The sequence below is a fragment of the Serratia sp. TSO36 genome, from assembly GCF_057808395.1.
The window spans coordinates 55168-112089 of record NZ_JBJZOU010000005.1 but is presented as its reverse complement, the minus strand read 5'-3'; the positions used below and the strand labels follow the sequence as shown (position 1 = coordinate 112089).

At 61.1% G+C, this 56922-nt stretch carries 54 protein-coding genes (2 of these 54 cut by a window edge); 30 read left to right on the top strand and 24 right to left on the bottom strand.

Annotation, left to right across the window (positions count from 1 at the left end):
* The 4 genes from ACK3CV_RS02735 to ACK3CV_RS02720 form a co-directional block, all read left to right on the top strand.
* Positions 1-517 carry the final stretch of a circularly permuted type 2 ATP-grasp protein gene (locus ACK3CV_RS02735; RefSeq protein ID WP_033636861.1) on the top strand. 920 nt of this gene lie to the left of the window's left edge, so only the last 517 of its 1437 coding nucleotides appear in the window; its start codon lies off the left edge, out of view; its stop codon occupies positions 515-517.
* Positions 511-1437 (top strand): alpha-E domain-containing protein, encoded by a 927-nt coding sequence (locus ACK3CV_RS02730; protein WP_004933382.1) that lies wholly within the window; start codon positions 511-513, stop codon positions 1435-1437. The genes ACK3CV_RS02735 and ACK3CV_RS02730 overlap by 7 nt, the downstream gene beginning before the upstream one ends.
* Positions 1434-2228, top strand: coding sequence for a transglutaminase family protein (locus tag ACK3CV_RS02725; protein WP_164141547.1), 795 nt, complete (start codon positions 1434-1436; stop codon positions 2226-2228). Before ACK3CV_RS02730 ends, ACK3CV_RS02725 begins: the two co-directional genes overlap by 4 nt.
* 75 nt (positions 2229-2303) lie before the next feature.
* Complete coding sequence (locus ACK3CV_RS02720; RefSeq protein ID WP_015376453.1) at positions 2304-3032, top strand: proteasome-type protease; 729 nt, start codon at positions 2304-2306, stop codon at positions 3030-3032.
* 29 nt (positions 3033-3061) lie between these two features.
* Here ACK3CV_RS02720 and ACK3CV_RS02715 read toward each other — a convergent pair whose 3' ends face one another.
* Positions 3062-5452, bottom strand: a complete 2391-nt coding sequence (locus ACK3CV_RS02715) for a beta-N-acetylhexosaminidase (RefSeq protein ID WP_164141545.1) — start codon at positions 5450-5452, stop codon at positions 3062-3064.
* Positions 5453-5663: 211 nt separating this feature from the next.
* Complete coding sequence (gene mgtA / locus ACK3CV_RS02710) at positions 5664-8372, bottom strand: magnesium-translocating P-type ATPase (RefSeq protein WP_049232430.1); 2709 nt, start codon at positions 8370-8372, stop codon at positions 5664-5666.
* Positions 8373-8795: 423 nt separating this feature from the next.
* Here mgtA and treR point away from each other — a divergent pair, with 423 nt between their 5' ends.
* From treR to treC, 3 genes are all read left to right on the top strand, one after another.
* Positions 8796-9743, top strand: a complete 948-nt coding sequence (gene treR, locus ACK3CV_RS02705) for a trehalose operon repressor TreR (RefSeq protein WP_060428766.1) — start codon at positions 8796-8798, stop codon at positions 9741-9743.
* Positions 9744-9872: 129 nt separating this feature from the next.
* Positions 9873-11288 (top strand): PTS trehalose transporter subunit IIBC, encoded by a 1416-nt coding sequence (gene treB, locus ACK3CV_RS02700; RefSeq protein ID WP_033636857.1) that lies wholly within the window; start codon positions 9873-9875, stop codon positions 11286-11288.
* A gap of 67 nt (positions 11289-11355) precedes the next feature.
* On the top strand, positions 11356-13020 hold the full coding sequence (treC, locus tag ACK3CV_RS02695) for an alpha,alpha-phosphotrehalase (RefSeq protein ID WP_164141543.1): 1665 nt from the start codon (positions 11356-11358) through the stop codon (positions 13018-13020).
* Between the two features lie 32 nt (positions 13021-13052).
* Here the strand turns inward: treC and ACK3CV_RS02690 are convergent, their stop codons facing one another.
* Complete coding sequence (locus ACK3CV_RS02690) at positions 13053-13577, bottom strand: NAD(P)H-dependent oxidoreductase (RefSeq protein WP_047729213.1); 525 nt, start codon at positions 13575-13577, stop codon at positions 13053-13055.
* A 106-nt stretch (positions 13578-13683) separates the two neighbouring features.
* On the opposite strand from ACK3CV_RS02690, the gene ACK3CV_RS02685 reads away from it, so the two are divergent.
* The 5 genes from ACK3CV_RS02685 to ACK3CV_RS02665 all read left to right on the top strand — a co-directional run bounded on the left by ACK3CV_RS02685 (position 13684) and on the right by ACK3CV_RS02665 (position 19132).
* Positions 13684-14598, top strand: a complete 915-nt coding sequence (locus tag ACK3CV_RS02685) for a LysR family transcriptional regulator (RefSeq protein ID WP_033636854.1) — start codon at positions 13684-13686, stop codon at positions 14596-14598.
* Positions 14599-14842: 244 nt separating this feature from the next.
* Complete coding sequence (nrdD, locus tag ACK3CV_RS02680) at positions 14843-16981, top strand: anaerobic ribonucleoside-triphosphate reductase (RefSeq protein ID WP_164141541.1); 2139 nt, start codon at positions 14843-14845, stop codon at positions 16979-16981.
* Between the two features lie 168 nt (positions 16982-17149).
* Positions 17150-17614: an anaerobic ribonucleoside-triphosphate reductase-activating protein gene (gene nrdG, locus ACK3CV_RS02675; protein ID WP_039567952.1), complete on the top strand. Its 465-nt coding sequence runs from the start codon at positions 17150-17152 to the stop codon at positions 17612-17614.
* A gap of 239 nt (positions 17615-17853) precedes the next feature.
* On the top strand, positions 17854-18381 hold the full coding sequence (locus ACK3CV_RS02670) for a hypothetical protein (protein ID WP_164141539.1): 528 nt from the start codon (positions 17854-17856) through the stop codon (positions 18379-18381).
* 97 nt (positions 18382-18478) lie between these two features.
* Positions 18479-19132: an AbiV family abortive infection protein gene (locus tag ACK3CV_RS02665; protein ID WP_164141538.1), complete on the top strand. Its 654-nt coding sequence runs from the start codon at positions 18479-18481 to the stop codon at positions 19130-19132.
* Positions 19133-19262: 130 nt separating this feature from the next.
* Here ACK3CV_RS02665 and ACK3CV_RS02660 read toward each other — a convergent pair whose 3' ends face one another.
* Both ACK3CV_RS02660 and ACK3CV_RS02655 read right to left on the bottom strand, forming a co-directional pair.
* A complete protein-coding gene (locus ACK3CV_RS02660; RefSeq protein ID WP_239504654.1) occupies positions 19263-19460 on the bottom strand; it encodes a hypothetical protein in 198 nt (65 codons plus the stop codon).
* 35 nt (positions 19461-19495) lie between these two features.
* Positions 19496-20551 (bottom strand): permease, encoded by a 1056-nt coding sequence (locus ACK3CV_RS02655; protein ID WP_164141536.1) that lies wholly within the window; start codon positions 20549-20551, stop codon positions 19496-19498.
* A 227-nt stretch (positions 20552-20778) separates the two neighbouring features.
* Between ACK3CV_RS02655 and phnF the strand changes: the two genes are divergently transcribed.
* From phnF to phnP, 11 genes are read left to right on the top strand one after another with little or no spacing between them, the layout of a single operon-like run.
* Positions 20779-21507: a phosphonate metabolism transcriptional regulator PhnF gene (gene phnF / locus ACK3CV_RS02650; RefSeq protein ID WP_033648644.1), complete on the top strand. Its 729-nt coding sequence runs from the start codon at positions 20779-20781 to the stop codon at positions 21505-21507.
* A complete protein-coding gene (gene phnG / locus ACK3CV_RS02645; RefSeq protein ID WP_049211827.1) occupies positions 21508-21951 on the top strand; it encodes a phosphonate C-P lyase system protein PhnG in 444 nt (147 codons plus the stop codon).
* Between the two features lie 3 nt (positions 21952-21954).
* Positions 21955-22536: a phosphonate C-P lyase system protein PhnH gene (gene phnH, locus ACK3CV_RS02640; RefSeq protein ID WP_060452828.1), complete on the top strand. Its 582-nt coding sequence runs from the start codon at positions 21955-21957 to the stop codon at positions 22534-22536.
* The gene (locus ACK3CV_RS02635) at positions 22536-23621 is read left to right on the top strand and encodes a carbon-phosphorus lyase complex subunit (protein WP_060419620.1); all 1086 of its coding nucleotides are present in this window, start codon (positions 22536-22538) and stop codon (positions 23619-23621) included. The genes phnH and ACK3CV_RS02635 overlap by 1 nt, the downstream gene beginning before the upstream one ends.
* Positions 23614-24474 (top strand): alpha-D-ribose 1-methylphosphonate 5-phosphate C-P-lyase PhnJ, encoded by an 861-nt coding sequence (locus ACK3CV_RS02630; RefSeq protein WP_004933420.1) that lies wholly within the window; start codon positions 23614-23616, stop codon positions 24472-24474. Before ACK3CV_RS02635 ends, ACK3CV_RS02630 begins: the two co-directional genes overlap by 8 nt.
* On the top strand, positions 24474-25262 hold the full coding sequence (gene phnK / locus ACK3CV_RS02625; RefSeq protein WP_164134809.1) for a phosphonate C-P lyase system protein PhnK: 789 nt from the start codon (positions 24474-24476) through the stop codon (positions 25260-25262). The genes ACK3CV_RS02630 and phnK overlap by 1 nt, the downstream gene beginning before the upstream one ends.
* Before the next feature lie 17 nt (positions 25263-25279).
* A complete protein-coding gene (phnL, locus tag ACK3CV_RS02620; RefSeq protein ID WP_033636844.1) occupies positions 25280-25984 on the top strand; it encodes a phosphonate C-P lyase system protein PhnL in 705 nt (234 codons plus the stop codon).
* Positions 25984-27120 (top strand): alpha-D-ribose 1-methylphosphonate 5-triphosphate diphosphatase, encoded by a 1137-nt coding sequence (gene phnM / locus ACK3CV_RS02615; protein ID WP_015376433.1) that lies wholly within the window; start codon positions 25984-25986, stop codon positions 27118-27120. The genes phnL and phnM overlap by 1 nt, the downstream gene beginning before the upstream one ends.
* Positions 27120-27689 (top strand): ribose 1,5-bisphosphokinase, encoded by a 570-nt coding sequence (gene phnN / locus ACK3CV_RS02610; protein ID WP_164141533.1) that lies wholly within the window; start codon positions 27120-27122, stop codon positions 27687-27689. The genes phnM and phnN overlap by 1 nt, the downstream gene beginning before the upstream one ends.
* Positions 27686-28288: a DapH/DapD/GlmU-related protein gene (locus ACK3CV_RS02605; RefSeq protein WP_047569602.1), complete on the top strand. Its 603-nt coding sequence runs from the start codon at positions 27686-27688 to the stop codon at positions 28286-28288. Before phnN ends, ACK3CV_RS02605 begins: the two co-directional genes overlap by 4 nt.
* 13 nt (positions 28289-28301) lie before the next feature.
* Positions 28302-29084: a phosphonate metabolism protein PhnP gene (phnP, locus tag ACK3CV_RS02600; RefSeq protein WP_047569604.1), complete on the top strand. Its 783-nt coding sequence runs from the start codon at positions 28302-28304 to the stop codon at positions 29082-29084.
* Here phnP and ACK3CV_RS02595 read toward each other — a convergent pair.
* Both ACK3CV_RS02595 and ACK3CV_RS02590 read right to left on the bottom strand, forming a co-directional pair.
* Positions 29041-29673, bottom strand: a complete 633-nt coding sequence (locus ACK3CV_RS02595) for an NAD(P)H-binding protein (protein WP_047569605.1) — start codon at positions 29671-29673, stop codon at positions 29041-29043. The two genes, phnP and ACK3CV_RS02595, sit on opposite strands and share 44 nt — an antisense overlap.
* Positions 29674-29703: 30 nt before the next feature.
* Positions 29704-30144, bottom strand: a complete 441-nt coding sequence (locus ACK3CV_RS02590) for a YhbP family protein (RefSeq protein WP_033652767.1) — start codon at positions 30142-30144, stop codon at positions 29704-29706.
* 433 nt (positions 30145-30577) lie between these two features.
* On the opposite strand from ACK3CV_RS02590, the gene speFL reads away from it, so the two are divergent.
* The 4 genes from speFL to ACK3CV_RS02570 all read left to right on the top strand — a co-directional run bounded on the left by speFL (position 30578) and on the right by ACK3CV_RS02570 (position 34890).
* Positions 30578-30682, top strand: coding sequence for a leader peptide SpeFL (gene speFL, locus ACK3CV_RS02585; protein ID WP_004933443.1), 105 nt, complete (start codon positions 30578-30580; stop codon positions 30680-30682).
* Between the two features lie 274 nt (positions 30683-30956).
* Positions 30957-33119 carry an ornithine decarboxylase SpeF gene (gene speF, locus ACK3CV_RS02580; protein WP_033648654.1) on the top strand — a complete coding sequence of 721 codons (2163 nt, stop codon included), beginning with the start codon at positions 30957-30959 and terminating at the stop codon, positions 33117-33119.
* A gap of 62 nt (positions 33120-33181) precedes the next feature.
* Positions 33182-34498, top strand: coding sequence for a putrescine-ornithine antiporter (gene potE / locus ACK3CV_RS02575; RefSeq protein ID WP_164141531.1), 1317 nt, complete (start codon positions 33182-33184; stop codon positions 34496-34498).
* Positions 34499-34584: 86 nt separating this feature from the next.
* A complete protein-coding gene (locus tag ACK3CV_RS02570; RefSeq protein ID WP_164141530.1) occupies positions 34585-34890 on the top strand; it encodes a GIY-YIG nuclease family protein in 306 nt (101 codons plus the stop codon).
* Here the strand turns inward: ACK3CV_RS02570 and ACK3CV_RS02565 are convergent.
* Together ACK3CV_RS02565 and ubiT are read right to left on the bottom strand one after the other, a co-directional pair.
* On the bottom strand, positions 34877-35380 hold the full coding sequence (locus ACK3CV_RS02565; protein ID WP_033648656.1) for a GNAT family N-acetyltransferase: 504 nt from the start codon (positions 35378-35380) through the stop codon (positions 34877-34879). The genes ACK3CV_RS02570 and ACK3CV_RS02565 overlap by 14 nt on opposite strands.
* The gene (gene ubiT, locus ACK3CV_RS02560) at positions 35374-35895 is read right to left on the bottom strand and encodes a ubiquinone anaerobic biosynthesis accessory factor UbiT (RefSeq protein WP_164141528.1); all 522 of its coding nucleotides are present in this window, start codon (positions 35893-35895) and stop codon (positions 35374-35376) included. The genes ACK3CV_RS02565 and ubiT overlap by 7 nt, the downstream gene beginning before the upstream one ends.
* Before the next feature lie 258 nt (positions 35896-36153).
* On the opposite strand from ubiT, the gene ubiU reads away from it, so the two are divergent.
* A complete protein-coding gene (ubiU, locus tag ACK3CV_RS02555) occupies positions 36154-37149 on the top strand; it encodes a ubiquinone anaerobic biosynthesis protein UbiU (protein WP_015376422.1) in 996 nt (331 codons plus the stop codon).
* Positions 37150-37160: 11 nt separating this feature from the next.
* Positions 37161-38039 carry a U32 family peptidase gene (locus ACK3CV_RS02550; protein WP_033636834.1) on the top strand — a complete coding sequence of 293 codons (879 nt, stop codon included), beginning with the start codon at positions 37161-37163 and terminating at the stop codon, positions 38037-38039.
* Between the two features lie 837 nt (positions 38040-38876).
* Here the strand turns inward: ACK3CV_RS02550 and ACK3CV_RS02545 are convergent.
* From ACK3CV_RS02545 to ACK3CV_RS02535, 3 genes are read right to left on the bottom strand one after another with little or no spacing between them, the layout of a single operon-like run.
* A complete protein-coding gene (locus tag ACK3CV_RS02545) occupies positions 38877-40016 on the bottom strand; it encodes an ABC transporter permease (protein WP_164141526.1) in 1140 nt (379 codons plus the stop codon).
* Complete coding sequence (locus tag ACK3CV_RS02540) at positions 40013-41167, bottom strand: ABC transporter permease (RefSeq protein WP_164141524.1); 1155 nt, start codon at positions 41165-41167, stop codon at positions 40013-40015. The genes ACK3CV_RS02545 and ACK3CV_RS02540 overlap by 4 nt, the downstream gene beginning before the upstream one ends.
* A complete protein-coding gene (locus tag ACK3CV_RS02535) occupies positions 41149-42120 on the bottom strand; it encodes an HlyD family secretion protein (protein ID WP_033636831.1) in 972 nt (323 codons plus the stop codon). The genes ACK3CV_RS02540 and ACK3CV_RS02535 overlap by 19 nt, the downstream gene beginning before the upstream one ends.
* Before the next feature lie 230 nt (positions 42121-42350).
* Between ACK3CV_RS02535 and ACK3CV_RS02530 the strand changes: the two genes are divergently transcribed.
* The gene (locus ACK3CV_RS02530) at positions 42351-43364 is read left to right on the top strand and encodes a luciferase-like monooxygenase (RefSeq protein ID WP_192832961.1); all 1014 of its coding nucleotides are present in this window, start codon (positions 42351-42353) and stop codon (positions 43362-43364) included.
* Between the two features lie 38 nt (positions 43365-43402).
* On the opposite strand, the gene yedF is transcribed toward ACK3CV_RS02530, so the two are convergent.
* From yedF to rimP, 12 genes are all read right to left on the bottom strand, one after another.
* A complete protein-coding gene (gene yedF, locus ACK3CV_RS02525; protein WP_033636829.1) occupies positions 43403-43642 on the bottom strand; it encodes a sulfurtransferase-like selenium metabolism protein YedF in 240 nt (79 codons plus the stop codon).
* On the bottom strand, positions 43639-44853 hold the full coding sequence (gene yedE, locus ACK3CV_RS02520; RefSeq protein ID WP_033648664.1) for a selenium metabolism membrane protein YedE/FdhT: 1215 nt from the start codon (positions 44851-44853) through the stop codon (positions 43639-43641). Before yedE ends, yedF begins: the two co-directional genes overlap by 4 nt.
* Before the next feature lie 146 nt (positions 44854-44999).
* Entirely contained in the window at positions 45000-46922 is a 1923-nt protein-coding gene (locus tag ACK3CV_RS02515; RefSeq protein WP_164141522.1) for a DEAD/DEAH family ATP-dependent RNA helicase, read from the bottom strand.
* On the bottom strand, positions 46912-46986 hold the full coding sequence (yrbN, locus tag ACK3CV_RS02510) for a protein YrbN (RefSeq protein WP_223182019.1): 75 nt from the start codon (positions 46984-46986) through the stop codon (positions 46912-46914). The genes ACK3CV_RS02515 and yrbN overlap by 11 nt, the downstream gene beginning before the upstream one ends.
* A gap of 122 nt (positions 46987-47108) precedes the next feature.
* A complete protein-coding gene (nlpI, locus tag ACK3CV_RS02505; protein ID WP_033636826.1) occupies positions 47109-47993 on the bottom strand; it encodes a lipoprotein NlpI in 885 nt (294 codons plus the stop codon).
* Between the two features lie 128 nt (positions 47994-48121).
* Positions 48122-50239 (bottom strand): polyribonucleotide nucleotidyltransferase, encoded by a 2118-nt coding sequence (pnp, locus tag ACK3CV_RS02500; protein WP_033636825.1) that lies wholly within the window; start codon positions 50237-50239, stop codon positions 48122-48124.
* Between the two features lie 256 nt (positions 50240-50495).
* A complete protein-coding gene (rpsO, locus tag ACK3CV_RS02495) occupies positions 50496-50765 on the bottom strand; it encodes a 30S ribosomal protein S15 (RefSeq protein WP_004933502.1) in 270 nt (89 codons plus the stop codon).
* 124 nt (positions 50766-50889) lie between these two features.
* Entirely contained in the window at positions 50890-51834 is a 945-nt protein-coding gene (truB, locus tag ACK3CV_RS02490; RefSeq protein WP_033636823.1) for a tRNA pseudouridine(55) synthase TruB, read from the bottom strand.
* Complete coding sequence (gene rbfA, locus ACK3CV_RS02485) at positions 51834-52244, bottom strand: 30S ribosome-binding factor RbfA (RefSeq protein ID WP_004933508.1); 411 nt, start codon at positions 52242-52244, stop codon at positions 51834-51836. The genes truB and rbfA overlap by 1 nt, the downstream gene beginning before the upstream one ends.
* 69 nt (positions 52245-52313) lie before the next feature.
* Positions 52314-55001, bottom strand: coding sequence for a translation initiation factor IF-2 (infB, locus tag ACK3CV_RS02480; RefSeq protein WP_033636822.1), 2688 nt, complete (start codon positions 54999-55001; stop codon positions 52314-52316).
* A gap of 23 nt (positions 55002-55024) precedes the next feature.
* Positions 55025-56533, bottom strand: a complete 1509-nt coding sequence (nusA, locus tag ACK3CV_RS02475) for a transcription termination factor NusA (protein WP_019453340.1) — start codon at positions 56531-56533, stop codon at positions 55025-55027.
* Between the two features lie 21 nt (positions 56534-56554).
* Positions 56555-56922, bottom strand: partial view of a ribosome maturation factor RimP gene (gene rimP / locus ACK3CV_RS02470; RefSeq protein WP_028127574.1) — the 3' portion only. It continues 85 nt past the right edge of the window; 368 of the gene's 453 nt are visible here — the last part of the coding sequence; its start codon lies beyond the right edge, outside the window; the stop codon is at positions 56555-56557.

Here is a 56922-nt window from a genome sequence, read left to right as displayed (position 1 = left end):
TGTGGTGCTGGCCAACGCCATCGGCACCGGCGTGGCCGACGACAAATCGATCTACCCCTACGTGCCGGATATGGTGCGCTTCTACCTGCAAGAGGAACCGATCCTCAACAACGTGCCAACCTGGCAGTGCCGACATAAAAACGAACTGTCGTATGTGCTGGCCAACCTCGAACAGATGGTCGTGAAAGAGGTGCACGGCGCCGGCGGCTACGGCATGTTGATCGGCCCCACGGCGAGCAAGGACGAGCTCGCCCGCTTCCGCGCTCTGCTGCTGTCTCGCCCGCAGAATTACATTGCGCAAAACACGCTGGCGCTGTCCACCTGCCCGACCTTCGTCAACGATGGTCTGGCGCCGCGGCATATCGATCTGCGGCCGTTCGCCCTCAGCGGCGCGGAGATCCGCCTGGTGCCCGGCGGCCTGACCCGGGTGGCGTTGGCGGAAGGTTCGCTGGTGGTGAACTCGTCGCAGGGCGGCGGCACCAAGGACACCTGGGTATTGGAGGACGACCTATGCTGAGCCGCACCGCCAGTGAACTCTATTGGATGGCCCGCTATCTGGAGCGGGCGGAAAGCATCGCCCGGGTGCTGGACGTCACCAACAAGCTGTCGATGATGCCGATCCGCGACGGCGGCGATCAGGATCTGCAGGTGCCGCTCAACCTGACCGGCACCGGCCAGCTGTATGCCGCCGCCTACCCGGAATTGACGATGCCCAATCTGGTCAGTTTCTTCGCGCTCGACAACCGTAACCACAGCAGCATCTTCAGCTGCCTGCAAATGGGCTGGAACAACGCCCACGCGGTGCGCGGCAGCCTGTCATCCGAAGTCTGGGAGTGCATCAACGCCACCTGGATAGAGATGAAACTGATCCGCCGCCAGGGCATCGGCTCGGTGGGTGCCGATGCCTTCTTCGACTGGGTGAAGGAGCGCGCCCATCTGTTTCGCGGCGCCATGTTCGGCACGCTGCTGCGCAGCGACGCCATGCGCTTTATCCGTCTCGGCACCCTGCTGGAGCGGGCCGACGGCACCGCCCGTCTGCTGGAGGTGAAGAACACGCTGATGGACATCGACGGCGACCCGGTGCGCGAATATTACCGCATGGACACGCTGCTGCGGGCGGTGAGCGCGCGCGAAGCCTACCACAGCATCTACAAGCAGCCGTTGAGCCGCGAGACCATTGCCGAACTGATGATTCTTCGCAATGAAATCCCGCGTTCACTGCTGGCCTGCGTCGGCGACATGGTGCAGCAATTGGAACTGATCGGCGGCGGCGCCAACCAACCGCGACGTCTGGCGCACACCCTGCATGCTGAGCTGCGCTTCAGCAGCATGAAGGACCTGAACAAGATCGGCCTGGGCGAGTGGTTGAGCGCCTTTCTCGGCCAGGTGAACGGCATCGCCGAAAGCATCCATCACACTTATCTGGAGGCGCAATGAAACTGAATATTGAGCACAACACCCATTATCGCTACGCCCAGCCGGTGCAGCGCAGCACCCAATATCTGCGGTTGACGCCGCAGGATTCGCCCCATCAGCGCATCCTCTCCTGGCAACTGTCGTTGCCGGATGACGCGGTGCGCACCACCGACGCCTTCGGCAACGTACTGCACGTGCTGACGCTTGATGAACCGCATCAGGCCATCACCATTCGGGTGCTCGGGGAAGTGGAGATTGAAGACGGCGTCGAAGATCGGGTGCTCGGGCACCTGTCGCCGCTGGTATTTCTGCGCCATAGCCCGCTGACCCAGCCCGATGACGCCATTCAGGCCTTCGCCCTGCGTTATCATCAACCGCAGGCGGTGCTGAGCGGCCTGGAACATCTGATGGGTGAACTGCTGCTGAAAATGCCTTACAGCCCTGGCTCCACGCGCGTGACCGACAGCGCCGCCGAGGCTTTCGCCGCCGGCAGCGGCGTGTGTCAGGATCATACGCATGTCTTCCTGAGCTGCTGCCGCAGCCTGAACATCCCGGCGCGCTACGTCAGCGGCTACCTGTACAGCGAAGACTCGACCCATGTCGCCACCCATGCCTGGGCGGAAGTGTGGGTGGAGGAACGCTGGCACAGCTTCGACGTGACCAACAATACGCGCATGCCGAATCAGCACCTTAAGCTGGCGGTCGGCATCGATTATCTGGACGCCTGCCCGGTGCGCGGCATGCGATTGGGCGGCGGCTGCGAAGACATGAGCGCCATCGCCGCCGTACAAATGATGCCAACCGGCCAGTAGCCGCTTGCCGATGGAAAATGTTTCGGGCACGCTGCGCGTTGGCGGCGTGCCGGTCTTGTTTTGAGGGATTGTAGTATGACCTACTGTGTGGCCATGCGTTTGTCGTCCGGGCTGGTCTTTGCGTCCGATTCGCGCACCAACGCCGGGGTGGATCATATTTCCACCTTCCGCAAACTGCACGTGTTCCAACAGGACGGCGATCGCACGCTGGTGCTGCAAAGCGCCGGCAACCTGGCGACCACCCAGAGCATCATCAGTTTGCTGTTGCACCGCAGCAAGGACGCCGAACGCCCCAACCTGCTCAACGCTCCCAGCCTCTACGACGCCGCCACGCTGGTGGGGGAAACGGTGCGCGAGGTGATCCAGCGCGACAGCGAGGCGCAGCAAAGCGGCAGCACCACCGACTTCAGCTGCAACCTGCTGCTCGGAGGCCAAATTAGCGGGGAAGAGATGCGGCTGTTCCATATCTACCCGCAAGGCAACTTTATCGAAGCCACCCGCGACACGCCCTATTTTCAGATAGGCGAAAGCAAATACGGCAAACCGATCATCGACCGGGTGCTGCACTACGACACGCCGCTGGAACAAGCGATGCAATGCGCGCTGATTTCACTGGATTCGACCCTGCGCAGCAACCTGTCCGTCGGGCTGCCGCTCGACGTGATGATCTACCCGCGCGACAGCTTCAGCCATGCCCGGCAATACCGCATTACCGAAGACCATCCGTACTTCAGCGCCATCCGCAAGGGCTGGGGCGAAGGGCTGGTCAGCATTTTCACCCAGTTGCCGCCACTGCAGCTGTAGGGATCCGGGCTCACACGAGCCCGTCCGCCTCATTGCTCCTGCAACCCCCGCAGCAACGCCTCCAGCGGGTACACCGCCGCAATCACCACCTCGTCGCGCGTCTGCGCCGCCGCATCCAGCTGGCGCTGCGCTTGTTCGGCCTCGGCCCGGCTCAGCGGTTTGCCCTGCTGATGGCGATCCAGCAGCGTTAAGCCCAGCGTGGCCAAAGCATCGACGTCCTGCGCCACCGGCGCCAGCTCCCGCAGCGTGCGGTTGCCCGCGATCGCCATCTGCAGTGCCGCGCCGTTCGCCTGCCAGCGCTGCAGCCGTTCGCGCAGTGCCTGCGCCGCCGCCATATCGCGCTTATCCTGCAACAAGGCCGCGACCTGTGCCTGCATCTCACGTACCGCGCCGCTCTCCGGCGGTAGCGCATCGGCAAAGCGGTTCAGCGGTTCGAACTGGTGATAGTTGCCGGCCTGGAACTTCAGGTGCTGGCGGGTGTAATACTGCGCCGGCTCCACCGCCTCGGCCAGGATCTGCAGCGGCACGATCTGCACACTGTTGCTCAATCGGGTGAATTCGCGCGCCGTTTCCGCGTGCTGCTGCAGGCCGACCGACACCACCGACCAGGCGTCGATCGCCGCCAGCCGCCGGTACATGTTGTTTTCGTCGGTGACGTCCTGCGCCGACCACAGCCGCTCCGCCACCGCGAAGGCACGCGGCCACAGCTTGAGATCGAGCAGCGGCGCGCGCACGTTTTCCGCCCACAGCGCCGCTTCACCGCCGAGAATGTTGGCCTGCCCCTTCTCGTCCGGCACCACCGGCATCTTGCCCGCCGGCACCGCCGCCAGCTTGTCGCCGCGGGTGGGGTAACGCACGTTGCCGACCAACGTGTAGCCGCTGAGCTTGTCCTGCTGCAGCGTGAACACCGGCCGCGTGTCGCCCATCCAGGTATCGACGCGGAACGTCACCTGCTGCGGCGTGCGCCAGACGATGTCGTGCACCGCGCGGCGCGACTTGCCGTTGAAATCGATAAAGCCGCGCCAGCCCTGTTTGCCCTCGATCAGCGTGAAGCTGCCCTCCACCGCGCTGCCCTTCAGGCGCGGCATGCTGAAGCGCCAGCTTTGCGCCTGCTCGCCAGGTTGCACCGCCGTCTCGATCCCCAGCGGCTGCGGCAGAATTTCATTGCGGTAGTGATAGGCGGTGCTTTGTGGCTGATCGAGGTAAAAACCGGTGGAGAGGATGCCCTGATAGCCGTCCTGCGCGCTGGCGCCCAGCGAGTCTTGCCCCTGCCAGGACTGAATGACGATCGAGCGCGGCAGCGACGGATGATAGATCTCGTCCCAACCGACCATCTGCCGCTGGTGTTTCTCGAGGATCTTTTCCAGCTTCTGGTTGAAGTAGGCCTGCAGCGCATGGGTATCCGCCAGCCCGTTCTTCTGCATAAACGCCTGAATCGACGGCGACGCCCGCCACTGGCTGGCGTCCACCTCGTCGCCGCCGATATGCAGATAAGGATCGGGGAAGATCGCCGCCAGCTCGCCGACGATCGTGTCGACAAACTGATACACCTCGTCGCGGGTCGGATCGAGCGTCGGCTTATGCACGCCCCACTCGCGCTCCATGCGATACGGCCCCGGCGCGCTCATCAGGTCGGGATAGGCCACCGCAATGCTGGAGGCATGCCCCGGCATGTCGATCTCCGGCACCACGCGAATGCCGCGCGCCGTGGCGTAAGCCACCACCTGCCGCATCTGCTCGCGGGTGTAGAACTGGCCGTCGCTGGCCTGCTGTTGCAGCTTGGGATAATGCTCGGAGGCAAAGCGCCAGCCCTGATCGTCGGTCAGGTGCCAGTGGAACACGTTAAGCTTGGCCGCCGCCATGCCGTCGAGCTGGCGCAGAATGTCCGGCAGCGGCAGGAAATGACGCGCCGAATCCAGCAGCACGCCGCGCCACGGAAAACGCGGCACGTCGCGGATATCCACCAGCGGCAGGAAGGTATTTTGCCCGTCGGTCTGCAGCAGCTGCAGCAGGGTCTCCATGCCGCGCAGCGCGCCGAAACGCGTGTTGGCGGTCAACGTGGCGCCCTGCGGCGTGACCGCCAGCCGGTAACTCTCATCGCTGCCCGGCAGCGGCTGCGCCGCCACCCGGTCCTTGATCACCACCTTGATCGCCGCGCCGTTCGCTTCTTCCATCGGCGCCAGCGTCCAGCCGGTCTGCAGTTCGATGCGCTGGCGCCAGCGCGGCAGCGCGTCGCCCAGATCGTCGCCCTGCAGCGTCAGAGACAAACGGTGATCCAGCACCAGCTTGCCCGCCGGTTGCGTCACTTCCACCTGCTGTGGCCAGGGCATCAGCGGCAGATCGCCGGCCGGCTGCGCCAGCGCGCCGCAAGAAAACCATAACGATGAAGCCAGTAGCGTATAACGGAAAGGTCTGTGCATCGGAAATTCCTCAGAGGAAAAAAACAAAATATCCCCAATGAATTTCAAACCACCGCTAGGCGATAAACAACAACGCGGTGGCTTGAAAGGCGCAGGGGAAAACAGCCAACGCTGTAGATAAAGACTCAGCCCAGAACAGATGTCCAACCGTTGCGGTGAAAAAGCGGACGGGATCACAGTTGCCCCCTCCCGGCCGGAGGGGGCGAGCGGGTTACTGCCAGCCGTAGCGGCGCACGAACCAGCCTTTCACGCACTGGGTCAGCACCATGTAACCGGCGAGGATCAGCACCAGCCACGGGAAGTAACCGAGCGGCAGCGCCTGCAGCTGCAGGAAGCCGGCCAGCGGCGAGAACACCAGGCCGATGCCGGTGGCGATCACCGCCAGCGTCATGATGCACAGCGGCCAGGACGGGCGGCTCTGGATAAACGGAATTTTGCGCGTGCGGATCATATGGACGATCAGCGTTTGTGACAGCAGCCCTTCCACGAACCAGCCGGACTGGAACAGCGTCTGCATTTCCGGCGTATTGGCCTTGAATACCCACCACATCAGGCTGAAGGTCAGCACGTCGAAGATCGAGCTGATCGGCCCGAAGAACACCATAAACCGCCCCAGATCGGCGGAGTTCCAGCGCTGCGGCTGGGTGATCTGATCGTCGTCGACGTTATCGAACGGGATGGCGATCTGCGAGATGTCGTACATCAGGTTCTGAATCAACAGGTGCAGCGGCAGCATCGGCAGAAACGGCAGGAAGGCGCTGGCGATCAGCACGCTGAACACGTTACCGAAGTTGGAGCTGGCGGTCATCTTGATGTATTTCAGCATGTTGGCGAAGGTACGGCGCCCTTCGATCACCCCCTGCTCCAGCACCATCAGGCTTTTTTCCAGCAGGATAATGTCAGCCGCTTCCTTGGCTATGTCCACCGCTGAATCGACGGAGATGCCGATATCGGCCGCGCGCAGCGCCGGCGCATCGTTGATGCCGTCGCCCATAAAGCCCACCACGTGCCCCTGGCGGCGCAGCAGTTTGACGATGCGCTCCTTGTGCAGCGGCGTCAGCTTGGCGAACACCGTGGTGCGCGCCGCCGCCTGCGCCAGCTGCTCGTCGTCCATCTGTTCGATCTCGCTGCCGCGCAGCAGACTATCGGCCTCCAGCCCGACGTCCCGGCACACTTTGGCGGCCACCAGCTCGTTGTCGCCGGTGAGGATCTTCACCGTGACGCCGTTCTGTTTCAGCGCCGCCAGCGCCGGCGCGGTGCTCTCCTTCGGCGGATCGAGGAAGGCGACGTAGCCTTCGAGGATCAGATCCGACTCATCCGCCACGCCGTATTCATGGGTTTGCGCCGGCAGGATCTTGTTGGCCACCGCCACCACCCGCAGCCCCTGCTGGTTGAGATCGTCGGTGATGCGGCGAATGCGCGCCAGCAGCGCCTCGCTCAGTGGGATCACCTCGTCTTCGTGGCGAACGTGGCTGCAAATCGCCAGCATCTCTTCCAGCGCGCCCTTGCACACCAGCTCGTGATACTCATTGTCCTTGGCCACCACCACCGACATGCGGCGGCGCACGAAATCGAACGGGATCTCATCCACCTTGCGGTAGTTTTGCAACGCCGCCGGCTGCCGATTCTGCTCCGCGCAGCTCAGCACCGCCACGTCGAGCAGGTTTTTCAGCCCGGTCTGGTAGAAGCTGTTCAGCCAGGCGTAGCGCAGCACCCGTTCGCTGCCGGCGCCGAACGCATCGGTGTGGCGCTCCAGCACGATCTTGTCCTGGGTCAGGGTGCCGGTCTTGTCGGTGCACAGAATGTCCATGGCGCCGAAGTTCTGGATGGCGTCCAGGCGTTTGACGATCACCTTCTGGCGCGACAGCTTCACCGCCCCTTTGGCCAGCGTTGAGGTGACGATCATCGGCAGCATTTCCGGCGTCAGCCCGACCGCCACCGACAGCGCGAACAGCGCCGCTTCCCACCAGTCGCCCTTGGTGTAGCCGTTGATCAGCAGCACGATCGGCGTCATCACCAGCATAAAGCGGATCAGCAGCCAGCTGACCTTGCTGATGCCGCTCTGGAAGGCGTTCGGCTGCTGCTCCTGGCTGGTGACGCGCTGTGCCAGCTGGCCGAAATAGGTGCCGCCGCCGGTGCCGATCACCATCGCCAGCGCGGTGCCGCTGACCACGTTGGTGCCCATGAAGCACAGGTTCTGGCAGTCGAGCGGATCGGCCGCCAGCGCCTGCGGCGCCGCGGATTTTTCCACCGGCAGCGATTCGCCGGTCAGCGCCGCCTGGCTGATGAACAGATCCTTGGCCGACAGCAGGCGCAGATCCGCCGGGATCATGTCGCCGGCCGCCAGCTTGACGATATCGCCCGGCACCAATTGCGCGATCGGCAGCTCCACGTGTTCGCTCTTGCCGGTGAGCGCATCGCTGCGGATCACCGTGGCGGTGTTGCTCACCATCGCTTTCAGCGCATCGGCCGCCCGGTTGGAGCGCGCCTCCTGGATGAAGTTCAGCAGCGTGGAGATCAGCACCATCAGCGCGATCACCAGCGCGCCGGTGAGATCCTCGGTGGCGTACGAGATCATGCCGAGCGCGGTCAGCAGCAGGTTGAACGGGTTGCGGTAGCAGTGCCAGAGGTGTTGCCACCAGGCCTCTTTCTGCTGATCGTCGATGACGTTCTCGCCGCAGCGCCGGCGCACCTGCTCCGCCTCATGGGCGGTGATGCCTTCCGGGTGGCTGTGAAAACGCTCAAACAGCTGCATCGTCTCTGCGGCGGCGCATTCCAGCCGCTGTTGCGCCAGGCCGGCCGGCATATCGTGCGCAGCGCCGCCGACGCCGTCCAGCAGGCTGTCGCGGCGCACCAAACGGCGCGGAAGGCCGCGGGCGAACAGGCCCAGCAGCTGACGGGGGAGTTTTTTCAGTTTCATGGTTCGCACCTCGTCGCCCGGTGCCTCACGGCAGCGGGTAAACGGGGATCGTCATCGGCCGGGCGGATGGCGGGTGCGCCAAAAAGCCTCTGCCAACGCAGATCCTTATTCTTTTTTCAGCAGCAGGAGCGAACGACGAAGCGCGCGCCACCGGTTACCGTGATGTACTTCACCGGTAAAACAGCAGCGCCAGGCGGAAAGGTTTTACCGGTGAACCGAGTGAGTGTCTAAAGCAGTCGGGTCGGGGTCCATATGGGGAATCACCTCCGGTAAAGGGAAAAACAGAGCGGCAGGAGCGGCCGTTCAGCGCAGTGCAACAATCCCGTATTGCCTCAAGATCCGCCTGGGAAAATGAGCTATGCTGACGGACATTGTTTTACAGGCCATTATGTTACGCCTGTCCACCTCAACGAAAAGTAAACCATGCAAAACCGGCTGACCATCAAGGACATCGCACGCCTGAGCGGCGTAGGCAAATCCACCGTCTCACGGGTGCTGAACAACGAAGGCAGCGTGAGCCCGCAGACCCGCGAACGGGTAGAAGCGGTGATCCGTCAGCAAGGGTTTACCCCCTCCAAGTCGGCGCGCGCCATGCGCGGCCAGAGCGACAAAGTGGTGGGCATCATCGTTTCCCGTCTCGATTCGCCGTCGGAAAACCAGGCGGTGCGCACCATGCTGCCGCTGCTGTATCAGCAGGGCTTCGATCCTATCGTGATGGAGAGCCAGTTCGAAACCCGCCTGGTGCAGGAGCACCTGCACGTGCTGCGCCAGCGCAACGTCGACGGCGTGATCCTGTTCGGCTTTACCGGGCTGACCGCGGCGATGCTCAAACCGTGGCAGGAAAAAATGGTGGTGATGGTGCGCGAATACGACGGCTTTTCATCCGTCTGCTACGACGACGCCGGCGCGGTGAACCTGCTGATGGATCGCCTGTACCGGCAAGGGCACCGGCACATCGGCTATCTGGGGGTGCAGCTCAGCGACGCCACCACCGGCCAGCGCCGCTATCAGGCCTATCTCGACGCCTGTGAACGCCTCAAGCTCACGCCGCGCGCCACGCTGGGCGAGCTGAGCTACCAGAGCGGTTTCCAGCACGCCGCCGAAGTGATTGATACACACACCAGCGCACTGATCTGCGCCTCCGACAGCATCGCCCTGGGGGCGATAAAGTACCTGCAGCAGCAGCCGACGCGCGCCATCCAGGTGTGCGCCATCGGCAACACCCCGCTGCTCAGCTTCCTGTTCCCCGATACTCTGTCGGTGGAGTTCGGCTACGGCAGCGCCGGCCTGCTGGCGGCGCAACAGCTGCTGGCGCAGCTCAACGGTGAACAGGGGATCCGCCGCCTGGTGGTGCCCAGCAAACTTTCCTGATTAAAAGACGACCATTTTTTGTCATTTTGTGATCCTCGCCCCAAACCGGGAACGTTCCCATTCCATAAAAAAATCCGAGTGACTAAGCTTTGATCATTACTCAGCCAACACCTCTGCAGGTATCCCATAATGAGCAAAGTAAAACAGCAGGATATTGATCGCCTGATTGTTTTGGTCGGCGGCCGCGAAAACATCGCCACCGTCAGCCATTGCATTACCCGGTTGCGTTTCGTCCTCAACGACCCCAGCAAGGCCAGCCCCAAGGAAATCGAAGAGCTGCCGATGGTCAAAGGCTGCTTCACCAACGCCGGGCAGTTCCAGGTGGTGATCGGCACCGACGTCGGCGACTACTATCAGGCGCTGATCGCCAGCACCGGCGTCAACGAGGCCGACAAGGAGCAGGCCAAGGTGGCCGCGCGCCAGAACATGACCTGGACCGAGCGCACCATCTCCCACTTCGCCGAAATCTTCTTCCCGCTGCTGCCGGCGCTGATCAGCGGCGGTCTGATCCTCGGCTTCCGCAACGTGATTGGCGACATCCCGATGTCCGGCGGCCAAACGCTGGCGCAGATGCACCCGGCGTGGAAAACCATTTACGACTTCCTGTGGCTGCTCGGTGAAGCGATCTTCATGTTCCTGCCGGTGGCCATCTGCTGGTCGACGGTGAAAAAGATGGGCGGCACGCCGGTGCTCGGCATCGTGCTGGGCGTCACCCTGGTGTCGCCGCAGCTGATGAACTCCTACCTGCTCGGCCAGCAAACGCCGGAAGTGTGGAACTTCGGCTGGTTCGTGATCCAGAAAGTCGGCTATCAGGCGCAGGTGATCCCGTCGATCCTGGCGGGCATGGCGCTGGGCTGGATCGAAACCCGGCTGAAAAAGATCGTCCCCGACTATCTCTATCTGGTGGTGGTGCCGGTGGTTTCGCTGCTGCTGGCGGTGTTCCTGGCGCACGCGCTGATCGGGCCGTTCGGCCGCATGATCGGCGACGGGGTTGCCTGGGCGGTGAAAGCGGTGATGACCGGCAGCTTCGCCCCGGTGGGCGCCGCGCTGTTCGGCTTCCTGTATGCGCCGCTGGTGATCACCGGCGTGCACCAGACCACGCTGGCCATCGACATGCAGATGATTCAGAGCATGGGCGGCACCCCGGTGTGGCCGCTGATTGCGCTGTCCAACATCGCGCAGGCCTCGGCGGTGCTCGGCATCATCATCATCAGCCGCAAGGCCAACGAGCGTGAAATCTCGGTGCCGGCGGCGATCTCCGCCTATCTCGGCGTGACCGAACCGGCGATGTACGGCATCAACCTCAAATACCGTTTCCCGATGCTGTGCGCGATGATCGGCTCCGCGATCGCGGGCCTGATCTGCGGCCTGGACGGCGTGATGGCCAACGGCATCGGCGTCGGCGGCCTGCCGGGCATCCTGTCTATCAAGCCGCAGTTCTGGCTGATTTACTCGCTGGCGATTCTGGTGGCGATCGTCATCCCGCTGGTGTTGACCATCATGGTCTACAAACGCAAGGCCGCCCGCGGCGAGCTGCCGGTTTGATTGACGCAAAATGAATGTAGGGGCCTGCTTACGCAGGCCCGTTGTCACGATTCAAAGGTATCCAGTTATGAGCAACCCAACCCCCTGGTGGCAGAACGGCGTCATCTACCAAATTTATCCGAAGAGTTTTCAAGACAGCACCGGCAACGGCTACGGCGATTTGGCCGGCGTGACCCGGCGGCTGGACTATCTGCAGGAGCTGGGCGTCGACGCCATCTGGCTGACGCCGGTCTACGTATCGCCGCAGGTGGACAACGGCTATGACGTGGCGGACTACTGCGCCATCGATCCGGCTTACGGCACCATGGCGGACTTCGAGCAGCTGGTCGCCGCCGCCCACCGGCGCGGCATCCGCATCGTGATGGACATGGTGTTCAACCACACCTCGACCGAGCACCCGTGGTTCAAGGCCGCGCAGGATCGCCACAGCCCGTATCGTCAGTTCTACGTCTGGCGCGACGGCGAAGGGGATACACCGCCGAACAACTGGCGCTCCAAGTTCGGCGGCAATGCCTGGCAGTGGCACGCCGACAGCGGCCAGTACTACCTGCACCTGTTCGCCACCGAGCAGGCGGATCTCAACTGGGAACACCCGCCAGTGCGCGAAGAGCTGAAGAAAGTGTGTCAGTTCTGGGCAGATAAAGGCGTCGACGGCCTGCGCCTCGACGTGATCAACCTGGTGTCCAAGCAGCAGGATTTCCCGTCCGACAGCCAGGGCGACGGCCGCCGCTTCTACACCGACGGCCCGCGCATTCACGAGTTCCTGCAGGAGATGAGCCGCGACGTGTTTCAGCCGCGCGGCCTGATGACGGTGGGCGAGATGTCTTCCACCACGCTCGAGCATTGCCAGCAATACGCGGCGCAGAGCGGCGAAGAGCTGTCGATGACCTTCAACTTCCACCACCTGAAGGTAGACTACGCCGGCGGTGAAAAATGGACGCGGGCGGCGCCGGATTATGTGGAGTTAAAGCAGATCTTCCGCCACTGGCAGCAAGGGATGCATAACCGCGCCTGGAACGCGCTGTTCTGGTGCAACCACGATCAGCCGCGCATCGTGTCGCGCTTCGGCGATGAAGGCGCACTGCGGGTGCCGGCCGCCAAAATGCTGGCGATGGTGCTGCACGGCATGCAGGGCACGCCTTATATCTACCAGGGTGAAGAGATCGGCATGACCAACCCCGGCTTCCGCGCCATTGAGCAGTACCGCGACGTGGAAAGCCTGAACATGTACGCCGAACTGAGCGCCCAGGGCCGCAGCGACGCCGAACTGCTGGCGATCCTGGCGGACAAATCGCGCGACAACGGCCGCACGCCGATGCAGTGGAGCGCCGCATCGCACGCCGGTTTCACTACCGGCACGCCGTGGATCGGCTGCGCCGAGAACTACCCGCAGATCAACGCCGACGCGGCGCTGGCCGATCTCGACTCGGTGTTTTACGCCTACCGCCAGCTGATCACCCTGCGCAAGCAGTATCCGCTGCTGACCCACGGCGACTATCAGGATCTGGCGCCGGATCACCCGGCGCTGTGGTGCTATCAGCGCAGCTGGAACGGCCAGCGCCTGCTGGTGGTGGCCAACCTGAGCCGCGAACCGCTGGCCTGGGCGGCGGAAGGCGTGGAAGCCTCCGCCCAGTGGCGCCCGCTGATGAGCAACTACAGCGACTCGGCGGATCAGCCGCAGGCGCTGACGCTGCGGCCGTTCGAAGCGGTGTGGTGGCTGCTCGAAGACTGACCCCGCAGGGCGCGGTGAGCGTGAACTGCGCCCTACAATGTCCCCATCAGCGCCACCACCCCGGCGGCCGCTTGCGCCAACTGCTCATCGCTCATGTCGGTCACGCCCTGCACCAGGTGCGGCGGCAGATAATCCATGCCGGTCAGGTTAGCCAGCGCGTGGAACGGCAGCAGCAGATCCTGCACCGGATAGCGGTTGTAGCCTGCCGGCGTGTAGGCCTGCGCGTTGCCGCCGGTGCTCACCACCAACTGCAGCGGCTTGCCGTGCAGTTTAGTGCCCTCGCTGCCGTAGGCGAAACCATAGGTTAATACCGCGTCCTGCCATTCGCGCAGGATCGCCGGCGAGCTGTACCAGAAAAACGGGAACATCATCACCACCGCATCGTGGCTTTCCAGCAGTGCCTGTTCGCGCGCCACGTCGATGCGGTAATCCGGGTAAGCGCGGATCAGCTCGTGCACGGTCACGTTAGGCAGCGGGCGCACGGCCTCGATCAGCGCCTGGTTGATGCGCGACTCGTCGGGGGTGCGGTGGGCGGTTAACACTAAAATGCGTGACATAAATGATTCCTTGAACGTAAAGAAGATGAGGCATTTTTCCATTTCTGCCGCTTCGGGTGTAGGCTGTTCAAGGTCACTTCAATTTCAACCGAAAGTATCAACCACTATGTCGCTGCCCTTTGACGTGCACCGCCTGCTGCCGGCCTTCCTCGCCGCCGCGCAGGCGCAAAATTTCTCCGCCGCCGCCCGCCAGCTGGGCGTCACGCCGGCGGCGGTCAGCAAAAATATCCGCGCGCTGGAAGAGAAGCTGGCGCTGCGGCTGTTTCAGCGCAACACCCACAACGTGCTGCTGACCGACGAGGGCAAAGCGCTGCTGGCGCAGGTGGCGCCGCTGTGGCAGGCGTTGGCGGCGACGCTGGAAAGCGCCGGCGGCGAGCGGCAGGCGCCGGCCGGGGTGGTGCGCGTCACGATGATCCCCGGCTTCGGCCGCCAGATGCTGATGCCGTTGATCCCGCAATTTCTGGCGCGTTACCCGCAGATCGATCTCGATCTGTCGCTGGATGCCCGGGTGGTGAATCTGGTGGGCGAAGGCTTCGACGTCGGCATCGGCAGCCGGGTCGATCCCGACAGCCGGCTGGTGGCGCGCCCGCTCTACCCGATGCACATGGTGCTGGCAGCGTCGCCCGACTATCTGGCGCGGCGCGGTGAACCGCAAACGCCGCACGATCTGCTGCGGCACGACTGCCTGCTGCACCGCAACCCCAGCAACGGCCGCCACGTCAAATGGCAGCTGCGCCATCAGGGCGAAACGCTGGCACTGGATCTGAACGGCCGATTGGTGGTGAGCCGCCCGGAAATGTTGCTGGATGCGGCGCTGGCCGGGCTCGGCATCGTCAACCTGGCGCGCTGGTACCTCGAAAAGCACTTCGAGCAGGGCACGCTGCGGCCGGTGCTGGCGGAGTGCTGGCCGCGCCCGGTGCAGCTGTGGCTCTATTACGCCTCGGCGGATCTGCCGCCGCGGGTGCGCGTCTGGGTCGACTTTCTGCTGGCGCATTTTCGCGATCGGCCAGTGAGCGATTGACGACTGTTCAGCTTGCGCACGCTCTTCCGTTTTCCTTGTTCTACATCAAAAGAATCTCGCCAATATCTATATATAGTGCATTAAGAATTGCGAACGCCTATATATAGTAGTTATCCACAAAATCATCCACACGCCGCCACAGCCCTTGCGCGCTGCGGCTTTGCCCTGTGGATAAGCGAAATTTGACGGTTGCTCGCCACGCCAGGCGGGTATGAACGCTCCCTCGGGGAACAAGGAGTACAACGTGAAACCAGTAGTGATTAAGCGGGACGGTTGCCAGGTACCTTTTGACGAAGCGCGCATCGCGCAGGCCATCGAGCGCGCCGCGCTGGCGGTGGGCGTGGTCGATGCCGACTACTGCGCCACCGTCGCCCGCGTGGTCGCTCAGCGCATGGAGCAGCAGCCGCGCGTCGATATCCACGAGATCCAGCAGGCGGTGGAAAACCAGCTGATGGCCGGCGAGTACAAACAGCTGGCGCGCGCCTATATCGAATACCGCCACGATCGCGACGTGGCGCGCGAGCTACGCGGCCGCCTGAATCAGGAAATTCGCGGCCTGGTCGAGCAGAGCAACCGCGCGCTGCTAAACGAAAACGCCAACAAGGACAGCAAGGTGATCCCCACCCAGCGCGACCTGCTGGCGGGCATCGTCGCCAAACACTACGCCAAGCAGCACATCCTGCCGCGCGACGTGGTGCTGGCCCATGAACGCGGCGAAATTCACTACCACGATCTCGACTACTCGCCGTTCTTCCCGATGTTCAACTGCATGCTGATCGATCTGAAAGGCATGCTGACCAACGGCTTCAAGATGGGCAACGCCGAGATCGAGCCGCCGAAGTCGATCTCCACCGCCACCGCCGTGACCGCGCAGATCATCGCCCAGGTCGCCAGCCATATCTATGGCGGCACCACCATCAACCGCATCGATGAAATTCTGGCGCCGTTCGTCGACGAGAGCTTCCGCAAACACCTGCTGGTGGCGGAAGCGTGGCAGATCCCGGACGCCAAAGGCTATGCTATGGCGCGCACCGAGAAAGAGTGTTACGACGCCTTCCAGTCGCTGGAGTACGAGGTCAACACCCTGCACACCGCCAACGGCCAGACGCCGTTCGTCACCTTCGGCTTCGGCCTTGGCACCAGCTGGGAATCGCGCCTGATCCAGCGCTCAATCCTGAAAAACCGCATCGCCGGGCTGGGCAAAAACCGCAAGACCGCCGTGTTCCCCAAACTGGTGTTCGCCATCCGCGACGGCCTCAACCACCAGTACGGCGATCCGAACTACGACATCAAGCAGCTGGCGCTGGAGTGCGCCAGCAAGCGCATGTACCCGGACATTCTCAACTACGATCAGGTGGTGAAGGTGACCGGCTCGTTCAAAACGCCGATGGGCTGCCGCAGCTTCCTCGGCACCTACGAGCAGGATGGCGAGCTGGTGCACGACGGCCGCAACAACATCGGCGTCATCAGCCTCAACCTGCCGCGCATCGCGCTGGAGGCGATGGGCGATGAGTCGCGCTTCTGGGCGCTGCTGGATCAGCGCCTGCAGCTGGCGAAAAAGGCCCTGATGACGCGCATTGCCCGGCTGGAAGGCATCAAGGCGCGGGTGGCGCCAATCTTGTACATGGAAGGCGCCTGCGGCGTGCGGCTCAAGGCCGACGACAATATCGCCGATATCTTCAAGAACGGCCGCGCCTCAATTTCGCTGGGCTACATCGGCCTGCACGAGACCATCAACGCGCTGTTCGGCGGCAAAAACCACGTGTATGACGACGAGGCGCTGCGCGCCAAAGCGGTGGCGATCGTCGCGCGGCTGCGTGCCGCCGTCGACGCCTGGAAAGACGAAACCGGCTACGGCTTCAGCCTCTACAGCACGCCGAGCGAGAACCTGTGCGATCGCTTCTGCCGGCTGGACACCGCCGATTTCGGCGTGGTGCCGGGCGTCACCGATAAGGGCTATTACACCAACAGCTTCCACCTCGACGTGGAGAAGAAGGTCAATCCGTACGACAAGCTGGACTTCGAAGCGCCCTACCCGCCGTTGGCCAGCGGTGGCTTCATCTGCTACGGCGAATACCCGAACCTGCAGCACAACCTGAAGGCGCTGGAAGACGTGTGGGACTACAGCTACAGCCGGGTGCCTTACTACGGCACCAACACGCCGATCGACGAGTGCTACGAATGCGGCTTTACCGGTGAATTCTCTTGCACCAGCAAGGGCTTCACCTGCCCGAAATGCGGCAACCACGACTCGGCCAAGGTCTCGGTCACCCGCCGGGTGTGCGGCTATCTCGGCAGCCCCGATGCCCGGCCGTTCAACGCCGGCAAGCAGGAAGAGGTGAAACGCCGGGTGAAACACCTCGGCAACGGGCAGCTCGGCTGAAAAGCGCCGTGCAGCCTATGCAGAAGCCTGTTCATCAGGCGTGATTGTCGCAGCCAGTTTGCCTTCGGCCAGCGCGCACAAACCGGAGCGTACACGCAGTACGTGAGGATTGGCAGCACTGCCCGGAGGCAAAATGGCCAGTAAAATAGCCTGATGGGCAGGCCTCACATGAATTATCACCAGTACTACCCGATCGACGTGGTCAACGGCCCCGGCACCCGCTGCACGCTGTTTGTCGCCGGCTGCGTGCACCAGTGCCCCGGTTGCTACAACAAAAGCACCTGGCGGCTCAACTCCGGCCAGCCGTTTACCCCGGCGCTGGAAGACCGCATCATCGCCGATCTGAACGATACGCGCGTGCCGCGCCAGGGGCTGTCGCTCTCCGGCGGCGATCCGCTGCACCCGGCCAACGTGCCGAGCATCTTAAAGCTGGTGAAACGGGTACGCGCCGAATGCCCCGGCAAAGATATCTGGCTGTGGACCGGCTACCGGCTGGCGGAGCTGGACGCACAGCAAATGCAGGTGGTGGACAGGATCAACGTGCTGATCGACGGCAAGTTCGTGCAGGATTTGAAGGACCCGGCGCTGATTTGGCGCGGCAGCAGCAACCAGGTGGTGCATAGGTTGCGATGAACCAACAACACACGTTTCAATAGGTATTCATCCAAACTCGACCTGACGCATCGGCAGCATAGAGTCATCTGACAGGCGGCTCTGTGCCAATAGCAGACATTCTTTATACGAGTGAATTTAATTATAATTACTTAAAGTTGGACTAGCTTGTTCAGGGGTTTAACACGTGGTTAAATATGGGCTGCCGTTAAAATAAGCGTTAGGCTACTCTGAAATTTATCAGTCGTCACGGAGACACTATGAGAATTCCAACTAGTCGTAACCCCAGATTGATGTCGAGCCTCAACCCAAACCTCACGAGCAGTATCAATCCTCAACTAACTAGCAGCATTAACCCAAAGCTGACGTCAAGCATCAACCCCAAACTGACCTCAAGTATCAATCCTGCGCTTACATCTAGCATAAACCCCAAGTTGGCCAGTTCAATCAACTACAAGCTCACGTCGAGCAAGTATCCAAATCTCACGTCAAGCATCAATCCTAAGCTAACCTCATCGATCAATCCAAATATATCGTCTAATATTCCTGGATTATATTTATTTGATCTAGCACTAAATGCGGTAGGATTTACAGTGTCGCCAACTCCGAACTATTGGTTGTTATTCGATCCACTCTGTCAATTTACTGGTGTTGCTGTTAATTGTCGGAAGAATTTTTTCATTGAATTTGATCTGGATAATAATTTTATTGGATTCTTTGTTCACGCCAAAGATCAAAGCTGGTTGCGGTTCAACATAAATAACGACTGGGTGGGGCTGACCACATAGTATTAATAGTACGCGTCAGAATGCAATATATAAAAACATGGTTTCCCCGCTCTCTACGGCGTGTATTCCAAGAGTAAACTTTTGAAGCGGAGTATCAGTGAAAAAACACGAGGGCATATCAAAATACAAGCTGAATAAAATAGCTGCAGAGTCTTTGAGAAATTGTATCCGTCTTCATTTTGACTCAATGTTGCTTTATGAGCACGGTTCGTATCCAAGTGCATTTCAGCTTTCAGTCTTGGCGCTTGAAGAATTCTCAAAAGCGATTTGGGTAGATCACTACATTTGGTCATCTGAAACTAATGAGGGCTATCCAGACGTTCAGTTTGAGCAGGCATGGTTAAAACTTTTATACCTACATCCCAAAAAACAGTGGAACTTTGTAGCAAGAGAAATAGATGATTATTCTCCGGGTTTTATTTCACTGATACAGAGAAGGGAATTAGAAGAGAAAAAGCAGGATGCTATATATGTTGGTTTGTCTCGTATGAAAGGAGGTATTGACATAGATAGCCGAGTCTCTACCCCTTGGAGAATTAAACAAAAAGATGCTAGGCAGTTTATATCAGTAATCAATGATGAATTACTAAGGATAGTTGCGAGAATTGAGGAGGATGAGTTTTATTTCGAGGGAGGCAAAGGGATGGATGAGGTTTTTGATTACGAAATATATAAAAATCTTTTGCAATGGCCTCATAAAAGCGGAATTAGAAATAATAGGTGGAGGAAAAAAAACCATCTACGGAAATAATAATTTTTTGTTTGTGATTTTATCTCCCCGCGCCTATCTCCAGCCGTCCGCTTCTCGCTCAAAGCCGACTGCTAGACAAAATCCCATTTTATCCTGAGAAACCTCCTGTTCTACTCAGAACCAATCCCCCTCAACACCCACGCCGATAACGCCCCCGGATCTTCGCTTTAAATAAAGCCATTCGTTTTTCTGCCTCCGAATGGCTGAGATAAACCGCGGTGCCGTTTCTTATACGTTCAAGGGCGGCATCCACCCTTTCACGCAACGCTTGCTCCAGCAACATCGCCTCTACGTCCATTTCAGGTTTATTCCGCTGTTCCACTTCCATCTCCTCCATTGAGACAGCATCGGGTCACGAATCCGTTACACCAACCCCATCCCCACCACGCCGGTCAGCACGCCGCACAGCGCCACCAACGCCGCCGTCAGGCACAGCGCGCGGGCGGAGAAGGCTTTGTTGAGCATCAGCAGCGAAGGCAGGCTGACCGCCGGCAGGGTCATCAGCAGCGCCAGCGCCGAGCCTGCGCCCATGCCCGCCAGCATCATGGTCTGCACGATCGGGATCTCCGCCGCGGTGGGGATAACGAACAGGCAGCCGACGATCGCCAGCGCGATGATCCACAGCAGGCTATTGTCGACGGCGCCGTCGGCGTGCGGGAACAGCCAGACCCGCGCTGCGCCCAGCGCCAGCACCGCCAGCACGTAGATCGGGATGGTCGACCAAAACAGCGCCCACAGCGCTTTGCCCCAGCGGGCGAGGAACGGCCGCTCATCGCTCTGCGCCGTCATCACCGGCGGCTGCGGCGTGGCGGGCTGCGGGTCGTTGGCGGTCACGCGCTGCACCAGCCAGGCGATGCCCAGCACCATCACCACGCCCGCCACCAGGCGGATGGCGGCGAACGGCCAACCGAGTACAAACCCCATGAATACCAGCGTCGCCGGGTTCAGTACCGGGTTGGCGAGCCAAAAGGCCAGCGCGGCGCCGCTGGATACCGACTGGCGGCGCATGCCGGCGGCAACCGGTGCGGCGCAGCAGGTGCACATCATGCCCGGCAGCGCGATCAGCGCCCCCAGCACGGTGCCGGAAAAACGCCGGTGGCCGAGCGTGCGCGCCAGCCAGTCGCGCGGGATCAGCACCTGCACCAGCGAACCTAACAGCACCCCGAGCAGCGCCGCCTTCCACACCGCGGTGAAATAGACCAGCGCGTACTGCCAGGCCGCCAGCCAGGGGCTCGCGGCGCCGTCGGCCAGGATCGATTTGCCGATCGAGTGGCTGTCCGCCGCCACAAAGGCCTTGCCGTAGTAAGGCTGCCATTTGATGTAGTAGAGGCCGACGGCCACCACCAGCAGAAACAGGATCGGTTTCCACAGCGGCCAGGCGCGTGGGGCGGGTTCAGGGGCGTTCAGAGATTGCGGCATGGTCGCGGCCAGAGTCAGTCAACAGTGGCGCCAGCATAGCGCGCCGCCGCCGCCCGTGCACGCCCGGGCTGTCCTAAATAGTTCATCTGTTCGCCACCGCGGCGTAACGCGATTGTCATCTGCGCCCGGCACCATGATGCCAACTTGAAAACCACAGGGTAGACGCACGATGAAACGCACCGCTTTCGCCTTCATCGCACAGCCATCGGTATGACGAGGTTTTTATTATGATGGAGTTATCTAGACATCCAACCACTTACCCCACCCGCTATCAGCAGATCGCCGCGCAGCTGGAACAGGAGCTGCGCACGCAATACCGCTGCGGCGACTACCTGCCTTCGGAACAGCAGCTGGCCGAACGTTACCAGGTCAATCGCCACACCCTGCGCCGCGCGGTGGATCAGCTGGTAGAGCGCGGCTGGCTGCAGCGCCGCCACGGCGTCGGTATTCTGGTGCTGATGCGGCCTTACGACTACCCGCTACACGCCAATACCCGCTTCAGCCAGAACCTGTTCGAGCAGGGCAGCCACCCCACCAGTGAGCGCTTACTCGCTGTCTTGCGCCCATGTAATGGGCATGTCGCCAGCGCACTCTCGCGTGAAGAAGGCGAAATGGTGATCCACCTGCGCACTCTGCGCCGGGTCAACGGCGTGCCGATGAGCGTGATTGACCACTATCTGCCCGATCTGGACTGGTGGCCGGCGCTGCAGCAGTTCCACAGCGGTTCGCTGCACCAGTTTATCGAACAGCACCTCCAGCAGGCGCTGACCCGCCGCCAGACCCGCATCAGCGCGCGCCGCGCTCAGGCCAAAGAGAGCCGGCTGCTGGAGATCGCCACCCACGCGCCGCTGCTGTGCGTGCGCACCCTTAACGTCCGCAGCGGCGGCGAAGACGTGGCGGAATACTCCGTCAGCCTGGCCCGCGCCGACATGATTGAACTGACGATGGAGCACTGAATGCAAGCCTTAGAGTCGAGACAACGCTGGATGTCGGTGCTGGCGCACAGCGGGCCCGAGCAGCTGCGCAGCCACTGGCAGGCGCTGAACCTCAGCCCGGGTTACCGCAGCATCCGCGCGCCGGAGATCGGCCTGGCCCAGCTGCAGGGGCGCATGGGCGCCACCGGCCGCCGCTTCGTGCTGGGGGACATGACGGTCACCCGCGCGGTGGTGCAGCTGGACAACGGCGGCTACGGCTACAGCTATATCGCCGGGCGCGACAAGGCGCACGCCGAGCTGTGCGCGCTGGCCGATGCGCTGCTGCAACAGCCGGAACACGGCGAACGCCTGCAACAACAGCTGATCGCGCCGCTGGCCGCACTGCAGCACGAGCAGCGCCAGCTGCGCGCCCGGGCGATCGCCGCCAGCCGGGTGGACTTCTTTACGCTGGTGCGAGGGGATTAAGCCATGAGTTTATTGACCGGTTTTGAGCAACCGATAGACCAATCGCAGCACGCTTTCCGTTTGATTCTTAAAGCCTTGAGCGAACCGGGCCACCGGGTGACGCTGCCGAACGGCCCGGCCTGGGCGCCGCTGAACGCCGCCAGCACCGCCGCGCTGCTGACGCTGGCCGATCAGGAAACGCCGCTGCAGCTGTGTTCGGCGCTAAAAAGTGAGCAAGTGCTAACAAACATCCGTTTTCACAGCGGCGCGCCGCTGGCCGCCACGGCGCAGGAGGTCTGTTTTGCCCTGTTCGATGAGCAGCTGCAGGCCGCCGATCTGCAGGCGTTGCCGCACGGCACTGAAATCTCGCCGGAGTTCGGCGCCACGGTCATCGTGCAGCTCGGCGAGCTGGAGAACGGCGCCGCGCTGCGCCTGACCGGCCCCGGCATCGAGAATCATCGCCTGATAGCGCCGCGCCTGCCGCCGGCGCTGCTGGATTATTTGGTCAACCGCCCGCAGCGCTTCCCGCTGGGGCTGGATATTTTGCTGACCTGCGGCGATCGCCTGCTGGCGATCCCGCGGACCACCCGCGTGGAGGTGTGCTGATGTATGTAGCGGTAAAAGGGGGCGAAAAAGCCATTGAGGCCGCCCATCAGCTGCAGGAACAGCTGCGGCGCGGCGACGACGCGCTGCCGGCGATCGGCGCGGAACAAATCGAACAGCAGCTGGGGCTGGCGGTGGATCGGGTGATGACCGAAGGCGGCATCTACGATCGTGAGCTGGCGGCGCTGGCCATCAAACAGGCCAGCGGCGATCTGGTGGAGGCGATCTTCCTGCTGCGCGCCTATCGCACCACCCTGCCGCGCCTGGCGGTCAGCGAGCCGCTGGCCAGCGAAAACATGCGGCTGGAGCGGCGTATTTCGGCGGTTTACAAGGACTTGCCCGGCGGGCAGGTGCTGGGGCCGACCTACGACTACACCCACCGGCTGCTGGACTTCGCGCTGCTGGCGGAAGGCGAGGCGCCGCGTGCGCCGCAGGCCGACGAACCGCTGCCGGATAACTGCAGCCACGTGTTCGATCTGCTGTGTCGCCAGCAGCTGGCGCGGGAGGAACAGGACGACGGCAGCGCGCCGGACGACATCACCCGCAACCCGCCGGTTTACCCCTGCTCGCGCTCGGCGCGCCTGCAGCAGCTGGTGCGCGGCGACGAAGGTTTTCTGCTGGCGCTCGGCTACGCCACCCAGCGCGGCTACGGCCGCAACCACCCGTTCGCCGGCGAGATCCGCACCGGCCACGTTTCGGTGGAGATCGTGCCTGAAGAGCTCGGTTTCGCCATCGATATCGGCGAAATCCTGCTGACCGAGTGCGAAATGGTCAACGGCTTCGTCGATCCAAAGGACCATCCGCCGCACTTCACCCGCGGTTACGGGCTGGTGTTCGGCCGCGCCGAACGCAAGGCGATGGCGATGGCGCTGGTAGATCGCGCATTGCAAAGCCCCGACTACGGCGAAGGCGTCGCCGGCCCGGCGCAGGACGAAGAGTTCGTGCTGGCCCACGCCGACAACGTCGAGGCCGCCGGCTTCGTCTCCCATCTCAAGCTGCCGCACTACGTCGACTTCCAGGCCGAACTTGAGCTGCTCAAGCGGCTGCGACAGGAATACAGCGAGCGTCAGGAGGCCCGCGATGAGTGAAGTATTGACCGGCTATAACCTCGGTTATCTGGACGAGCAGACCAAGCGCATGATCCGCCGCGCCATCCTGAAGGCGGTGGCGATCCCCGGCTATCAGGTGCCGTTCGGCGGCCGCGAGATGCCGATGCCCTACGGCTGGGGCACCGGCGGTATTCAGCTCACCGCCAGCGTCATCGGCCGCGCCGACGTGCTGAAGGTGATCGACCAGGGCGCCGACGACACCACCAACGCGGTGTCGATCCGCCGCTTCTTCCAGCGCGTCGCCGGGGTGGAAACCACCGAACGCACGCCGGAGGCCACGCTGATCCAGACCCGTCACCGCATTCCGGAAACGGCGCTGCGCGAAGACCAGATCCTGATCTATCAGGTGCCGATCCCGGAGCCGCTGCGCTTTATCGAACCGCGCGAAACCGAGACCCGCAAGATGCACGCGCTGGAGGAGTACGGCGTGATGCAGGTGAAGCTGTATGAAGACATCGCGCGCTACGGCCATATCGCCACCACCTACGCCTACCCGGTGAAGGTCAACGATCGCTACGTGATGGATCCATCGCCGATCCCGAAATTCGACAACCCGAAAATGCACATGATGCCGGCGCTGCAGCTGTTCGGCGCCGGGCGCGAGAAACGCATCTACGCCCTGCCGCCGTTCACCAAGGTGGAGAGCCTGGACTTCGACGACCATCCGTTCAGCGTGCAGCAGTGGGACGAACCCTGCGCGCTGTGCGGTTCGCGCCACAGCTATCTGGACGAGGTGGTGCTCGACGATCGGGGCAACCGCATGTTCGTCTGTTCGGACACCGACTACTGCCGGCAGCAGCTGGCGCAATCTTCGCAAGAGGCGCAGCACTGATGACTTCCACCCCTTTGAGCACCACTCCGCTGCTGTCGGTGAACCGGCTCACCCACCTGTACGCTCCCGGCAAAGGCTTCAGCGACGTGTCGTTCGACATCTACCCCGGTGAAGTGCTGGGCATCGTCGGCGAATCCGGCTCCGGCAAAACCACGCTGCTGAAGTCGATCTCGGCGCGGCTGGCGCCGCAGCGCGGGCAGATCCTGTACCGCCCGCAGGCGGGCCAGGAACAGGAGCTGTACGCCATGGCGGAGAGCGATCGCCGCCGCCTGCTGCGCACCGACTGGGGCGTGGTGCACCAGCACCCGCTCGACGGGCTGCGACCGCAGGTCTCCGCCGGCGGCAACATCGGCGAGCGGCTGATGGCCATCGGCCAGCGCCACTATGGCGACATTCGCCGCCAGGCCGGTCAGTGGCTGGAAGACGTCGAAATCCCGCTGTCGCGCCTCGACGATCTGCCGACCACCTTCTCCGGCGGCATGCAGCAGCGGCTGCAGATCGCCCGCAACCTGGTCACCCACCCCAAGCTGGTGTTTATGGATGAGCCGACCGGCGGGCTGGACGTGTCGGTACAGGCGCGCCTGCTCGATCTGCTGCGCAACCTGGTGGTGGAAATGCAGCTGGCGGCGGTGATCGTTACCCACGATCTCGGCGTGGCGCGGCTGCTGGCCCACCGCCTGCTGGTGATGAAACAGGGCGAAGTGGTGGAGAGCGGCCTGACCGACCGGGTGCTGGACGATCCGCACCATCCTTATACCCAGCTGCTGGTTTCTTCGGTGCTGTCGTAACCCAAGGCGATATACAGATGACTATGCAAATTCGAGTTGAACATCTCAGTAAAACCTTTGTGCTGCACCAGCAGTACGGCACCCGCCTGCCGGTGCTGCACGACGCCAACCTGACGGTCGGCAGCGGCGAATGCGTGGTGCTGCACGGCCACTCCGGCAGCGGCAAATCCACCCTGCTGCGCTCGCTGTACGCCAACTACCTGCCGGACAGCGGCCATATCTGGATCAACCACCAGGGCGACTGGCTGGACATGGTCAGCGCCGATGCGCGCCAGATTCTGGCGGTGCGCCGCCATACGCTGGGCTGGGTCAGCCAGTTCCTGCGGGTGATCCCGCGCATCAGCGCGCTGGAGGTGGTGATGCAGCCGCTGCTGGAACAGGGCGTCGAACGCGCCGAGTGCCGAGAACGCGCCGAAGCGCTGCTCGCTGCGCTCAACGTGCCGCAGCGCCTGTGGCCGCTGGCGCCGTCCACCTTCTCCGGCGGCGAGCAGCAGCGGGTGAACATCGCGCGCGGCTTTATCGTCGATTACCCCATCCTGTTGCTGGACGAACCGACCGCCTCGCTCGACAGCCGCAACAGCGCGGCGGTGGTACAGCTTATCGAACGCGCCAAGGCGCGCGGCGCGGCGATCGTCGGCATTTTTCACGATGAAGGCGTCCGCCAGCAGGTCGCCGACCGGCTTTATGACATGCAGGCGCCGCAGGCGCTGGAGGCCCTCTGATGATCGTCAATAACGTTAAGCTGGTGCTGGATGACCAGGTGGTGCAAGGCTCGCTGGAGATGCAGGACGGCGTGATCCGCAGCTTCGCCGACGGCCCGAGCCGGCTGCCGCAGGCGCTGGACGGCGACGGCGGCTGGCTGCTGCCGGGGCTGATCGAGCTGCATACCGACAACCTGGACAAGTTCTTTACCCCGCGCCCGAACGTTGACTGGCCGGCCCATTCGGCGATGAGCAGCCACGACGCGCTGATGGTGGCCAACGGCATCACCACGGTACTGGACGCGGTGGCGATCGGCGACGTGCGCGACGGCGGCCACCGGCTGGAAAACCTGCAGAAGATGATCGACGCGGTGATCCACAGCCAGCGCGCCGGGGTGAACCGCGCCGAGCACCGGCTGCACCTGCGCTGCGAGCTGCCGCACGAGAGCACGCTGCCGCTGTTCGAACAGCTGATGGACAAGCCGGGCGTGTCGCTGGTGTCGCTGATGGACCATTCGCCGGGCCAGCGCCAGTTCGCCTCGCGCGAAAAATACCGCGAATACTATCAGGGCAAATATCACCTCAACGACCAGCAGATGAGCGAGTACGAGGAGCAGCAGGTCGCCCTGTCCGCCCGCTGGGCCGCGCCGAACCGCGAGGCGATCGCCGCCCACTGCCGCGCGCGCCGCATCTCGCTGGCCAGCCATGACGACGCCACCGCCGCGCACGTGGCCGAATCCTGCGCGCTGGGCAGCGCCATCGCCGAGTTCCCCACCACCGAGGCGGCCGCCCGCGCCTCGCACCAACAGGGCCTGCAGGTGCTGATGGGCGCGCCGAACATCGTGCGCGGCGGTTCCCACTCCGGCAACGTGGCGGCGCACCACCTGGCGGCGCTGGGGGTGCTGGATATTCTCTCTTCCGATTATTACCCGGCCAGCCTGCTGGACGCGGCGTTTCGCCTCGCGGCGGACGAGCGCAACGCCTACGATCTGCCCCAGGCGGTGCGCATGATCACCCGCAACCCGGCGCGGGCGCTGGATCTGCAGGATCGCGGCACCCTCGCCGAAGGGCTGCGGGCGGATCTGGTGCTGGCGCGGCCGCACGGCGAGCACGTTTACGTGCAGAACGTGTGGCGCCAGGGCAGGCAGGTGTTCTGATGGCGCGGCTCATCTACCTGATGGGGCCTTCTGGCGCAGGCAAGGACAGCCTGCTGACCGCGCTGCGGGCCGACGCCGACCGCGCGCCGCTGGTGGCGCACCGTTACATCACCCGGCCGGCGGACGCCGGCTGCGAGAATCACATCGCGCTGAGCGAACCGGAATTTCTGCGCCGCCGCGCCAAGGGGCTGTTCGCGCTCGACTGGCAGGCGCACCAGCAGCGCTATGCGTTCGGGATCGAAGTGGATCTTTGGCTGCTGCAGGGGATCGACGTGGCGGTCAACGGTTCGCGCGCCCACCTGCCGCAGGCGCAGCAGCGCTATGGTGCGCAGCTGCTGCCGGTGTGCCTGCAGGTCAGCGCCGGGATCCTGCGCCGGCGCCTGCAGGATCGCGGGCGAGAAAGCGCCGAACAGATCGAGCAGCGGCTGGCGCGGGCGGCGGAATATCAGCAGAGTCTGCCCGCCGGCTGCCGGGTTCTGCACAACGATGGCCCACTCGACGACACCCTGGCGGCGCTGCTGGCGCTGCTGCCTACCGCCACCCGACAAGCTCAGGACGCGACGCCATGAACGACTTTGCCCAGCCGAAAATCGGCGACAATGTGACCCTTAACCGCACCCGGCTCGGCCAATATGTGCATCTGGCCGACGATGCGATCCTGGAAGAAGTGGAGATGGGGAACTACTCCTACACCGCCGGGCACAACCAGATCTTTTACGCCACTATCGGCAAGTTCGTCTCCATCGCCTCCTATGCGCGCATTAATCCCGGCAACCACCCGACCTACCAGCGCATCGCGCAGCACCACTTTACCTACCGCGCCTCCGAATACGGGCTGGGGGAAGACGACGCGGCGTTCTTCGACTGGCGGCGCGAGCACCACGTCACCGTCGGCCACGACGTGTGGATCGGCCATAACGCCATCCTGATGCCGGGCGTCAGCGTCGGCAACGGCGCGGTGATCGGCAGCGCGGCGGTGGTCACCAAGGACGTGGAGCCTTACAGCATCGTCGCCGGCGTGGCGGCCAAGAAGATCGGCATGCGCTTTGACGACGCGCTGATAGAACGCATCGAACGCAGCCAGTGGTGGCACTGGGATCACGCCACGCTGCAGGCGCGGCTGGCGGATTTTCGCGACATCAACCGCTTTGCCCAGAAGTACCTTTAACGGAGGGGGAGCGATGCAACTGACCTTTCTCGGCACCGGCGGCGCGCAGCAAGTGCCGGTGTTCGGCTGCGATTGCCTGATCTGCCAACGGGCGCGGCGCGAGCCGGCATTTCGGCGGCGAGCGTGCAGCGCCATGCTTAACTATCAGGGGGAAACGACCTTATTGGATGCGGGATTGCCGGCTTTGGAGCGGCGATTTTCGGCGGGGCAAATTCAACGTTTTTTACTGACACATTACCACATGGATCACGTTCAGGGGTTATTTCCTTTGCGTTGGGGGTGCGGAAATTCCATTCCGGTGTATGGCCCGCCGGATGCACAAGGCTGCGACGACCTGTTCAAACACCCGGGCATTCTGGCGTTTCAGCCGCCGCTGGCGCCCTTCGCCACCGTCGAACTGGGCGGCATGCGCATCACCCCGCTGCCGCTGCAACACTCCAAACTGACCCACGGTTATCTGATCCAGGCGGCGGGCGCTGCGCTGGCCTACCTGACCGACACCGTCGGCCTGCCGCCGGCCACCGCCGACTATCTGCAAAACGTGGCGCTGGATCTGCTGGTGCTCGATTGCAGCCTGCCGCCGCAGCCGCAGGCGCCGCGCAACCACAACGACCTGACCCGCGCGCAGGAGACGCAGCGGTTGCTGCAGCCCAAACGCACGCTGCTGACGCACATCAGCCATCATCTCGATCTGTGGCTGCTGGACAACGAACTGCCCGCCGGGCTGGAGCTGGCGTTCGACCACCTCAGCGTCAGCCTCGGTAGCAGTGCAGCCGATCCGACTCCAGCACCCTGACCCCTTCGCCCGGCGTGAACGCCTGCTGCAGCAGCGTTTGCGCCACGTCTTTGGCGGAGACGGCGCGCCATTTGCCGGGCAGCAGCCTGAACAGCGGCAGCGTAAGGCGCTCCATCAGGCGCGGCGCGGGGCGATCCCCCACCAGCATGGAAGGCCGCACCAGCGTCAGGCGCGGCCAGTGCTGTTCGCGCAGCGCCTGCTCCATCTCGCCTTTGGTGCGGTTATACAGGAAGGTGGAATCCGCGTTGGCGCCCAACGCGCTCACCACCAAGCAGTGCTGCGCCCCCAAGCGGCGGCCGGTCAGCGCGCTCTCCACCACCAGTTGATAATCGACGTAGCGGAAGGCATCGGCGCTGCCCGCCGCCCGGCGGGTGGTGCCCAGGCAGCAGAACACCAGATCGACCGGCTGCTGCAGGCCGCTCAGCAGCTCGAACAGCGCATCGCCGACCGGATTGGTCAGCTTGCCGTGCGGCGGCAGCGGCGTGCGCGTCGGCGCCACGATGGCCGTTATCTGCGGATCGCTTTGCAACAGCTGCAACAACTCGCGCCCCACCAGCCCGGTTGCGCCGACTAACAGTGCTCGCGCCATGCAATCTCCCGTTGTAATCAATACGTCGACTTAAAGTATAGACCGCGCCCAATGCAGCTTCTTGCCGAAGCCGAGGGTGTTGTCGGTCATCTTCACCTCGTGCAGATCCAGCCGCCAAACCGAGGCCTTCATCGCCCTGGCGATCGGGAAGCGCTTGCAGTAACGCGCGCGCGCCGCGTCGGCCTCTTCGCCGCTCAGCAGCACCGCCTCGGCGCGATACTGCACGCCGCGGATCAGCGCGATGCTTTTCGGCTTCGGCGCGATGGTGCCGACCACCCGGCCGTTGTTCAGCATCAGCCCGCCGTGGCGGGTGTGCGGTTCGGTCATCAGCCACAGCGCCATCGCCGCGGCGTCGAACACGTAAAAACAGTTGGCGCACCACATGTCGAGGCCGTCGCCGGCGCACAGCGTCAAGACGTGTTGCTTGCCGATGAAATCCGCAATCTGCTGCCGTTGTTCTGGGGTATTCAAGGTTACTCGCCTCCTTGTTCACTCACTTCATCTTACCCTGCGTTGTTGAGGCGAGTCACAAATAACGATAATCATCAAAAAACCAAATTGAATATAAAAACACAATAAATGCATTTTTATTAACTTAGACCAGAAAAAAATTTATAACATAAAAAATACAAGACGGATTTATTTGATCGTTATGCAACCGCTTATTCGACCGGTTCTTTTATTCCCATCCTGACGACACGCAAATTTAGCGCACCCGCCCGGAGTCGATTAGCAATTCGTTTACAAGCCCGTTGGCTCACCTGAACGCTGTTTATGCAATCCATTGCATAACAGGTGAATAGTTATTTATAAACACCGGCATTTATGTGACCTTTATCACAATTTTTAGCCAACCTTGCGTTAAAATAGCGCCATCTTTTCACTCAGCAAGGTGGATTAGAAAATGGAAAACAATAACCGCAAAATGGCGCATATCAGGCGCACAACCCATATTATGATGATGGCTCATCGCAGCTGCTTTAGCTTCGCATTCTTCAACTACAGATAACCCTCTCCCCTCGCTCTTACGCCGTTGATAAGAGTGTCATTGCGTTTTTATTTATTCTCCGCACACCGGTGATAATATCGCTTTCTCGCTAACCGGGAAGGACACGCAATTCATTCTTAATTTCGGCCAAGCGCATCCAAGCTAAATAAAACAACGAACACAGTTAATGCCTTTCGGCATCGCTGGGTTCTCGCACACCTTTATTTTCGTGAAGGCGTTAGCGGCAAATGGAATTATTTGCCGACGGACTGCCTTTGCCTGAAGAATGAGAAAAATGAAAAAATTAAAAATTGCCGCCAACACCCAAACCCTCGGCTGCTTTGAAACTGAACGCGACATCGTCGATGTGCATCACAGCGATTTCAATGACGTCGCCGCCATCGTGCTGTCGGTAGACGACGTCACGCACGGCATGGTGGCGCGCATCGAAGAGCACGGCCTCAACATTCCGCTGTTCGTCGCCGTCTGCTGCGAAGAAGAGCTGGATAACGCCGTATTGCCGGCGCTGCACGGCGTGTTTGAGCTGTGCGGCAAGAATACCCAGTTCTACGGCAAACAGTTGGAGGCCGCCGCCGCCAAATATGAGAGCGAGCTGCTGCCGCCGTTCTTCAACACGCTGACGCAGTACGTGGAAATGGGCAACGCCACCTTCGCCTGCCCCGGCCACCAGGGCGGCGAGTTCTTCCGCAAACACCCGGCGGGCCGCCAGTTCTTCGACTTCTACGGCGAAACGCTTTTCCGCTCCGACATGTGCAATGCCGACGTCAAACTGGGCGACCTGTTGATCCACGAAGGCGCGCCTTGCGCAGCGCAGCAGCACGCCGCCAAGGTGTTCAACGCCGACAAGACCTACTTCGTGCTCAACGGCACCTCGGCCTCGAACAAGGTGGCGACCAACGCCCTGCTGACGCGCGGCGACCTGGTGCTGTTCGACCGCAACAACCATAAATCCAACCACCACGGCGCGTTGATCCAGGCCGGCGCCACGCCGGTGTATCTGGAAACCGCCCGCAACCCGTTCGGCTTTATCGGCGGCATCGACGCGCACTGCTTCGACGAACGCTACCTGCGCCAACAGATCCGCGAAGTGGCGCCGGAACGCGCCAATGAAGCCCGCCCGTTCCGCCTGGCGATCATCCAGCTCGGCACCTACGACGGCACCATCTACAACGCCCGCCAGGTGGTCGACAAGATTGGCCACCTGTGCGACTACATCCTGTTCGACTCCGCCTGGGTGGGCTATGAGCAGTTCATTCCGATGATGAAAGACTGCTCGCCGCTGCTGCTGGAGCTGAACGAAAACGATCCCGGGATCATCGTCACCCAGTCGGTGCACAAACAGCAGGCCGGTTTCTCGCAGACCTCGCAGATCCATAAAAAAGATAAGCACATCAAGGGGCAGAGCCGCTACTGCAACCACAAGCGCTTCAACAACGCCTTTATGCTGCACGCCTCTACCAGCCCGTTCTACCCGCTGTTCGCCGCGCTGGACGTCAACGCCAAGATGCACGAGGGCAAAAGCGGCCAACGCCTGTGGCAGGAGTGCGTGCGCGTGGGGATCGAAGCGCGCAAAATGCTGCTGGACACCTGCACGATGATCAAACCGTTCGTGCCGGACCAGATCGACGGCAAACCGTGGCAGGCCTATGACACCGCGGCAATGGCCAACGATCTGCGCTTCTTCAACTTCGTGCCCGGCGAAAAATGGCACGCTTTTGAGGGCTATGCCGAATCGCAGTACTTCGTCGATCCGTGCAAACTGCTGCTTACCACGCCGGGCATCGATACCGCCACCGGCAGCTACAGCGAATTCGGCATCCCGGCGACCATTCTGGCCAACTACCTGCGTGAAAACGGCATCGTGCCGGAAAAATGCGATCTCAACTCGATCCTGTTCCTGCTGACGCCGGCGGAAGACATCGCCAAGATGCAGCATCTGGTGGCCCTGATCGCCCGCTTCGAGCAGCACATCGAGCAAAACTCCCTGCTCAGCGAGGTGCTGCCTGCGGTCTATAAAAACCACCAGCAGCGCTACAAAAACTACACCATCCGCCAGCTGTGCCAGGAAATGCACGACCTTTACGTCAGCTACGACGTTAAAGAACTGCAAAAAGAGATGTTCCGCAAAAGTTATTTCCCGCGCGTGGTGATGAATCCGCAGGACGCCAATACCGAGTTCGTGCGCGGCAATGTGGAATTGGTCTCGCTGGCTAAAGCCGAGGGCCGCATCGCCGCCGAAGGCGCCCTGCCTTACCCGCCGGGCGTGCTGTGCGTGGTGCCCGGTGAAATTTGGGGCGGCGCCGCGCAGCGTTATTTCCTGGCATTGGAAGAAGGCATCAATTTATTGCCGGGATTCGCGCCAGAATTGCAGGGCGTTTATATCCAACAGGATGAGGACGGCTGGAACCGCGCTTACGGCTACGTCATGAAAAATTAATCACCTTACGGGGCGGCGATGATTCTCGCCGCCCGGATCGCATCCTAAAAGAGAAAATGATCATGAGTAAGTCCAATAATAAAATGGGGGTCGTGCAATTAACGATCCTGACCGCCGTGAATATGATGGGTTCCGGCATAATTATGCTGCCGACCAAGCTGGCCGAAGTGGGCACGATTTCGATCGTTTCCTGGCTGGTGACCGCCGTCGGCTCGATGGCGCTGGCCTACGCCTTCGCCAAATGCGGCATGTTCAGCCGTAAATCCGGCGGCATGGGCGGCTACGCCGAATACGCCTTCGGCAAATCGGGCAACTTTATGGCGAACTACACCTACGGCGTTTCGCTGCTGATCGCCAACATCGCCATCGCCATTTCCGCCGTCGGCTACGGCACCGAGCTGTTCGACACCACCCTCAGCCCGCTCGGGATCTGTATCGCCACCATCGGCGTGCTGTGGCTGGCGACCGTCGCCAACTTCGGCGGCGCGCGCATCACCGGCAAAATCAGCGGCATCACCGTCTGGGGCGTGATCATTCCGGTGGTGGGCATCTCGGTCATCGGCTGGTACTGGTTCAGTGGCAGCGCCTACGTCGCCGCCTGGAACCCGCATCAGGTGCCGACCTTCGAAGCCATCGGCGCCTCCATCTCAATGACCCTGTGGGCGTTCCTGGGGCTGGAATCCGCCTGTGCCAATACCGACGTGGTGGAAAATCCGGAGCGCAACGTGCCGATCGCCGTACTGGGCGGCACCCTCAGCGCGGCGGTGATCTATATCATTTCAACCAACGTGATCGCCGGCATCGTGCCGAACATGGATCTGGCCAACTCCACCGCCCCGTTCGGGCTGGCGTTCTCGCACATGTTCAACCCAATGGTCGGCAAGATCATCATGGCGTTGATGGTCATGTCCTGCGTCGGCTCGCTGCTCGGCTGGCAGTTCACCATCGCTCAGGTGTTCAAATCCTCCGCCGACAGCGGCTTCTTCCCGAAAATCTTCTCCAAGCTGAGCAAGGCCGACGCGCCGGTTAAAGGCATGCTGACCATCGTCGTCATCCAGAGCGGCCTGTCGCTGATGACTATCAGCCCGTCGCTGAACAAGCAGTTCAACGTGCTGGTGAACCTGGCGGTAGTGACCAACATCATCCCTTACATCCTGTCGATGGCGGCGCTGGTCATTATTCAGAAAGTGGCGAAGGTGCCGGACAACAAGGCGCGTATCGCCAATATCATCGCCGGCATCGGCGCGCTGTACAGCTTCTACGCGCTCTACAGCTCCGGTGAGGAAGCGATGATGTGGGGCGCCATCGCCACCTTCCTCGGCTGGACGCTGTACGGCATCGTTTCGCCGCGCTTCGAGCTGGCGGGAAAAAAGGGGTAAAGCGGTAGGGCAGCGGCGGCCGGGGATGGGATTGTGATGGCGAACATGCCATCATACGCCGACCCTGGCCACCAAAGCGGCGTACGATGACCGACACCTCCCCCACTCCCTGGCACCTCTACATGCTGCGTTTACCGAGCGGCATGCTGTATACCGGCATCACCACCGACGTGGCGCGCCGCCTGGCGCAGCATCAGGCCGGCAAAGGCGCCAAGGCGCTGCGCGGCAAAGGGGAACTGACGCTGGCATTTCACTGCCAGGTGGGGGATCGCTCAACGGCGCTGAAGCTGGAATACCGCGTCAAAAAGCTGAGCAAAATACAAAAAGAGCGGCTGGTGAATCACCCGCCGCTGTCGTTGGAGTATCTATTGCCGGTCGTTAAAAGCGATTAAACGGCGCCGAAAAAGCCACTTCGCCGCTGACGCCATTCAGGGCGTCTTCCGCCAGCGGATACACCTGGAACGCACTTTCCGTGTCCGGCCAGCGGCAGTTCAGGCCATAGGCGGCGGCCGGTTTAAAACCGAAGCGGCCGTAGTAGGCCGGATCGCCCAGCACCACCACCGCGGCGTAGCTGAATTCGTTCAGCGAATCCAAGCCTTCGTACACCAGCTTTTCAGCCAGCCCCTGGCGGCGCAGGCTTTCATCTACCGCCAGCGGCGCCAGCGCCACCCATTGGCGATCTTCGCCGGCCACGTCCACCGGGCTGAACGCGGCGTAACCCACCACCCCGCCCTCGTCGTCAGTGGCGACCACGCCCAGCGTCAGCAGGCCGTCTTCGCGCAGCTGCTGCACCAGATCGGCTTCGTCGTCGCGGCCAAAGGCGCGGCGCAGCAAGGCGTCGATGCCCGCCGCGTCTACCGGGATCTCTACGCGGATCAGCATGATACCGCCACACGGGAAGCCGACGCCGTGCCCTCCTGCAACCCTGCTTCGACAAAATCAGCCAACTGCAACAGCCCCATGCGCAGCGGCGCAGGCATGCTTCCCAGCTCGATGGCGTCCATCAAATTTTTCACATACAGGCCCAATTCGGTATCCCCTTCAATCTGCAGCCGACGCTGAAAGAACAGCGTATCCGGATCTTGCTTGCGCGCCGCGATCAGGATCAGATCGTTGGCGTCGCCGCTGAAACTGACGTCCGCTTCGGCGTGCTGGCTGACCACCAGTTTGTCGTTTTCTACCGTCATAAACCAGTGTAGCGCCAGATCGCGAACTTCGATCTTCAGCCAGCGCGATTCGAGAAATTCCAGATCGCCATCCGCCAACGCCTGGCGGAACTGCCAGCTCAGCACCTGTTGCAGCAGCTGGCGCTGCAGGGCGAACGGCGTGAATTTCAGCGGGATGCGCAGCAGCGACGGCCCCTGGCGCACAAGGCGTGCTCGTAGTTGTTCCAACACGGTCATCCACTCCTTTCAATACGGACTACCGCTATTTTGCCACACTGGCGCGCGGCTTCAGCGGTCTATATCAACAAATAGTGCATTTCACCGCCATGTTTATCAATACGCCATAAGCTGCCCCAAATCAAAACCTGTGTACGCCCCTTTGCCTAAAATGGCCTCCCCGATTCGCGTTTGCCGGCGGAACACCGCCGTCGGCAACCTTTAAAGACAGCGTGCGCCCGGCCGGGCGCACGGCTAAGCCAGGATAAATCTATGGAGCTGCTTTGTCCCGCCGGCAACCTGCCGGCCCTGAAGGCCGCGGTGGATAACGGCGCCGACGCCGTTTACATCGGCCTGAAAGACGATACCAACGCGCGCCACTTCGCCGGCCTCAACTTCACCGAGAAAAAGCTGCAGGAAGCGGTCGATTACGTGCATCGCCACGGCCGCAAGCTGCATATCGCCATCAACACCTTCGCCCATCCCGACGGCTACGCCCGCTGGCAGCGCGCGGTGGATATGGCGGCCCAGCTGGGCGCCGACGCGCTGATTCTGGCGGATCTGGCGATGCTGGAATACGCCGCCCAGCGCTACCCGCAGCTGGAGCGCCACGTTTCGGTGCAGGCCTCCGCCACCAACGAGGAGGCGATCCGTTTCTACCAGCGCAACTTCGAGGTAGGCCGGGTGGTGCTGCCGCGCGTGCTGTCGATGCATCAGGTGAAACAGCTGGCCCGCACCAGCCCGGTGCCGCTGGAAGTGTTCGCCTTCGGCAGCCTGTGTATCATGGCCGAGGGGCGCTGCTATCTCTCTTCCTACCTGACCGGCGAATCGCCGAACACCGTCGGCGCCTGTTCGCCGGCACGGTTCGTGCGCTGGCAGCAAACCCCGCAGGGCATGGAGTCGCGCCTGAACGACGTGCTGATCGACCGCTACCAGGACCATGAAAACGCCGGCTACCCGACGCTGTGCAAGGGCCGCTATCTGGTGGACGACGTGCGCTACCACGCGCTGGAAGAGCCCACCAGCCTCAATACGCTGGAGCTGCTGCCGGAGCTGCTGGCCGCCAACATCGCCTCGGTGAAGATCGAAGGCCGCCAGCGCAGCCCGGCTTACGTCAGCCAGGTGGCGCGCGTCTGGCGCCAGGCGATCGACCGCTGCCAGGCCGATCCGGCCGCCTACCGTGCCGACGCCGCCTGGATGGAGACGCTGGGCGCGATGTCCGAGGGCACCCAGACCACGTTGGGCGCCTATCACCGCAAATGGCAGTAGCCGGAGGAAACATGAAATACGCACTGGGGCCGGTGCTCTACTACTGGCCGAAAAACGACATCGCGGCGTTCTATCAACAGGCGACGGAGAGCAGCGCCGACATCATTTACCTCGGCGAGAGCGTCTGCACCAAGCGGCGCGAGATGAAGGTCGGCGATTGGCTGGCGCTGGCGCGCGAAATCGCCCGCAGCGGCAAGCAGGTGGTGATCTCTACGCTGGCGCTGCTGCAGGCGCCGTCCGAGCTGAATGAGCTGAAACGCTATGTGGAGAACGGCGAGTTCCTGTTTGAAGCCAACGATCTGGGCGCGGTGAACATGGCGGCGGAGCGCGGCTTGCCGTTCGTCGCCGGCCACGCGCTGAACTGCTACAACGCCTATACCCTGCGCCTGCTGCGCCGCCAGGGCATGATGCGCTGGTGCATGCCGGTCGAGCTGTCGCGCGACTGGCTGGCCAACCTGCTGACGCAGTGCGACGAGCTGGGCTTCCGCCATGATTTCGAGGTGGAGGTGCTGAGCTACGGCCACCTGCCGCTGGCCTATTCGGCGCGCTGCTTCACCGCCCGCTCGGAGAACCGCGGCAAGGACGAGTGCGAAACCTGCTGCATCAAGTATCCGCAGGGCCGCATGATGCGCTCGCAGGAGCAACAACAGGTGTTCGTGCTCAACGGCATTCAGACCATGAGCGGCTACTGCTACAACCTCGGCAACGAGCTGCCGAGCATGCAGGGGCTGGTGGACATCGTGCGGCTGTCGCCGCAGGGCGCCGAGACGCTGGCGCAAATCGATGCCTTCCGCGCCAACGAACGCGGCGAAAAGCCGCTGGCCTTGACCGATCACGCCGACTGCAACGGCTACTGGCGCCGCGTGGCGGGATTGGAGTTGGTGTCTTAGCGAGGTAAGCGCCGGCGGCGCACTGTCGCCGGCATTGTTTATTTATCAAGATGAATACGGTTATTTCCGCCGTGGAACCAATGGAATAAACTTACACACATCAGGCAGCAGCTTCTGATACCAAAATAAGTAAAAACCGCGATGACCGCATCTACCAAATGTTCTCCGTATGAAATAACACTTAGCGAGGAGAACGAGACAAGTAACATGCTCAACGTTAGCGCCATCATATTACAAAGCGGGTCTAAAATACGTCTATTGGCCATAACCCACCCTCTATTGTTGAAACGGTAAAAGCGATGTTCTCATCACCATCGACACTGCCCATTAACGCTATTGGCGTTTTTATTGCCACCCAAGGCACCACCGTTATTCTTATTATTCCCTGCGGGGCTGTTATCGGCGCAAGAGACCGCCCCCATCAAGCCACCGGCAACCGCCATACCTATCATCCCTGGCGGGCCACCTGAAAAACCGGTAAATGCGCCAATGATGATACCCATTCCAACCTGATTGGCACAGGAGTTTGGTGCACCTCTGCTTGGCCTGTCACGATCGCCGCCGTTATTTCCATCACCACAACCGCCAATCAGTTTCATCTCATCAGAAGTAAGCTCTCATATTGTTGACATATTTATATTATCCTTTGAATAACACGTTATAGATAAAACTAACGCCAACCATTAATTCCCTAAACCGGTCGACAATGACAATTACCAAAATCAATATAAGAAATTAAATCAAAATAACAATAGACATCCCGCTAAATAAACAATCTTAAACATATCGATAATACGAAATAATAAAGGCGCCGAATATGGCGCCTTTATTGGTTCCCTACACTCGCCGTTTCCTGAACATCCCGCGCAGCGCCACGCTGTTGCGCAAGAAGCCGACGCCGAAGCCCAGCAGGGTGTAGACCACGCCGAGCACCAGCATCATCATCACGTCGCCCCACACTTCATTCAGCGACAACCCCATCTGGTTGACACCGGCGATCGCCTTGGTGCCCCAGGTGGAGGGAATGCTGTAGGAGATGGCGCGCACCCAGGCCGGCATCGACTGCAGCGGCCAGATGGTGCCGGACAGGTAGAAGATCGGCGTGGTGATGAACGCCAGCGTCAGGTAGATCATTTCGACGCTGCGCAGGCACTCGGTCACCAGCTTGCCCAGCCCCAGCACCGCCAGCAGGAACGGGAAGGTCAGCAGCAGCAGTTCGGCGATGTTCGCCGTCTGCCGATAGCCCAATACCCACGGCCACAGCACGAACAGCACGATCGACAGGAACAGCCAGATCGGCAGCAGCGCCGTCAGCCCGCCGAGGTGCGCCGCCAGCGGCGCCTTGCCGCCGGGCATGCTCTTCATGGCGATGTTGACGCGGATACAGGCGATCAGCAGCGAGTGCTGCAACAGCATCACCAGCAGGCCGGGAAAGATGATCGCCGCGAAGCTGATGCCGGGGTTAAACACGTCCAGCGTTTGCCCCAGTATCGGCGTCAGCAGTATCTGCGCCTGCCGTTCGCTGAAGCCGCTGCGCAGCAGCAGCCCGTTGTTGTACTCCGTCAGCAGCTGCTGGTAGGCCGCCACCACGTCTTGTTGGATCTGGCCGTTGGCCAGGCGGTTGGTGGCGTCGCCGTACACCGGCACCACGATGTTCTGCCCGCTGAGGATCTTCTTCTCCAGATCCACCGGCATGATGATCACCGCAAACAGCTTGCGCCAGCTAAGATCGCGCTGCGCCTGCTCCAGGCTGTCGTAGGTTTCGATCGCTATCTTGGAGGTGGCGTCCAGTTGGCGGATCAGCTGCCGGCTGGCGGTGCTGTGGTCCTGATCGACCACCCCCACCGGCAGATCCCACACCGTGCGGTTGGCGTACACCAGGCTCATGATGCACAGCGACAGGATCAGCATCAGCCACACCGGCCGCTCCAGCATGCCGAGCAGCACCTTAACGAAGGTTTGCCAATAGAGCTTCATCCGGCGTTCCCCTCTTTTGCCAGCCGCGCCGGCAGGCGATTGCGCACCAGCAGCGCGGCCACCAGCGGGTAGACCGCCAGCAGCGCACACACGCTGAAAATGGCGCTGGCGTGCACCTGCCGCAGGAACACGTCGAACATCGCGTACAGCGCGTGGGTCAGCGGCTCGATGTTGGAAATGATGCGCGCCGGCAGCGGCATCGACAGCTCAGGCACCGCCATGCCGGAGAAGGTCATCGCGATACTGACCAAAATACCGATCAGGCTGTAGGCGGTGATGGTGCTGCCGGTAAAGGTGTACAGCAGCAGGCCGATGCTCTGCGCCGCCATCACGTAAAACAGGCCGATCATCAGCATAAACAGCGGGTTGCCGCTGACGCGGGCGTCAAAGATGCCCACCAGCGCCGCGATCTCCACCATCAGCAGGGTGGTGAAACACAGCGTGTACGGCGCCAGCTTGCCGAGCAGCGCCAGGCTGAACGGCTTGGCCTGCAGCAGCGACTTGCTGCGCGCCAGCACGTAGATCATGCAGGTCACTGCGAACAGCTGCAGCAAATGGATGGTGGCGGCGAACTGCTGGTAATAGATATAGCTGCCGCTGGCGTTGAACAGGCTGCCGTAAGAGAGCGTCACATCCGCCAGCGGTGGCAGCGATTTGCCCATCTCGGTGGCGATGATGCTGCGGGTGCTGGCGTTGATTTCGTTCATCAGGCCGCCAAAGTCTTGGGTGGAGTACAGCCCGGCGCCGTAGAACAGCGCGTTGTAGTACATCACCACGCTAGGCTGTTTGCCCGACAGCGCGTTGGCCTCGAAGTCCGGCGGAATGTACAGCAACGCGTAATCCTGCGCGCTGCGCAGGCGGCTCAGCGACTCCGGCAGCCCGCCGCCGTAGGCCTCGACGTGGGCGTGCGACCCGTCGTCCAGCCGCCGGGTCAGCGACTTGGACAGCGGGCTGTGATCGCTGTCCACCACCGAGACCGGCAGATCGAGCAGCGTGCCTTCGGAGAAGTTGCTGCTGATCAGCCCAAACAGGATCAGCGGAAAGATCCAGCTCAGCCAGTGCACCACCGGGCTGCGAAAGGCGACGCGACACTCTTTGTCGAACGCGTGACTGAAGCAGCGCCAGCCGGCCCTTACTCTTTCCATTGCCATAAGGTGCTCATCCCCGGACGCAGGCCGTCCACCGGCTGTGACGGATACAGGCGCACTTCGAAGGTTTTCAGGTCGAAGTCGCCGGTGGCGCGGGTGGCGCGTTTGGTGGCGTAATCCCCCAGCGGCGCGATGTAACGCACCTCGGTGTCGATCATTTTGTCCTTCAGCGCCGGCACCCGCAGCTTGACCTTGTCGCCTTTGCGCACGTGGGCCAGGATGTCTTCGCGCAGGTTAAACACGAAGTAGGCGTCCGGCACCCGGATCAGCGTCACCAGCGGGCTGCCGGCGTTCAGCAGCTCGCCCACTTCGGCCGGGATCGGCCCCACTTCGCCGTCCACCGGCGCTTTCACCTGCAGATCGTCGCTCTGCGCCTGGATCTGCAGCAGGTTCTCTTCCGCCGCCCGCAGCGCCGCCGCGTATTGTTGCCGCAGCTCGACGCGGTCGCCGTTGATGCCTTCGTCCAGGTTGGCCTTGGCCGCCTGCACCTGCTGGAAGGCGGTGTCGCGCGCCCGGCGCGAGGCGTCCAGCTCGGACTTCGAGATATAGCCCTTGCCGGCCACGCTCAGGTTGCGGTTGTAGTCGTTTTGCGCATTGCGGTACTGCGCTTCGGCCTGCGCCAGATTGGCGCGCAGGTTGCGGATGCTCTCTTCACGGGTGCCGTGCAGCGACTGATCGAGCTGCGCCTTGGCCTCGTCGCGCGTGGCCTGCGCGGAACGCAGCTGCGCCATCAGTTCGGGGCTGTCGAGCTGGATAATCAGCTGGCCGCTTTTCACGTCGTCGCCGCGTTCGATCAGGCGTTCAACCACCCGGCCTTTCGCCTTGGAAGCGACGATCACTTCGGGAGCGTCCACTTCACCCTGCAGTAACAGATCCTGATTGTGCGCGCGGAACAGGACCGCCAATGCGATCGCCACCATCATCAGCAACAGGGTAAACAGCGTCTTTTTTTTCATTATGTCGGCTCCCGGAACGGTAAGCGGCGGGCGGGGATCATCATTTCCATGTCTTAAATTGCTCCAAAAAACACCATTGCTCTCATGAGGATATCACAAGCACATATCTCCTCTTTTATAACTATAAATTGGATTATGCTTTTAACACTAAAAAGCATCATTTTCGGCTTTTTGGTATGCAGATTCCTGCAATCGCCCTTTAAGCGATCCACTCTCTGATGGACGATGCCATGACTGAAAACACTGCCGTACCGCTGTCGGTACTGGATTTATCGCCAATCCCGCAAGGGGCCAAAGCGCGCGACGCTTTCCACTGTTCGCTGGATTTGGCGCAGCACGCCGAACGCTGGGGCTACCGGCGCTACTGGCTGGCCGAGCACCACAACATGACCGGCATCGGCAGCGCCGCCACCTCGGTGCTGCTGGGCTATCTGGCCGCCGGCACCCAGAGCATTCGCCTCGGCTCCGGCGGCGTGATGCTGCCGAACCATGCACCGCTGGTGATCGCCGAGCAGTTCGGCACGCTGGAGTCGCTCTACCCCGGCCGCATCGATCTGGGGCTGGGCCGCGCGCCCGGCACCGATCAGCGCACCATGATGGCGCTGCGCCGCCACCTGTCCGGCGATGTGGATACCTTCCCGCGCGACGTGCAGGAGTTGCAAAACTACTTCTGCGACGCGCAGCCCGGCCAGCCGGTGCAGGCGGTGCCGGGCCAGGGGCTGCACGTGCCGCTCTGGCTGCTCGGCTCCAGCCTCTACAGCGCGCAGCTGGCGGCGCAGCTTGGCCTGCCGTTCGCCTTCGCCTCGCACTTCGCCCCGGATATGCTGTTCCAGGCGCTGCAGCTGTACCGCGAAAACTTCAAACCGTCCAAACAGCTGGCGCAACCGCACGCCATGGTGTGCGTCAACGTGATCGCCGCCGACAGCGATAGCGATGCGCGCTTCCTGTTCAGCTCGATGCAGCAACAATTCATCAACCTGCGCCGCGGGTCGCCCGGCCCGCTGCCGCCGCCGGTGGATAACATCCACGCGCTGTGGACCGCCGGTGAGCAATACGGCGTCGAGCAGGCGCTGCGGATGTCGATCGTCGGCGATGAAAAAACCGTGCGCCACGGGCTGCAAACGCTGCTGCGTGAAACCGATGCCGACGAGATCATGGTCAACGGCCAGATCTTCGATCATCAGGCGCGGCTGCGTTCGTTCGAGATTGTTGCCGGAGTGAAAGGCGACATCGTGAAGGGATAAAACGCGAAAAGGCGGTGGGGAACCCCACCGCCTCGGCGTTAACGCTGGATCAGATAGCGGATGGTCGGCCCGTCCTGCTGGATATCCAGCACCTTGTAGCCGTGGTTGCGCGCGTCGAGCGGGATGTTGTTGATCGACTGCGGGCAATCGCTGATCACCTCCAGGATTTCCCCCGGCTTCAGCTGCGGCATCGCCTCCAGCGTCGCCACCGCCGGGTACGGGCAAGGCTCGCCCAGCATGTCCAGCCGGTAGTCCGGCACTATCGTCTTCTCTTTCATGGCAGGCTCCTCAAATTCACCACCTGCGCCTCAGGCCGGGCGCGGAAAAAGCGTTTCTCCCACCACAGCATGGCGGCGAAGGCCAGCGCCAGCAGCAGGTAGGTCACCAGCAGGCCGCCGATCGGGCCGAAGGTGTCGAGCAGGTTGATCTTGTCGTAGTCGGTCGCCAGCGCCGGCGCCAGATCGTCCCAGTAATAGGCCAGCAGCGTGGCGCCGATGATGTTGCCCAGCCCCACCCACCAGTAGTGCACCTGCCCTTCCACCGCACGGTACATCCAGCCGGTCTCGCAACCGCCGGCCAGCACGATGCCGAAGCCGAACAGCAATCCGCCCAGCACCGCATTCGGGCCGGCCCACATGATTTTCGGCGCCACGCCGAGCTGCACGTAGCTGAAGATGCCGATGGCGCTCACCGCCATGCCGATGATGATGGCTTTCGCCATGTGGGTGCGGCCGGTGATCCACAGATCGCGGAACGCCGAGGTGAAGCAGATCTGCGCGCGTTCGATCAGCAGACCGAAGCCGATGCCGAACAGCATGGCGATACCGAGCTTCGGCGCATCGAACAGCGTCCACAGCGACCAGGCCACCGCCAGGCCGAAGACCGCCATGCCCAGCCGGAAGCGGCGGCGCGCCTGCTCAGGCTTCTGCGTCAGCGGCGCGGCGGCCTTCACCTTTTGCAATTTAACCGGAATGCGGAACATCGGCAGCAGCGTGAATTTGGCGCCGAAGTACGAACCTGCGGCGGTCGCCAGCGCGAAGAACCAGGCGTGCAGCGAAAACTGAGGAATGCCGGTGAAGAATGCCGCCAGATTGCAACCCATCGCCAGGCGCGCGCCGAAGCCGGCGATAATGCCGCCCAGCAGCGCCTGCACGATGCGAATGCGGTGCTGCGGCTGGCGCAGCTTGATGTTGTTGGCCCACAGCGCGGCGGCGATGCAGCCGGCGAACATGCCGATAATCATGCGCCCGTCGATGCGCTCCAGCGGCGTGCCCTGCAGGCCGATAACCTTGAAATAGCCCCACTGCTCGGGGTGCAGGCCGAACCACTGCAGCACATGGCCGCCCCAGCGAGTGAACTCACCGGTCACCGCCCAGAAGGTACCGGTCATGCCAAAGTAGTAGGTAGAAAGGATCCCGGCGGCGATCACCGCCGGCAGCGGCGCCCAAAAGCGCACCAGGTATTGAGATTTGAACTGCTGCCAACTCATGGCATCTCCCGTGCATATCATCCGTAAGAAAAAACCTTATGAATGATACGCCATTCAGGAACGTTTGACGGCAACTTTCAGGCATAAAAAAACCAGCCCGCAGGCTGGTTTTTCAGAGCGTTTCACCGCGAACAGTGAATCAGCGATTACGCGTCGCCGAAACGACGGCGTGGTGCAGCAGGTGCGCCGTCATCACGGCGTGGGGCCGGTTTGCCGTCACGGTTGTAGTTACCGCCACGACGCTCGCCGCCGTTGCCGCCTTCACGACGTTCACCGAAGGAACGACGTGGGCCGCCTTCGCGACGTTCGCCGTTGAACGGACGCCCGTTGCCGCGACGCTCGCCACCGTTGCCACCGTCACGACGCTCGCGGCGTTCGAACGGCTGTGCATCGCCCAGCAACTGCATGTTCATCGGCTTGTTCAGGATGCGGGTGCGAGTGAAGTGATTCAGGATCTCGCCCGGCATACCTTTTGGCAGCTCGATGGTGGAGTGGGACGCGAACAGCTTGATGTTACCGATGTAACGGCTGCTGATGTCGCCTTCGTTAGCGATAGCGCCAACGATGTGACGCACTTCTACGCCATCGTCACGGCCCACTTCGATGCGGTACAGCTGCATTTCGCCAACGTCACGACGTTCGCGACGCGGACGATCGCCGTCACGGCTGTCGCGGCGATCGCCACGGTCACCGCGACGATCGTCACGGTCGTTGAACTCGCGGCGCTGACGCGGCTTGAAGACCGGATCCGGCGGCAGGATCAGCGGACGTTCGCCCTGTGCCATTTTCAGCAGCGCTGCGGCCAGGGTTTCCATATCCAGCTCTTCTTCCGGCTGCAGTTTGGTCAGCAGTGCGCGGTACAGATCCAGATCGCTGCTTTCCAGCTGCTGCTGAACTTTTGCGGCGAACTTGGCCAGACGGCGCTCGCCCAGCAGTTCTGCGTTCGGCAGTTCCACTTCCGGGATGGTCAGCTTCATGGTGCGTTCAATGTTGCGCAGCAGGCGGCGTTCGCGGTTTTCCACGAACAGCAGCGCGCGGCCGGCGCGGCCCGCACGACCGGTACGGCCGATACGGTGAACGTAAGACTCGGAGTCCATCGGGATGTCGTAGTTGACAACCAGGCTGATGCGCTCAACGTCCAGGCCGCGGGCCGCAACGTCGGTCGCGATCAGGATATCCAGACGACCGTCTTTCAGGCGCTCCAGGGTCTGCTCACGCAGTGCCTGGTTCATGTCGCCGTTCAGCGCGGCGCTGCTGTAACCGCTGCGCTCCAGCGCTTCGGCCACTTCCAGGGTCGCGTTCTTGGTACGAACGAAGATGATCGCCGCGTCAAAGTCTTCGGCTTCCAGGAAACGCACCAGCGCTTCGTTTTTACGCATGCCGTACACCGACCAGTAGCTCTGGCTGATGTCCGGACGGGTGGTCACGCTGGACTGGATGCGCACTTCCTGCGGCTCTTTCATAAAGCGGCGGGTGATGCGACGGATCGCTTCCGGCATGGTGGCGGAGAACAGCGCGGTCTGATGTTCAGCCGGGATCTCAGCCATGATGGTTTCTACGTCTTCGATAAAGCCCATGCGCAGCATTTCGTCGGCTTCATCCAGCACCAGACCGCTCAGGTTAGAGAGGCTCAGGGTGCCGCGTTTCAGGTGGTCCAGCAGGCGGCCTGGGGTACCCACAACGATTTGCGGGCCCTGGCGCAGAGCGCGCAGCTGCACGTCGTAACGCTGGCCGCCGTACAGGGCTACCACGTTGACGCCGTTCATGTGTTTGGAGAAATCGGTCATCGCTTCGGCAACCTGAACCGCCAGTTCGCGGGTCGGTGCCAGCACCAGGATCTGAGGTGCTTTCAGGTCTGCCTGCAGGTTGTGCAGCAGCGGCAGCGAGAACGCTGCAGTTTTACCACTACCGGTCTGTGCCATGCCCAGCACGTCGCGGCCGTTCAACAGGTGAGGAATACACTCAGCCTGGATCGGAGATGGTTTTTCATAGCCCAGATCGTTCAGGGCGGAAATGATTGGAGCAGACAGCCCCAGATCAGCAAAAGAGGTTTCAAACTCAGTCGTCATGTACACGTGCCTCATTAATAATGGCAGCCAGTCTACATAACTCGTCGAGAAAATTTTCAGTCATTTTCATTGAAAAGTGTGAACCGGCTCAAATTAGATTATAAAACGAACAAAAAAGCCCTCGCCCGTGAAGGCGATAACTTTGGTTAAAAACCAATGTTCATCAGGCTGATAGGTGTTCGTCAGCTATTGCTGGTCCGATTCCGATAGGTCGTCTTGCTCTTGGCCCAAAAGCGCCAATTCCAACAATGCATAGCGGTGCTCAACGAAGTTGTGAACGTTGTTAGCCACCGTCAGTTTGAACAGCGCCGAAGCGGTGTCCTTGTCCCCCAGACTCAGGTAGTGTTTACCCAAATAGAAGTCAGTTTCACTGAGATGCTCAGCGAGCGAAGTGTTATCCGTTGCATCTGCCTTGAGGCGTTCCATCAGCGTTTTTTCGCTGATCTTGCCCAGGTAGAATTCGACAATATTCCATCCCCATTGCCCTCTGTCCGCTTTGTCATAGCGCTGCTGAAGCGCTACCTCGGCCTTCTTGGGATCGATTTCTCGCTCCACCAGATACAGCCATAACGAACGGAAGGGATCGTTTGGGTCGTCTTGATAAAACGCCTGCAGATCATCCTGCGCCAACGGGAAGCGGCCGCCATAATACAGTGCGATGCCCCGGTTTAAACGCGCGTAATTGTAAGTTGGATCAAGCTCTAGTACAGAATCAAACGCTTCATAGGCAGCATCAAAATTGCCTGCCTGCGTTAAGTAAATGCCCAGGTAGTTGAAAACTTCCGGCATGTCGGGACGTATCGCCAGCGCCTGCGAGAAATCATTGCGCGCTAATGCACGTAACCCGAGGCTATCATACAGCACACCGCGCTCATATAAAAGCTGTGCGCGTTCGTCATCCGTCAGTGCCCGGCTGGCAAGAATTTGTTCCATGCGCGCCAGGATCACTTCCTGCTGCAACGTTGGCTGCAACGGGATTGCCAAAACTTCGTCTTTACGCCAATCATGGTTGCTGCATCCTGCCAGCATGAGTGCTGTCGCAACGTAACACCAGCGCAAGAAAGGCTTCATTTCCCACTCCCGAAGACAAACATTGGATGAACGTCCTGTCCTCCGTTTGCTAAAACGCGGGCATCCTACCCGCGCGATACGAACAGCTCCCAACCCCGTGGCGGGGAGCTGTAAAACTATCTATACAGTTATTCTGCTTCAGGCGCAGGTGAACCCGCTTCCGGCGCCATCGCTTCTTTGATGCTCAGACGCACGCGGCCCTGACGGTCAACTTCCAGTACCTTAACCGGCACTTCCTGACCCATCTGCAGATAGTCGGTCACTTTCTCGACGCGCTTGTCGGCGATCTGAGAAATGTGTACCAGACCTTCTTTACCACCGCCGATAGCGACGAATGCGCCGAAATCAACGATACGGGTCACTTTACCCTGGTAGATACGGCCCACTTCGATCTCTGCCGTGATCTCTTCGATACGACGGATAGCGAATTTCGCCTTCTCCCCGTCGGTCGCAGCGATTTTAACTGTACCATCATCTTCGATTTCGATGGTAGTGCCAGTCTCTTCGGTCAGCGCACGGATAACGGAACCGCCCTTACCGATCACGTCTTTAATCTTATCCGGGTTGATGCGGATAGTATGAATACGCGGTGCGAATTCGGAGATATCGCCGCGCGGGGTGCTGATAGCCTGTTCCATCACGCCCAGGATGTGCAGACGCGCGCCCTTGGCCTGGTTCAGAGCCACCTGCATGATTTCGCGGGTGATGCCTTCGATTTTGATGTCCATCTGCAGCGCGGTGATACCGTCGCGGCTACCGGCCACTTTGAAGTCCATGTCGCCCAGGTGATCTTCGTCACCCAGAATGTCGGACAGAACCACAAAGTTGTCGGCTTCTTTCACCAGGCCCATCGCGATACCCGCAACGGCAGCCTTGATTGGCACACCGGCGTCCATCAGCGCCAGAGACGCGCCGCACACGGAAGCCATGGAAGAAGAACCGTTGGATTCGGTGATTTCAGACACCACGCGAACGGTGTACGGGAAATCTTCCGGTTTAGGCATCATAGCCAATACGCCGCGTTTCGCCAGGCGACCGTGACCGATTTCACGACGCTTAGGAGAACCGACCATGCCGGTTTCGCCCACGGAGTACGGAGGGAAGTTGTAGTGGAACAGGAAGCTGTCGGTCTTCTCGCCCATCAGCTCGTCCAGGTTCTGCGCATCGCGCGCGGTGCCCAGGGTCGCGGTAACCAGCGCCTGAGTTTCGCCACGGGTGAACAGCGCGGAACCGTGGGTGCGCGGCAGTACGCCGGTGCGCACGTCCAGGCCACGGATCATGTCTTTTTCACGGCCGTCGATACGCGGCTCGCCACGCAGTACGCGGCTGCGCACCACGTTTTTCTCCAGGTTACCCAGGATGTCCTGGATTTCGCCGGCGTCCAGCGTTTCGTCCTGCGCCAGCAGGGTTTCAACAACGCTGTCTTTGATCGCGTCAACCTGAGCGTAACGCTCTTGTTTTTCGGTGATGTGGTAAGCATCGCCCAGGCGAGCTTCGGCCAGTTCAGCCACGCGCGCTTGCAGCGCTTCGTTGACCGCAGGCGCCTGCCAATCCCACTTCGGTTTGCCGGCTTCGGCAACCAGCGCGTTGATGTTTTCGATAACCACTTGCTGCTGGTCGTGGCCGAACACCACGGCGCCCAGCATCTGATCTTCGCTCAGCACGTCCGCTTCGGATTCCACCATCAGCACCGCGCCGGCGGTACCGGCAACCACCAGATCCAGACGGCTTTCTTTCAGCTCATCGGTCGTCGGGTTCAGCACGTACTGATCGTTGATGTAACCCACGCGCGCGGCGCCGATTGGGCCGTTGAACGGAATACCGGACAGGCTCAGGGCTGCGGAGGCACCGATCATCGCAACGATGTCCGGGTTCACCTGCGGGTTAACGGAAACCACGGTCGCGATCACCTGAACTTCGTTCAGGAAGTTGTCCGGGAACAGTGGACGGATCGGACGGTCGATCAGACGAGAAGTCAGGGTCTCGCCTTCGCTCGGACGGCCTTCGCGACGGAAGAAGCTGCCCGGGATGCGGCCGGCGGCGTAGGTACGCTCTTGGTAGTTAACGGTCAGCGGGAAGAAGCTCTGGCCCGGCTTGGCTTTTTTCTGGCCAACGACGGTAACGAATACGGCGGTGTCATCCATGCTCACCATAACGGCGGCGGTGGCCTGACGAGCCATCATACCGGTTTCGATGGTGACGGTATGCTGGCCATACTGGAATTTGCGAATGATCGGTGTCAGCAAAATTATATCCTTGATTAGCGGCGCGCAATCGCATTGACGACTCGACACGCCTGTGACTCGATTTGCCTTCTCACTACATCCTCGCGACTAATGACAATCCTTATCTCAGGCGGGAGATAAAGCCTCTCATTAGCCGCGCGAACCTCTGTAACGGAAGAACCTGTTTGGAAACATCAGTAATACATTAACCTGATTTGCTTATGCTTCCTAGAAGAAAGGGGCCAAAATAGGCCCCTTTCCACTGAAACTTGCTAGATTAGCGACGCAGACCCAGACGCTCGATCAGGCTGGTGTAACGTGCTACATCTTTACGCTTCAGGTAGTCCAGCAGCTTACGACGCTGAGAAACCATACGCAGCAGACCACGACGGCTGTGGTGATCTTTTTTGTGCTCGGAGAAGTGGCCTTGCAGATGGTTGATCTGCGCAGTCAGCAGGGCAACCTGAACTTCGGTAGAACCGCTGTCGTTAGTACCACGACCGAAATCAGCTACGATTTGAGCTTTAGCTTCAACACTTAGAGACATTGTAATACTCCAGATTATAGATAATAAAAACAGGCGCCGATCTCTAATTCAGCAACCCAATGCATAAGCTGCGCCATTCTACTCTTAGCGCAGTGCGATCGCAAGGCGACGCAGAGCCCCGCCGTCAGTCGAAATGCTCGACCACCAGGCGGCGCGGCGCCACGCGACCATCCTCGGCGATGTCGCCAACGCCGATGAATTTTCGCTCTTCACCCTCTGTGATGCGCACCAGGCCAGAAGCCGGCGCGCCGGCCACTTGCACCGGTTGCCCCTGCTTGACGTAGCCCGCCACCACCGGCAGCAAATTCACTTCCGGATAGTTCTCAACCGGGCTGTCCATCGGCATCAGCAGCGGATCGAGCAGCTCGCCGGGAGCGATCGCTTGTTCCTGCGCTTGCTCCAGCAGGGCGTTCAGCTGTTCCAGCGTCACCATGCGCGCGATCGGATAAGTCGCCACCTGCAGGCGGCGCAGATAGATCACGTGCGCGCCGCAGCCCAGCAGCTCGCCGAGATCGTCGGTGATGGTGCGGATGTAGGTGCCTTTCGAGCAGTGGATCTCCAGCTCCAGCTCATCCCCTTCCCAACGGATAAACTGCAGCTCGTACACCGTGATGCTGCGCGCTTCGCGCGGCACTTCAATGCCCTGACGCGCATACTCGTAGAGTTTCTTGCCCTGGTATTTCAGCGCCGAATACATCGACGGCACCTGCTGGATATCGCCGCGGAAGGTGTCCAGCGCCGCGTCGAGCTGCGCCTGGGTGAAGTTCACCGGGCGCTCCTGCACGATCTGGCCGTCGGCGTCGGAGGTATCGGTACGCTGTCCCAGCTTGGCGATCACCCGATAGCGCTTGTCGGAATCGAGCAGGTATTGCGAAAACTTGGTCGCTTCGCCCAGGCAGATAGGCAGCATGCCGGTCGCCAGCGGATCGAGCGCGCCGGTATGGCCCGCCCGGTTGGCGTTGTACAGGCGTTTTACTTTTTGCAGCGCATCGTTGGACGACAAACCCTGCGGCTTGTCCAGCAACAGCACGCCGTGGATATCACGGCCGCGGCGACGAGGGCGACTCATTAATCCTCCTTGTCATCGCCTGAGGCGGAACGGCGCTCGGCGTCGTTCTTCACCACGTTGGTCACCAGATTGGACATGCGCATGCCTTCCACCAGGGAGTTGTCGTAAGCGAAGGTCAGCTCCGGCACCACGCGCAGGCGCATCGCTTTGCCCAGCAGGGTGCGGATATAACCGGAAGCGTCCTGCAACGCTTTAATGCCATTGGTGACCAGATCCGGATCGTGGTTCTCTGTCAGTACGTTCAGAAAGGTGACGTAAACCTTGGCATACGCCAGGTCACGAGACACTTCTACGCCGGAAACGGTCGCCATGCCGACGCGCGGATCTTTCACTTCACGCTGCAGAATGATCGCAATCTCTTTCTGCATCTCTTGCGCCACGCGTTGGCCGCGGCTGAATTCTTTTGCCATTTTGGATTCTCCAGACAAATCGGGGGGCACAAGGCCCCCCGTAAACAGATATAAGCAGATGTGCAATCGTTAAGCGATGGAGCGTTGGATCTCAATGATTTCGAACACTTCGATCATGTCGCCGACGCGCACGTCGTTATAGTTCTTAACGCCGATACCACATTCCATGCCGTTACGGACTTCGTTAACGTCATCTTTGAAGCGACGCAGGGATTCCAGCTCGCCTTCATAGATAACCACGTTGTCGCGCAGTACGCGGATTGGGTTGTGACGCTTGATGGTCCCTTCGGTAACCATACAGCCAGCGATAGCGCCGAACTTAGGCGATTTGAACACGTCACGCACTTCGGCCAGGCCGATGATCTGCTGCTTGTATTCCGGCGCCAGCATACCGCTCATCGCCTGCTTCACTTCGTCGATCAGGTTATAGATCACGGAGTAGTAACGCAGATCCAGGCTTTCCGCTTCGATCACGCGGCGCGCAGAAGCGTCGGCACGCACGTTGAAGCCCAGGATGATGGCGTTGGAAGCCGCAGCCAGCGTCGCGTCGGTTTCGGTGATACCACCTACGCCGGAGCCGACAATCTTCACCTTCACTTCGTCGGTGGAGAGTTTCAGCAGCGAGTCGCTGATCGCTTCGCAAGAACCCTGTACGTCGGACTTCAGTACGATGTTCAGCTCGGACACTTCGCCGTCGGTCATGTTGGCGAACATGTTTTCCAGCTTGGACTTCTGCTGACGCGCCAGTTTGACTTCGCGGAACTTGCCCTGACGGTACAGCGCCACTTCACGCGCTTTCTTCTCATCGCGCACCACGGTCGCTTCGTCACCCGCTGCAGGCACGCTGGACAGACCCAGGATTTCCACAGGGATAGACGGACCGGCGGAGGTCACGTCACGGCCCAGCTCGTCACGCATCGCACGCACACGGCCGTATTCGAAGCCGCACAGGACGATATCGCCCTTGTTCAGCGTACCTTCCTGAACCAGCACGGTAGCCACAGGGCCACGGCCTTTATCCAGGAAGGACTCGATCACCACGCCGCTCGCCATGCCGCTGCGAACCGCTTTCAGTTCCAGAACTTCGGCCTGCAGCAGGATAGCCTGCAGCAGTTCGTCGATACCGGTACCGGCTTTCGCGGACACGTGGACGAACTGCGCTTCGCCGCCCCACTCTTCCGGCATAACGCCATACTGAGACAGCTCCTGCTTAACGCGGTCCGGATCGGCTTCCGGCTTGTCGATTTTGTTCACCGCAACCACCAACGGCACCTGCGCCGCTTTCGCGTGCTGGATAGCTTCGATGGTCTGTGGCATCACGCCGTCGTCGGCTGCCACTACCAGCACCACGATGTCAGTCGCCTGAGCACCGCGAGCACGCATCGAGGTAAACGCGGCGTGGCCCGGGGTATCCAGGAAGGTGATCATGCCGTTCTCGGTTTCTACGTGGTAGGCACCGATGTGCTGGGTAATGCCGCCGGCTTCGCCCGCCGCCACTTTGGTGGAGCGGATGTAGTCCAGCAGAGAGGTTTTACCGTGGTCAACGTGGCCCATGATGGTCACGACCGGCGCGCGCGGCTCGGCCGCAGCGCCCGTATCACGGTCGCTCATCAGCGCTTCTTCCAGCTCGTTTTCACGACGCAGGATAACTTTGTGGCCCATCTCTTCGGCAACCAGCTGTGCGGTTTCCTGGTCGATAACCTGGTTGATGGTGGCCATGGCGCCCAGCTTCATCATCACTTTGATGACCTGAGAACCTTTTACCGCCATCTTGTTGGCCAGCTCGGCCACGGTGATGGTTTCGCCGATCACCACGTCACGGTTAACCACCTGCGCCGGCTTGTTGAAGCCCTGCTGCAGAGCGCTAGGCTTGCGTTTGCCTTTACCGCCACGGGTAACGGCACGCGCTTCTTCGCGATCCGCTTTGGATTCGGACAGCTTGTTGCCTTTCTTCTGCTTGGTGGCTTTGCCGCCGCGGGTGCGGCTGCGACGATCGCCTTCAACTTTGGCGTCGTTTTCGTCTTCCGCGGCACGGGCGTGCTGAGAGGTGGTCACGTGATAGTCGGCGCTTTCAACCGCGGCGCTTGCCGCGTCTGCCTGGGCCCACTTCTCGCCGTTCTCTTCGGCCATGCGACGGGCTTCTTCCGCCACGCGCTTGGCTTCCTCTTCAACCTTGCGGCGCACTTCCTCTTCCGCTTTGCGTTTCAGTTCAGCGGCTTCGGCTTCACGGCGTGCTTTTTCCGCCTGAGCTGGCTTGGTCATTTCGTCGGTATGTTGATTGGTCACTTTTTCTTTTTCCGCTGAATTACGCTTAGCAATCTCCGCGGCCTCACGTTTGGCTTGCTCTTCGGCTGCGCGCTTCGCTTCCGCTTCGCGTTTTGCGAGCTCTTCCGCTTCGCGCCGTGCCTGCTCTTCCGCTTCACGCTGTGCCTGCTCTGCCGCTTCAGCCAACTGGGCTTCCTGCGTATCGCGATTTACATAAGTGCGTTTCTTGCGGACCTCAATTTGCACCGATTTACTTTTACCGCCGGTGCTCGGGATATTCAAGGTGCTGCGCGTTTTGCGCTGCAAAGTGAGTTTACCTGGCGCGCTGCCGTGTTCACGGTTCAGGTGCGCCAGCAATGTTTCTTTTTCTTGCTGGGTAACAGAGTCCGACTCGGACTTGTTGATCCCTGCATCAGCAAACTGCTGTACCAGGCGATCAACCGGAGTCTGAATCTCTGCTGCCAGCGATTTTACGGTTACATCTGTCGTCATGCTGTTCCTTCCTGCTACAGTTATTACGCGTTGTCGCCAAACCAACAGATATTGCGTGCAGCCATGATCAGCTCGCCGGCTTGCTCGTCGCTAAGCCCTTCAATATCAGCCAGATCGTCAACACCCTGCTCGGCAAGATCTTCCAGCGTACAAACCCCACGCGCGGCCAGTTTAAAGGCCATGCTGCGCTCAAGACCCGGCAGGTTGAGCAAATCGTCGGCCGGTTTGTTGTCGCCCAGGCTTTCTTCTTGTGCCAGGGCCAGCGTGGTCAATGCAGCTTTGGCGCGTTCGCGCAATGCTTCAACCGTATCTTCATCCAGACCGTCGATTTCCAACAGCTCTTTGATCGGCACGTAGGCCAGCTCTTCCAGCGTGGAGAAGCCTTCTTCAACCAGTACGGTGGCGAAATCTTCGTCGATATCAAGATACTTGGTGAAGGTATCAATAGCGGCATGAGCCTCGGCCTGGTGCTTGGCCTGCAGGTCGTCCGCCGTCATCACGTTCAGTTCCCAACGATCGTCGCCGCGGTGTTGTTTCAGCAGCTGGGAAGCCAAACGCACGTTTTGGCCGTTACGGCCGATCGCCTGCGCCAGGTTGCTGGCTTCAACGGCGATATCCATGGTGCAGTTATCTTCGTCTACCACGATCGACGCGACGTCGGCCGGCGCCATGGCGTTGATGACGAATTGCGCTGGGTTATCATCCCACAGGATGATGTCGATGCGTTCGCCGCCGAGCTCGCTCGACACGGCCTGAACGCGCGCACCGCGCATACCTACGCAGGCGCCGACCGGGTCGATGCGCTTGTCGTTGGTTTTCACTGCAATTTTCGCGCGGGAGCCAGGATCGCGGGCTGCCGCTTTAATTTCAATCACTTCTTCGCCGATTTCCGGCACTTCGATGCGGAACAGTTCTTTCAGCATTTCCGAGCTGGAACGGCTGACGAACAGCTGCGCGCCGCGAGCTTCAGGACGCACGGCGTACAGTACGCCGCGAATGCGGTCGCCCGGACGGAAGTTTTCGCGCGGCAGCATGTCTTCACGGCCAATCACCGCTTCGGCGTTGTTGCCCAGATCCAGCGCGATGCTGTCACGGTTCACTTTCTTCACCACGCCGGTGACGATCTCACCTTCGTGTTCACGGAAAGCGTCAACCACCATCGCACGCTCGGCTTCGCGCACTTTCTGCACGATAACCTGCTTGGCGGTTTGGGTGGTGATACGGTCAAAGGTCACGGATTCGATCTGATCTTCGACGTAGCCGCCGAGCTCGATGCTCGGATCCTCAAACTGAGCGGCTTCCAGCGTGATTTCACGCGTTGGCTGCGTCACTTCGTCTACGGCGACCCAACGGCGGAAGGTATCGAAATCGCCTGTTCTGCGGTCAATGCTGACGCGCACGTCGATTTCCTGCTCGTATTTTTTCTTGGTTGCGGTGGCTAATGCAGTTTCCAGCGCTTCGAAAATCTTCTCGCGCGGAAGGGATTTTTCATTGGAAACTGCTTCAACAACAGCCAGAATCTCTTTGTTCATCCTAGTTGCCTCTTCCAAACTTTAAAAGTGGGGTACCAGGTTCGCTTTCTGGATGTTGCTCAGCGCGAACACTTCATCTTTCCCTTCCACAGTAACCGTGATCATCTCGCCTTCGACAGACTTGATAATACCCTGCCACTTGCGACGGTTTTGTACCGCCATGCGCAGGACCAGGCTGACTTCTTCACCGAGGAAACGCGTATAGTGCTCAGCGGTGAACATCGGGCGATCAAGGCCAGGAGAGGAGACTTCCAAGTTGTAAGCGACCGTGATTGGATCTTCGACGTCCAATACAGCGCTGACCTGGTGGCTGACATCAGCGCAATCATCAACATTGATGCCGTTATCACTATCAATATAGATGCGGAGCGTCGATTGGCGCGCACGAA

What these genes read in the sequence shown, in the direction of transcription:
- ubiU (WP_015376422.1), top strand. Translation starts at nt 36,154, where the DNA reads ATGGAGCTGCTTTGTCCCGCCGGCAACCTGCCGGCCCTGAAGGCCGCG.
- treB (WP_033636857.1), top strand. Translation starts at nt 9,873, where the DNA reads ATGAGCAAAGTAAAACAGCAGGATATTGATCGCCTGATTGTTTTGGTC.
- speFL (WP_004933443.1), top strand. Translation starts at nt 30,578, where the DNA reads ATGGAAAACAATAACCGCAAAATGGCGCATATCAGGCGCACAACCCAT.
- ACK3CV_RS02690 (WP_047729213.1), bottom strand. Translation starts at nt 13,577, where the DNA reads ATGTCACGCATTTTAGTGTTAACCGCCCACCGCACCCCCGACGAGTCG.
- infB (WP_033636822.1), bottom strand. Translation starts at nt 55,001, where the DNA reads ATGACGACAGATGTAACCGTAAAATCGCTGGCAGCAGAGATTCAGACT.
- rbfA (WP_004933508.1), bottom strand. Translation starts at nt 52,244, where the DNA reads ATGGCAAAAGAATTCAGCCGCGGCCAACGCGTGGCGCAAGAGATGCAG.
- ACK3CV_RS02545 (WP_164141526.1), bottom strand. Translation starts at nt 40,016, where the DNA reads ATGAAGCTCTATTGGCAAACCTTCGTTAAGGTGCTGCTCGGCATGCTG.
- nusA (WP_019453340.1), bottom strand. Translation starts at nt 56,533, where the DNA reads ATGAACAAAGAGATTCTGGCTGTTGTTGAAGCAGTTTCCAATGAAAAA.
- speF (WP_033648654.1), top strand. Translation starts at nt 30,957, where the DNA reads ATGAAAAAATTAAAAATTGCCGCCAACACCCAAACCCTCGGCTGCTTT.
- ACK3CV_RS02530 (WP_192832961.1), top strand. Translation starts at nt 42,351, where the DNA reads ATGACTGAAAACACTGCCGTACCGCTGTCGGTACTGGATTTATCGCCA.
- ACK3CV_RS02605 (WP_047569602.1), top strand. Translation starts at nt 27,686, where the DNA reads ATGAACGACTTTGCCCAGCCGAAAATCGGCGACAATGTGACCCTTAAC.
- ACK3CV_RS02725 (WP_164141547.1), top strand. Translation starts at nt 1,434, where the DNA reads ATGAAACTGAATATTGAGCACAACACCCATTATCGCTACGCCCAGCCG.
- phnK (WP_164134809.1), top strand. Translation starts at nt 24,474, where the DNA reads ATGACTTCCACCCCTTTGAGCACCACTCCGCTGCTGTCGGTGAACCGG.
- ACK3CV_RS02730 (WP_004933382.1), top strand. Translation starts at nt 511, where the DNA reads ATGCTGAGCCGCACCGCCAGTGAACTCTATTGGATGGCCCGCTATCTG.
- nrdG (WP_039567952.1), top strand. Translation starts at nt 17,150, where the DNA reads ATGAATTATCACCAGTACTACCCGATCGACGTGGTCAACGGCCCCGGC.
- mgtA (WP_049232430.1), bottom strand. Translation starts at nt 8,372, where the DNA reads ATGAAACTGAAAAAACTCCCCCGTCAGCTGCTGGGCCTGTTCGCCCGC.
- phnF (WP_033648644.1), top strand. Translation starts at nt 20,779, where the DNA reads ATGATGGAGTTATCTAGACATCCAACCACTTACCCCACCCGCTATCAG.
- phnN (WP_164141533.1), top strand. Translation starts at nt 27,120, where the DNA reads ATGGCGCGGCTCATCTACCTGATGGGGCCTTCTGGCGCAGGCAAGGAC.
- phnM (WP_015376433.1), top strand. Translation starts at nt 25,984, where the DNA reads ATGATCGTCAATAACGTTAAGCTGGTGCTGGATGACCAGGTGGTGCAA.
- ACK3CV_RS02550 (WP_033636834.1), top strand. Translation starts at nt 37,161, where the DNA reads ATGAAATACGCACTGGGGCCGGTGCTCTACTACTGGCCGAAAAACGAC.
- phnG (WP_049211827.1), top strand. Translation starts at nt 21,508, where the DNA reads ATGCAAGCCTTAGAGTCGAGACAACGCTGGATGTCGGTGCTGGCGCAC.
- rpsO (WP_004933502.1), bottom strand. Translation starts at nt 50,765, where the DNA reads ATGTCTCTAAGTGTTGAAGCTAAAGCTCAAATCGTAGCTGATTTCGGT.
- ACK3CV_RS02540 (WP_164141524.1), bottom strand. Translation starts at nt 41,167, where the DNA reads ATGGCAATGGAAAGAGTAAGGGCCGGCTGGCGCTGCTTCAGTCACGCG.
- ACK3CV_RS02565 (WP_033648656.1), bottom strand. Translation starts at nt 35,380, where the DNA reads ATGCTGATCCGCGTAGAGATCCCGGTAGACGCGGCGGGCATCGACGCC.
- potE (WP_164141531.1), top strand. Translation starts at nt 33,182, where the DNA reads ATGAGTAAGTCCAATAATAAAATGGGGGTCGTGCAATTAACGATCCTG.
- treR (WP_060428766.1), top strand. Translation starts at nt 8,796, where the DNA reads ATGCAAAACCGGCTGACCATCAAGGACATCGCACGCCTGAGCGGCGTA.
- ACK3CV_RS02535 (WP_033636831.1), bottom strand. Translation starts at nt 42,120, where the DNA reads ATGAAAAAAAAGACGCTGTTTACCCTGTTGCTGATGATGGTGGCGATC.
- ACK3CV_RS02635 (WP_060419620.1), top strand. Translation starts at nt 22,536, where the DNA reads ATGTATGTAGCGGTAAAAGGGGGCGAAAAAGCCATTGAGGCCGCCCAT.
- ACK3CV_RS02660 (WP_239504654.1), bottom strand. Translation starts at nt 19,460, where the DNA reads ATGGAAGTGGAACAGCGGAATAAACCTGAAATGGACGTAGAGGCGATG.
- ACK3CV_RS02595 (WP_047569605.1), bottom strand. Translation starts at nt 29,673, where the DNA reads ATGGCGCGAGCACTGTTAGTCGGCGCAACCGGGCTGGTGGGGCGCGAG.
- treC (WP_164141543.1), top strand. Translation starts at nt 11,356, where the DNA reads ATGAGCAACCCAACCCCCTGGTGGCAGAACGGCGTCATCTACCAAATT.
- ACK3CV_RS02685 (WP_033636854.1), top strand. Translation starts at nt 13,684, where the DNA reads ATGTCGCTGCCCTTTGACGTGCACCGCCTGCTGCCGGCCTTCCTCGCC.
- ACK3CV_RS02715 (WP_164141545.1), bottom strand. Translation starts at nt 5,452, where the DNA reads ATGCACAGACCTTTCCGTTATACGCTACTGGCTTCATCGTTATGGTTT.
- nlpI (WP_033636826.1), bottom strand. Translation starts at nt 47,993, where the DNA reads ATGAAGCCTTTCTTGCGCTGGTGTTACGTTGCGACAGCACTCATGCTG.
- yedE (WP_033648664.1), bottom strand. Translation starts at nt 44,853, where the DNA reads ATGAGTTGGCAGCAGTTCAAATCTCAATACCTGGTGCGCTTTTGGGCG.
- ACK3CV_RS02570 (WP_164141530.1), top strand. Translation starts at nt 34,585, where the DNA reads ATGACCGACACCTCCCCCACTCCCTGGCACCTCTACATGCTGCGTTTA.
- ACK3CV_RS02515 (WP_164141522.1), bottom strand. Translation starts at nt 46,922, where the DNA reads ATGACGACTGAGTTTGAAACCTCTTTTGCTGATCTGGGGCTGTCTGCT.
- phnH (WP_060452828.1), top strand. Translation starts at nt 21,955, where the DNA reads ATGAGTTTATTGACCGGTTTTGAGCAACCGATAGACCAATCGCAGCAC.
- phnL (WP_033636844.1), top strand. Translation starts at nt 25,280, where the DNA reads ATGACTATGCAAATTCGAGTTGAACATCTCAGTAAAACCTTTGTGCTG.
- ACK3CV_RS02655 (WP_164141536.1), bottom strand. Translation starts at nt 20,551, where the DNA reads ATGCCGCAATCTCTGAACGCCCCTGAACCCGCCCCACGCGCCTGGCCG.
- ACK3CV_RS02670 (WP_164141539.1), top strand. Translation starts at nt 17,854, where the DNA reads ATGAGAATTCCAACTAGTCGTAACCCCAGATTGATGTCGAGCCTCAAC.
- ACK3CV_RS02630 (WP_004933420.1), top strand. Translation starts at nt 23,614, where the DNA reads ATGAGTGAAGTATTGACCGGCTATAACCTCGGTTATCTGGACGAGCAG.
- ACK3CV_RS02720 (WP_015376453.1), top strand. Translation starts at nt 2,304, where the DNA reads ATGACCTACTGTGTGGCCATGCGTTTGTCGTCCGGGCTGGTCTTTGCG.
- phnP (WP_047569604.1), top strand. Translation starts at nt 28,302, where the DNA reads ATGCAACTGACCTTTCTCGGCACCGGCGGCGCGCAGCAAGTGCCGGTG.
- truB (WP_033636823.1), bottom strand. Translation starts at nt 51,834, where the DNA reads ATGAGTCGCCCTCGTCGCCGCGGCCGTGATATCCACGGCGTGCTGTTG.
- yedF (WP_033636829.1), bottom strand. Translation starts at nt 43,642, where the DNA reads ATGAAAGAGAAGACGATAGTGCCGGACTACCGGCTGGACATGCTGGGC.